The following is a 57,671-nucleotide window of genomic DNA, read 5'->3' on the forward strand; positions in this document are numbered from 1 at the left end:
ATGCGCTGCCCACCTTTATTACGAACGATGTGATCAAAATGCCGGATGTCCCGCGTTCCGTAGCAGAATATCGCAAGCATCTAGCCGAGATTTTTGCTTAACTGTGAAGCTGGATCTAAAGGGAGTAGTGAAATCATGTTGACAGTAATTGCAGAAATCCGTACCCGTCCAGGTCAGCATCACCGCCAGGCGGTACTCGATCAGTTCGCGAAGATTGTGCCGGTGGTGTTGCAGGAAGAGGGTTGCCACGGCTATGCGCCGCTGGTCGATCATGCGGCGGACGTTAGCTTTCAGGCCACCGCGCCGGACTCCATCACAATGGTCGAAATGTGGGAAAGCGTGGCTCACCTTGAAGCACACCTGCAAACGCCACACATGAAGGCGTGGAGTGAAGCTGTAAAAGGGGATGTTCTGGAAACCCATATCCGTATTCTCGAACCGGGTCTGTGAGTTTCTCTGCCCTCTCCCTGACGGGAGAGGGAATGCCTCGCTTACCAGTACAGTTTCCAGCTTTGCGAAAAACGCGCCAGCGCCTCCACGTAAAAATAGTCCCCCCAGCTACAACACTCATCCACCCCTTTGTTGCCCGATAAATGGTATACCGAGTGTTTGAGCAACCCGTTTGTGGCCTCGTTTTTGCCCGCCAGGTAGTGCTTGCCTAACGATGACATGATCTGCATGGCCCACTGCTGGTAACGGGCGCGATCCGTGTCAGTGATCGGCAAGTGCTTAATCAGCTCCAGCAAACCGCACACGGCAATTGCCGCCGAAGAGGAGTCGCGCAGCGCATCGCTGCCCACCAGCGCCAGATCCCAGTGGCAGACCGCATCTTCTGGCAGACGATTGAGAAAATAATTCGCCAGTCGCTTCGACAACGCCACCATCTCTTTATCGCCGGTGTAGATAAAGCTCAGCAGAAAACCGTAAATCCCCCACGCCTGGCCCCGCGACCAGCAGGAATCATCTGCATAGCCTTGTTGGGTGTTACCGTACCTGGGTGCGCCGGTTTGCACGTCCATATAGTAGGTATGAAACGTCGAGGCATCTTCACGGATAAGGTACTTCGCGGCTTGTCTGACGTGGGCAACTGCCGCGTCGGCAAAACGGCGATCCCCGGTTTGTTCCGTCGCCCAATAGAGCAATGGCAGGTTCATATTGCAGTCGATGATCATGCGCCCCGCCTGTTCGGGATCGGCCAGATCACCCCAAGCCTGAATGATCTGCGCTTGTTGATGGAAACGCTCAAGCAGCGCCTCGGCCGCCAGCAAGGCGAAACCGCGCGCGTCGCGGTTGCCGGTCAGCCGCCAGCCCGCCACACAGGAGAGGGTATATAAGAAGCCGAGATCATGGGTGTTAGTGTCATGCCGTCCGGCAATACGCATGCCAAAGGAACGAACATGGCGTTCCGCCAGCGCGCGGAATTGTTCATCTCCGCTCATTTCCCACGCCAGCCATAATTGCCCGGTCCAGAAACTGGTGGTCCACTCGATATTATCGGTTAAAGGATAATAGCCTTGCACACACGTTTCGGCGGGAAAACGATCACCGAATTCCGTTAAATGACGGCGAATCAGTTCAAGGGTGTGCGCCCGCGCGGAATCCAGTTCATCTTTAAAGGTCTGCACATCAATCGCAGCGCCAGGATAGTCGCGTAACGTTTCCTCAACGATTTTACTTAACATATTTCGGTTCCTTCTTTTTACAGAAAATAAGATCAGCCATTAACGTGTCGCATTATTTCGCGCAATATCCAGCGGGCCGTTGTGACGCCATTTGCTCTGGCAGGCAGATAACGTAAAGAAAGAAATCAGGGTAAACAGCAGCGCAATTCCTCCCATAATGATGTAGGTATGTTCAAAGCCGATCCGGTCATACAAAATTCCGGCCGGTGAAGAAACCACAACATTACCGACGTACAGCATCGCCTGATAACCGAGCAAATACATGGTGGCGTTGACACGCTTATCAAAATGCTCGGCAATATATTTAAAGACTGAAACCAGCAGCAGGCAGATCTCCAGACCGTACAATGGTTTAAGTACAGAAATAAGCAGGTGCGATTCGCACAATCCGGAAATAATCAACCGCGCACCCACCACCGTGCCAACAATTAGCAAGCCGCGTTTGGCACCTATGAAATTCACGAAAAGTGGGATCACCATATACATGACGAATTCCATGCCAGACTGAACGGTTCCCAGATAACCGAATACGGCATTCCCCTGGTGAATATCATCGAAAAAGGTGACGAAATACCGAGAAAACTGTTGCTCAGCAATAAACATCATCCACGCCACACCAGCAACATACAGGCAGAAGGCCCAGAATTTGCGGTTACGGAGTAATGCATAGACATCTGCCGGCACGATTTTCTCTTTTGCTAACACTTCGCCGGCATGTGCTGCATGCACATTCACTTTCAGGCTTAGCAATACCCCCAGCATAATGAGCGAGGCCACCGATCCCATAATGAAGTTATATGCCGGCGAGAGGTTAAACAGCAGGCCAGAAAAGGAAGAAGCCACGGCCCAGCCGAGTGAGCCCCACATCCGAATTTGCCCGAACTCCATACCGTTTAACCGACTGTAGCGATCGGTATACGATTCACAAGCCGCCACCCCGGCATACCAGGCAAAACTTAAATAAATTGCCCCGACAACAATTCCCAACAGGGTATTGGAGATAAGTAATGGCTGATAGACATAAATAAAGAACGGTGCCATCAGTGCTGACATCAGCACCACAAAATAGAGCAGGTATTTGCTCATGCCGATTTTATCCAGGATATAGCCATAAATCGGTTTGAGGATCACCGAAAAAATACCGTTAACGGCAAAGACGGTACCAATGACCGTACCGCTAAGGTTCGCCTTTTGCCCCAGCCAGATTGCCAGCAAACCAATGCTTGCCGACCAGGTGAAAAAGTAGAGGAATATAAACGAACTGATTTTGTAATATTCGGTTTTAGTGTTGATAGCGATCTTTTCCATACTATCCTCGACGAAGCGTATAGGGTTCAGAGTTCAGCCCCCGGTCGGCAACCGGGAATTAAAAAGCAATGACCATCTTTTCTTTACCAGGCTGCGTAATAACCAGCGCCTGTTCTTCTATTTGCAGTTGCGGAATATGAGGATCAAACGCCACTTCGGTTATTGCTGCCTGCACCGCACAGGCCATCCAGTGGCGGCCAGGGGCGATATCCCCGCGCAATACGGGGATGGCAGCACAGGGCGCAAACATGATGCTGCTGTTCGGCGGCGTGACCACGCAGTCCGCCTCACGCGCCATGCCGCCTGCCAGGGCATAAATGCCGCTGACGCCATTTTCAGCCACTACCAGGCTGCGGCCCTGCTCACAACGAGGGGGCGCGTTAAGGACGGCGAATCCTCCTTCGACGCTCTGTAAATGGCGGGCGGAATCGACGCAATGCACGCGCAGGTGCCAGTCGCCACAAGGAATCAGCCAACTGGCAATATGCACGTCATGCCAAGGCGACCAGCGGGAGAAAATGGCCTGCGAACTGACGATCACCTCTTCGCATTCGCGGCGGCCGCGAAAATAGTTATCGCCCTCGCTGAGCAGCAACATAGAGTCGCAGGCCGCATGTTTCAGGCCATAGCGCCCTCGTTCAATGGTGAAACCGAAACGGCTTGAATAGGCGAACTTGGTGTATTTCGCCTCCGTGTTAACGTAGTTGTTCAGCTCCAGCTGACCGGCGGTAAGCATCCAGACATGCCGCGAATGGTCACTGTGCACAAGGATCTGCCCGGCAGGGGTAATCGTTCGCTGTGCGGCTAGCGACGGTAACGGCAGTTCTTCTGCCTGCCAGAAGGGGTGCGAAGCAGGCAGCGCCAGAATAAGAAACACTTTCAGCGCCCAGTAAGGCGAGCCAGGCGAGTTATAGTCCTCACACATCGCCAGATTGGGATAAGCAAAACCCAGCGTTAAAATGCCATCGCGATCGAAAATAGGTTGCTGTAACCACCAGCGTAAATGACGCAGGATCACCCCCTTCACGACACCAGGCGAAAACGTATCCAGCCCGGAGAACGCCACAGCGCTCCAGAACGCGACCATTGCAAAGCGATAAGTCAGGCTACGGCCAAAGGGTACCGACTCACCCTCCGCCGCCGACATATAGATAAAATCCTCCGCAAACAGGCGCGCCCGCTGGCGGATCACATCAGCCCGCTGCGCATCGTCGTCGCCATTCAGGGTGGCGTAAATCAGACCATAGAAATGGAACGCCATTGAGATGTAGTAATCTTTTGGCCGTCCAGGGCCGTCGGAGTACCAGCCGTCGCCCAGGTAGTAGGCTTCCATCAGAGTAAAACGGCGCTCAATTGCCGCCGCATCCCAGGGCAATCCGGCACGTTTAAAGCCCAGTTGCACCATAATGGCGAAAAAATTCCAGTTGCTGTCGGGCATTTCGGCGTCGGTGATCTGGTTCAGCCACTGGTACAGATTGCGGATTTGTTGTTCGTTAAAATGCGCGGTTAATCTCTCGCCCAACAACGTCAGCCCAAGACCATACGCCGCCATTTCCACCAGACGCTGATCGTAAGGGCCTGTTTCGCCCCAATAGCCTGCGCTCTGCGGATCGGTACCCTGCGTAATGGCAGTCAGGTACTTTGGACTAAACGCTTCGTCGTCACCGCCTGCCATCAACGGAAACAGCCCCCACAACGCCCGCGACAGCCCTTCCATCTCAGCAATAGCAACGCTGTAGTGAGCGCTGGTTTCCCCCAGCGAGAAACGTGATTCGCCCTGCGGAAACTGGCGATCCAGCGCGCCAAGCATCGTTGTTAACGCAGCGACAACGTCGTCGCGGGATGACAATAAATTTGATGTTTTCACTTCCGCCGCCTGCATTGTTTGCTCTCCCCGTGGTGTGGCTGAAGGATAGTGAATGGAGCAGAAGTGGAAATGTTAGCTTTGTCACACCGCCGGAATTTGCCTGAACCCGCTGTTGAGGAAATTTAAAACCGTGGTTTATAAATAGAAGCAATGAGGTAAAAATTGAGAATGATTGCACTATGAGCCACACCCTGCAGGCAGAGCGTCTTGAACTGATCACCCTGAACGATGCGATCGTGTCGTTCAGCCGACTGTTTGCCAACACCGTGCGTTACCACCACTGGCACCAGTGCCTGGAGGTGCTGTATGTGGAAGAGGGCTTTGGCGTGGTGATCGTAGATAATCGTCAGTACACCATGCGGCCTGGACGGCTGTTTTTCTTTCCGCCGTTTACCATCCATAAAGTGATGGTGGATGAGCAAGCTCAGCACATTTACCGGCGTACCATTATTCATGTCGATCACCACGCAGTGCTTAAACATCTGCGCGATTTCCCGCACAATCACCACCGTTTACAGCGACTTTCGCTCCGCGGCGGCGCGGCAGCAGTGATGGATGCCGCCGATATCCATCCGCATATTGATCATCTGTTTAGTTGCTACGCAAAACTCGCCGACAACCGCAGCCTGAATGGCGAGCAGGTCGCCTGCCTGTTGCTCAACCTGCTGAGTATGATGCCAGAAAATAACGAGGAACTTCCTGAAGAGCACAGCGGGATTGCCACGCCAGTGATGTTCTGGCTTGAGGAAAACTACCGGCAGAAATTCAGTCTGGACCGCCTGGCGCAAGAGTTAGGTAAATCCCGCAGCTATCTCTCCCGCCGGTTTTATTACGAAACCGGTGAACATATCTCTCAGTACCTGAACACCATTCGTTTGCGTAAAGCGTGCGACTGCCTGCTGCACAGTGCGCTTAGCATCAGCGAAATAGCGGATGAGGTTGGTTTTTCCGACGTGACTTACTTTATTAGCGCGTTCAAAAAGGGCATTGGCGAGACACCGTTGCAATACCGCAAAAACCACCAGGCTACGGCGCGCTAAGGCGCGATTTAATGGATACGGTACGAAGGATTAAAAGAGGGAGCAGTTTTCGGGGTGGACAAGCATGACTACAATGAGATTTACAACATCAGAAGACGGTAGTCTGCGTAACAAGCCCGGCAAACACAGCGCTGCCGGGCGGGTAACGTTATCAGGCTTCGATGTCCGCCATATCGCCTTTTTCCTGCAGCCAGTTACGGCGATCTTCCGAACGCTTCTTGGCCAGCAGCATATCCATGGTGGCATTGGTCTGCTGTTCATCTTCATCGCTGATGATCAGCTGCACCAGACGGCGGGTATTCGGATCCAGCGTGGTTTCACGCAACTGCATCGGGTTCATCTCGCCCAGCCCTTTAAAGCGCTGCACGTTCGGTTTACCCTTTTTGCGTTTTAACTGCTCAAGCACACCGGTCTTCTCTTCTTCCGTCAGCGCGTAATAGACCTCTTTCCCCAGATCGATACGGTACAACGGCGGCAGCGCCACATAGACATGGCCATTTTTCACCAGCGCGCGGAAGTGTTTCACAAACAGTGCGCACAGCAGCGTGGCAATATGCAGACCATCGGAGTCCGCATCCGCGAGGATGCAAATCTTGCCGTAACGCAGCTGACTGAGATCGTCGCTGTCCGGATCGATACCGATCGCCACCGATATGTCATGCACTTCCTGCGAGGCAAGTACTTCGTCGGAAGAGACTTCCCAGGTGTTCAGGATCTTGCCTTTTAACGGCATGATTGCCTGATATTCACGATCGCGCGCCTGTTTGGCGGAACCGCCCGCCGAATCACCTTCCACGAGGAACAACTCAGTGCGGTTCAGATCCTGCGCCGTACAATCGGCAAGCTTACCCGGCAACGCCGGACCACTGGTCAGTTTCTTACGCACCACTTTTTTGGCGGCGCGCATACGACGCTGTGCGCTGGAGATGGCCATCTCAGCCAGCAGTTCAGCGGTCTGGATATTCTGGTTCAGCCACAGGCTGAAGGCATCTTTCACCACGCCGGAAACGAACGCGGCGCACTGGCGGGAGGAGAGACGTTCTTTGGTCTGCCCGGCGAACTGCGGATCCTGCATTTTCACCGACAGCACATATGCGCAGCGCTCCCAGATATCTTCCGCTGAGAGCTTCACGCCGCGCGGCAGAATATTTCGGTATTCACAGAATTCGCGCATCGCATCCAGCAGCCCCTGACGCAAGCCATTGACGTGCGTCCCGCCCTGCATGGTCGGGATCAGGTTGACGTAGCTTTCGGTCAGCAGCTCACCGCCTTCCGGCAGCCACAACAATGCCCAGTCTACGGCTTCGGTTTCAGCGGCAAAATTACCGATAAACGGTTTTTCCGGCAGCGTCGGCAGGCCATTAACCGCTTCGCAGAGGTAATCGTTCAGACCATCCTGATAACACCAACGCTGTTCGGCGTTGTTCACTTCATCTTTGAAAATGATCTCTACGCCCGGGCACAGTACTGCTTTGGCTTTCAGCAAATGCGTAAGGCGGGACACAGAGAAACGCGGGCTATCGAAGAACGACTCATCAGGCCAGAAATGGACGCTGGTACCGGTATTGCGTTTGCCGCAGGAACCGATCACGTTTAGATCCTGCACTTTTTCGCCGTTTTCAAAGGCGATACTGTACACCTGACCGTCACGTTTGACCTGCACTTCCACCCGACGGGACAGGGCGTTAACCACCGAAATCCCTACGCCGTGCAAACCACCGGAGAACTGATAGTTTTTATTGGAAAATTTCCCGCCCGCATGCAGGCGGCAAAGGATCAATTCAACGGCGGGAACGCCCTCTTCCGGGTGAATATCCACCGGCATCCCGCGCCCGTCATCAATGACTTCCAGGGATTGATCGGCATGCAGGATAACCTCCACGCGTTTGGCGTGGCCTGCCAGCGCTTCGTCCACGCTGTTATCAATAACTTCCTGACCCAAATGGTTAGGACGCGTGGTATCGGTGTACATCCCCGGACGGCGGCGAACCGGCTCAAGCCCGGTGAGTACCTCTATGGCATCAGCGTTATAGGATTGCGTCATGGTGTGTTCGTAGATAGTGACCGCATCGTTTCCCGGTAGCTCAACTCAGCCCAAGGAACTCGATAATCTGTGTGAAATGATTCTCAAAGCCTACAAAAGCGTGGTTTCCGCCCTCTTCTACTGTCTGGCGGCATGCGTCGTAGTATGCCACCGCCTGGCGGTAATCCAGCACTTCGTCCCCGGTTTGTTGTAGCAACCAGATCAGATCCGGCGCTTCGAGCGGGTCAACTTGCATTACTTTGAGCTCGTAAATATGGCGAGACTCTAGCACATATTGTTGCCCTGTGTAGGGGTTCTCGTTATTCCCGAGAAAATCCGCCAGCAGTTCAAACGGCCGAACAGCCGGATTCACCACCACCGCTGGCAGCATAAAGCACTGCGAAAGCCAGGTAGCAAAATACCCCCCCAGCGATGAACCGACAATGCCCAGCGGTTTCCCGCCCTGCGCCATCACCAGCGATTCAACGAGTTCCGCCGCCGCCGCAGGATAAGGCGGCAGTTGCGGCACAAGAACGTCGATCTCCGGGTGATTTTGCGCCAGCCATTGCGAAAGCTGCGTAGCCTTAGCGGAACGCGGCGAACTGTTAAACCCATGCAAATAAAGAAGCGTAGACATCAGTATCCTTCTGAAGCCGTATCTGGACTGAATTTCGTGCTTTGCAAACGGCACACTTCAGTATGTAAGGTGCCATCTGCGTACAAATCCAGCCAGCGCCAGCCCGGCGCGATGGTATCCAGCGTGAAGTTGGCACAGTGCGGCTTGAACTGCACGCAGGTGGAGGGCGTCGCCAGCAGGCGGCAACCATTCCAGTCGAGATCCAGTTCCTGATGAATATGCCCGCATAGCAGGTGGCGTACTTTTGGAAAACGCTGCAACACATTGCCCAGTTCACCCGCGTTGCGCAGGCTGTGCTGATCAAGCCAACTGCAGCCGGAAGGAAGTGGATGATGGTGAAGCAGCAACAGAGTGTAACGCTCAGGGGCATCCGCCAGCTTTTGCTCCAGCCATTCCAGTTGGAATTCGCTCAGTTCACCGTGCGGAACGCCAAAGACCTGGCTATCGAGCAATAAGATCTGCCAGTGGTCGCCCACGAAAACGCGTTTCGCCGGAGATATACCCGCGTCCTGCAGCGCGCTGTACATGGCAGGTTGAAAATCGTGATTGCCGGGCAGCCAGACGCAAGGCGCGTTAAAGCTTGCGATGCCCTCAGCAAAGTGCTGATAAGCCGCAGCGGTATGATCCTGTGCCAGGTCGCCGGTAGCGACTATCAGATTGCACTCACGCTGCTGAGCTTTTATCGCGTCCAGTACCGCCTTATAGCTCTCCCAGGTATTGACCCCTAACAGCGTTTCATGCTTTTCGGCAAACAGGTGAGAGTCAGTAATTTGTAATATCCTGACCCTGGCCTCACCAGCCAGAGAAAGGTTTAACAGGCTTTCCAAATGGTGTCCTTAGGTTTCACTACGCTAACAAACCGGAATCGCCATTGCTCCATGTGCTAAACAGTAACGTAGCCAGTCGGCCAGAAACTGATTAATTTGATGCTTTTCGTCGCGTTGATGCAACTTTTTATTCGGATAATCATAACGCGCTTTAAAACGAAAGATCTGCTGACTCGAACACACTTCGGCCACCATGGCGTCGTGGTAAAGACGCACCGTCATGGACGGCAGGCTCCAGTAGCTGACAGCAGGCGCTGTCTGTTCAATTTCCACAAGCGTAGTGTAGCGGGTGGATTCAACTATCGTTAACCGGTATTGCGCGTTGGTCACCTGATAGCTCACTGTTTCACCCGCTTCGTCATTACGCGGCAGCAGGCGGCGCAACTGAGCGAAATTGGTTTCGCACAGGCGCATCATTTCAGGAAAGTCAGGTGTGTAACGCTTCATTTTTTCCACTCGTTTCGTAAGCTCTCATGATGCAGCTGCAGCCATTGCAAGGCGATGACAGACGCTGCGTTATCGATTTTCCCCTCTTCTACCCACTGGTAAGCCTGTTCCCGGCTCACCACCTGAACACGAATATCTTCGTTTTCATCCACCAAACCATGAATACCTTCGGCCTGTGTGGCGTCCACTTCGCCAACCAATACAGATGAGCGCTCACTGGTGCCGCCTGGACTCGCCAAATAGCTCAACACTTTTTTCACTCGCCCGACGTGCAAACCTGCTTCTTCCTGGGCCTCGCGGCGCGCAACATCTTCATCGGTTTCGCCCTCTTCAATCATACCGGCGACCATTTCCAGCAGCCACGGGCTTTCACTGGTGTCGAACGCGGCAATGCGGATCTGCTCTATCAGCACCACTTCATCACGCACTGGGTCAAAGGGTAGCAAGACTGCAGCATGACCGCGTTCAAAAATTTCGCGACGCACTTCTCCGCTCATGCCGCCGTTAAATAAACGGTGGCGAAAACGGTATAATTCCAACGAAAAAAAACCGCTATACAGCGTTTCGCGTGCAATAATTTCTACATCGTTTTTGGTGAAAGTCACTGTGGAAGGTTTTGGCTTACTCATTAGCGGCATCCCATACGAAATAATGATCAAACTGTGGATTTCAAGCCCGTTTTACTATCGTTTCAAGTACGATGTGATAGATTGTGGCAAATTTCTGCCAATGGCACGTTACGCCAAGCTGAAGCCCCGTGAACCTCTGGTAGAATCGGCGATTATTTTTCCAATTTAGACCAGCGCTAATACTGCTTCACAACAAGGAATGCAAATGAAGAAATTGCTCCCCCTCCTTATCGGCCTGAGCCTGACCGGCTTCAGCGCTATGAGCCAGGCAGAAAACCTGCTGCAGGTTTATCAGCAGGCGCGTTTAAGTAACCCGGATCTGCGTAAATCCGCCGCCGATCGCGATGCGGCATTTGAAAAAATCAACGAAGCTCGCAGCCCGTTACTGCCTCAGCTCGGTTTGGGTGCAGATTACGCATACAGCAATGGCTTTCGCGACAGCAAAGGTGTTAACTCCTCTGCGACCAGTGCTTCCCTGCAGTTAACACAAACTATTTTCGATATGTCGAAATGGCGTGCGCTGACCTTACAGGAAAAAACAGCCGGTATTCAGGATGTCAGCTGGCAGGCCGATCAGCAATCGCTGATCCTTAACACCGCTACCGCCTATTTTAACGTGCTGAGCGCCATTGACACACTTTCCTACACCGAAGCGCAAAAGCAGTCGATCTATCGTCAGTTGGATCAAACCACCCAGCGTTTTAACGTGGGTCTGGTCGCCATTACTGATGTACAGAACGCCCGTTCGCAATATGACACCGTGCTGGCTAACGAAGTCACCGCCCGCAACAACCTGGACAATGCACTTGAATCGCTGCGTCAGGTTACCGGCAATGAATACCCGGAACTGGCGTCATTGAACATCGACACCTTTAAAACGGAAAAACCGCAGGCGGTGAATGCACTGCTGAAAGAAGCGGAAAACCGTAACCTGACGCTGTTGCAGGCGCGTCTGAACCAGGATCTGGCGCGTGAGCAAATTCGCCAGGCACAGGACGGCCATCTGCCGACGCTGGATTTAACTGCCTCTACCGGCGTGTCTAACACCTCGTACAGCGGTTCAAAAACCCGTAACAACGCGCAGTATGACGATAACGACGCGGGCCAGAATAAAGTCGGCCTGAGCTTCTCCCTTCCGCTCTATCAGGGTGGCCAGGTGAACTCGCAGGTGAAACAGGCACAGTACAACTTTGTCGGCTCAAGCGAGCAACTGGAAAGCGCGCACCGCAGCGTCGTGCAGACCGTACGCTCCTCCTTCAACAACGTGAATGCCTCAATTAGCAGCATCAACGCTTATAAACAGGCCGTTGTGTCTGCCCAGAGTTCACTGGATGCGATGGAAGCAGGCTATTCCGTGGGGACACGCACCATTGTTGACGTGCTGGATGCCACCACCACGTTGTATAACGCCAAACAGCAACTCTCCAGTGCACGTTACAACTACCTGATTAACCAGTTGAATATCAAATCTGCACTGGGTACGCTCAACGAGCAGGATTTGGTCGCGCTGAATAACACGCTGGGCAAATCCGTTTCCACCTCGCCAGAAAGCGTGGCGCCGGAAAACGCAGAGCAAGCCGCTGCGGTCAATAATTTCAACGGCAATGCGCAGCCTGCCGCTGCCCGCACCAGCGCAAAACGCTAAGCGAAGCCGTTATTTGTTATCACGGGGGCGCACAGCCCCCGTTTTTACGTAAGGCAACGTAAAGGCCCTTCCACCTTGCTTTAACTTCCCCCCCTCATCCTCTATCCTGAGCGTCTGTTAATGCCTTTGGGGTCCAGGTAAATAAAAATGAAACGGACAAAAAACATTCAACATGCGACGTTCCGCAAAAGCTGGGGCGCTCGCCATCTGACGCCTGTCGCGCTGGCCGTCACTGCCGTGTTTATGCTCGCAGGCTGTGAAAAAAGCGATGAGACAGTGTCTCTGTATCAAAATGCCGACGACTGCTCGGCGGCGAATCCGGGCAAAAGCGCCGAATGTACCACCGCCTATAACAACGCAATGAAAGAAGCACAGCGTACCGCACCGAAATACGCCACGCGTGAAGATTGCGTAGCGGAGTTCGGCGAAGGCCAGTGCCAGCAAACGCCAGTCCAGGCAGGTACCGCGCCGGAAAACCAGGCGCAGGCGCAGTCCAGCGGCAGTTTCTGGATGCCATTAATGGCAGGTTATATGATGGGCCGCCTGATGGGCGGCGGCGCAGGGTTTGCCCAGCAACCGCTGTTCAGTTCTCGCAATCCGGCAAGCCCGGCTTATGGCCAGTACACTGACGCCTCTGGTAAAGGTTACGGCGCAGCTCAACCGGGCCGAACCATGACCGTACCGAAAACGGCAATGGCACCAAAACCGGCGACCACCACCACCGTTACTCGCGGCGGCTTTGGTGAGTCAGTCGCGAAGCAGAACACCATGCAGCGTCGTGTTTCCGGCACGCCAACCCGTTCGATGGGCGGCTAATCGCCATGGAAAGAGTCGCGATTACTGAGCGCCCGGACTGGCGCGAAAAAGCCACGGAGTACGGGTTCAATTTTCACACCATGTACGGTGAACCGTACTGGTGCGAAGAGGCATATTACACGCTGACGCTCGCCCAGGTTGAGAAGCTCGAAGACGTGACCGCAGAACTGCACCAGATGTGCCTGCAAGTGGTGGAGAAAGTCGTCGCCAGCGATGAGCTGATGGCGAAGTTCCGTATTCCGAAGCATACCTGGGGCTTTGTGCGTCAATCGTGGGCGACGCAACAGCCTTCGCTTTATTCACGTCTCGATTTAGCCTGGGACGGCGTGGGCGAGCCTAAGCTTTTGGAAAACAACGCCGATACGCCAACATCGCTGTACGAAGCAGCCTTCTTTCAGTGGATCTGGCTGGAAGATCAGCTCAATGCCGGTAACCTGCCGGCTAACAGCGATCAGTTCAACAGCCTGCAAGAAAAGTTGATTGAACGCTTTGCGGAACTGCGCGAGCAGCATGGTTTTCAACTGCTGCATTTCGCCTGCTGCCGCGATACCGTTGAAGATCGCGGGACGGTGCAGTATTTACAGGACTGCGCGGCCGAGGCGGAACTGGCAACCGAATTCCTTTATATCGAAGATATCGGGCTGGGCGAAAAAGGCCAGTTCAGCGATCTGCAGGATCAGGTTATCAGTAATCTGTTCAAGCTCTACCCCTGGGAATTTATGCTGCGGGAAGTGTTCTCTACCAAGCTCGAAGACGCCGGCGTGCGTTGGCTGGAGCCGGCCTGGAAGAGCATTATCTCCAATAAAGCGTTGCTGCCTATGCTGTGGGAAATGTTTCCGGATCACCCGAACCTGCTGCCCGCTTATTTTGCAGAGGATGCGCATCCGGAGATGGAAAAATACGTTGTTAAGCCGATCTTTTCTCGTGAAGGCGCCAATGTGTCGATCATCGAGAACGGCAAAACGCTGGAAGCTGTCGAAGGGCCGTACGGTGAAGAGGGCATGATTGTGCAACAATTCTGCCCACTGCCAAAATTTGGCGACAGCTATACACTGATTGGCAGCTGGCTTATCAACGATCAGCCTGCCGGGATTGGCATTCGTGAAGACCGCGCGCTGATCACCCAGGATCTTTCGCGTTTCTACCCACATATTTTTGTGGAGTAACATAAAACCCGGCCAGGCGCGCCGGGTTTTCTTTTTACTAAGCCTGCTCAGCCCTACCTTACATCACGCCAAACAACTTCGGCAGGAACAGTGAAATAGCAGGGATATACGTCACCAGCAGCAGCACTACGAACAGGGTTACGTAGAACGGCAGCATGGCTTTTACTACCTGTTCAATCTTCTGCTTACTCACCGCACTGGCGACAAACAGCACCGATCCCACCGGCGGCGTAATCAAACCAATCCCCAGGTTAACCAGCATGATCATCCCGAAGTGAACCGGATCGATACCCAGCGTATTGGTTACCGGCAGCAGTACTGGCGTGAGGATGAGGATCAGCGGCGCCATATCCATTAATGTTCCCAACAGCAACAGCATGATGTTGATGCACATCAGGATCACATATTTGTTGTCAGAGATTTGTGTAAAGGCTTCGGTAATGCGGCCCGGTAACTGCATATAAGTCATGACAGCGCCAAATGCTGCAGCAAAGCCGATCAGGATCATGACGATCGTTACCGTCTTCACGGTACGGTACATCAGCTTCGGCAGCTCTGACCACTTGTAATCACGATAAATAAACATGGTGACGAAAAACGCCCATAAGCAGGCGATTGCCGCCGATTCCGTAGCCGTGAAGATGCCCGAGAGGATCCCGCCCATGATGATCACGACGGTCATTAAGCCCCATAGCGTGTCGACGAAGATCTTCAATGCCTGGCGAAACGGCACGCGTTCCCCTTTCGGGTACCCGCGTTTATGGGCAAAGGCCACGCACATCACCATCAGCGTGAAGCTGAGCAATAATCCCGGCAGGATCCCGGCAATAAACAGCGCGGCAATGGAGACGGTGCCGCCAGTCGCCAGCGAGTAGATAACCGAGTTGTGGCTGGGCGGCGTTAAGATGGCCTGCACCGATCCGCTGGCGGTCACCGCTGCAGCAAAATCTCGGGGATAGCCTTTTTTGTCCATCTCCGGGATCATCACCGAACCGATCGATGCCGTATCAGCGACGGACGATCCGGAAATTGCACCAAAAAAGGTCGACGCAACGATATTCACCAGCGACAAACCACCGCGAATAAATCCGACAAAAATATAGGCGAAATTGACTAACCGTCTGGCAATCCCCCCCTCGGCCATGATCGCCCCCGCGAGGATAAAAAACGGGATCGCCAGCAGCGAGAATTTATTTACGCCATTGGTTAACTGGATCATCACCGCTTCCAGCGGAATATCGATATACCACGCACCCAGCACGGCACTGATACCCACGGCGTATGCCACCGGTACGCCCACAGCCAGCATAATGACCAGCGTAAAGATCAGAATAAATGCATCCACAGATTTTCCTTACTGGATGTCACCAGCGATCAGCTTGACGAGCCGAGCATCACCATTGGGCGGTGGTACTGCGCGCCAAACAGCATCTTCTCAACAATAAAAAGGATGGTCAGTGCCGAGCCGACAGGAAGCGGCAGATAGCTCTCGCCTGCGGTGAACAGCGGAAATTCCGCAACCGGTTGATCCCACAGCTCCAGACACAGCGCGCCGCCGTACCAGAGAATAAAGAGGCTGATTGCCGTCATCATCAGATCGGCGATGACAGAGCAAACTTTGCGTGCTCCCTCTCCCAGGCGGTCAGTAACCATGCTGACGGCGATATGTGACCCCGCGCGATAACTCACCGCAGCGCCAATAAAAGTGAACGTGACCATGCAGATAATCGCCACTGGTTCAGGCCAGGATAAGGCACTGTTTAATACGTAGCGTGCAAAAATACCGATCGGAATAATGGCCACCATCACTAACAGCCCCAGACCTGCAACCCACATTGCAATGCGGTAAAGAATATCCATCAATAACGAATAGCGTTCAGCCATAACCGTTTCCCCGGCAAAGAATGAAAACAGACATACGGAAACACGTCATTCGGGCAAGGTTCCCCCTGCCCGCTAAACGTTATTGCACTTCCTGAATACGGGTAATTAAATCCTGATGTTCTTTCCCGTATTTATCACGTACCGGTTGAGTGGCTTTAAAGAATACGGAGGTATCCATTTCATGGAATTGCACCCCGCCCACCTTCATCGCCGCCAGCGATTTTTCGTTATACGCTTTCCATAATTCACGCTGTTCCACCTGCGCTTCTTTTGCCAGTTTCAGGATCAGCTGTTGGTCCTCTTTTTTCAGCTTATCCCATTTGGCTTTAGAGAATAAAAACAGCTCAGGAATAATGAAATGCTTACTCCAGGTGTAATTCTTCACCACTGGCAGATAGTTATGCGCAACAAAAGTGGGGGGGTTATTTTCCGTGCCATCAATCACCCCGGTTTGCATGCCGCTAAACACTTCACTTACCCCCATTGCCACGGAGTTCGCCCCCATAGCCTTCAGGGTATCTAGCGCAATCGGGCTCCCCTGAACACGGATCTTCATGCCTTTTAAATCTTCCGCTTTGGTAACCGGTGCTTTGGTGATGAGATTTCGCGTACCGGCATCCATCCAGCCTAAGAAAATCAGCCGTGATTTACTGCTCTCCGAGAGACGGTTACCAATTTCCTGGCCAATCATGCCATCCAGAACTTTATGCATATGATCTTCATCGCGGAAGATATACGGCAATGTAAAGACATTGATCTCCGGTAATATCGCAGCGACTGGCGTCATCGAAACGCGGATAATATCAATCGCGCCAATTTGTGCCTGCTCAATAACCTGCTTTTCATCGCCTAATACACCGCCGGGAAAGGTTTTAATATCCAGTCTACCTTCTGTCGCCGCACTTAACTTTTCACCCATATGTTTCACAGCCACTACATTGGGATAGTCGGCCGGGTGTACATCTGCGGCACGAAAGGTTTGGGCGAGTGAAGCATGTGAGATAAATAACAGAGCAGAACTAATACAGACTTTCAGTAAGGTTTTTGCTGAGTTCATATTTCCGTATCTCCAGAGATAATTTTGAGAAAAGTCAGCGCGTCCGCGAACAAAGCGTTCGTGACGTAACAGCAAAATTTTTATGGGTTTGTCTGAGACGGTAGACAATCAGAAGAGTAGTCGTCCGGCGGAGTTCATGCGACGATGATGTTCACAAAAAAGCACGAAATTCAGCACAGCGTTTTAGATTTGCTGAGTAGATCTTTTTATTTTCAAAAAAACCGTATTTCAGAGCTGTTTTTTTGAGATCTGCCTTGTATTTTTCCATTTTTAGGATCAAATCAAAGCAAAATGGCGCATTACGCGCCATTGTTTTAGCCCACCTGCACGGAGAGCATACTTAGCGATCCCATCTCTATCCCGTCCACCGGGACAGATATCGGTTCATTGCCATCCCATGCGCCAAGCACATACAGCAGGGGCAAGAAATGATCTGGCGTCGGGTTAGACAACGCACCGCCTTCATGGTCGAGGTAATTAACCAGCGGGTGCTGCTCCGCCGGCCCCTGCCAGCTCAGGTTCGCTTTCACAAAATCATTAAACGCCGTTGCCCACGGGTAAGGTGTGCTCTCGCCATGCCAGCGGGCGGTACGCAGGTTATGCACCACGTTACCGCTAGCCACCAACATAATGCCTTCATCACGTAACGATGCCAGCTTACGTCCCATTTCCAGGTGCCATGCTGCCGGTTTGGTACTGTCAATACTCAGTTGCACCATTGGAATATCAGCCTGCGGGTACATTTTGATCAATACCCCCCACGAACCATGGTCAAAGCCCCAGGCTTCTTTGTCGAGCGTGACGGGCACAGGCGCCAGTAATTCAACCAAACGCTGAGCCAGCTCAGGGGAACCCGGCGCCGGATAATGCGTGTCATACAACGCCTGTGGGAAACCGCCGAAATCGTGGATAGTCTGTGGCGCTTCCATGGCGGTGACGCCCGTGCCGCGAGTAAACCAGTGAGCGGATACCACCACAATTGCTTTCGGGCGGGGCAGCGTAGTGCCCAGTTGCCCCCAGGCACGGGTATACCTATTATCTTCCAGAACATTCATCGGGCTACCGTGCCCTAAAAACAGTGCTGGCATGCGTGGTGTTGACATGGTGATATCCTTACAGAATGTGACAATTTGATGGGGCTACATTACGCCCTTTCGCTGCAGGAAGAACTCTGATAACCATGATGAAGATCTTCAGTAATTTTGATTGTAAGAAATGCGTAAAGGTGGGCTCTTCGTCTCGCTTTTCATCGGCCAGAGAAATACATTAATGAGAATCATTATCATAAAGGAGTGAGACATGTCGGCCCCCTTGATTCTGACCTTATTAGCTGGCGCCGCCACCTTTATCGGCGCGTTTTTGGGCGTATTGGGTCAGAAACCGTCTAACCGCCTGCTGGCTTTTTCCCTCGGTTTTGCCGCCGGGATCATGCTGCTTATCTCCCTGATGGAGATGCTTCCCGCCGCACTGGCAACGGAGAACATGTCGCCAATGCTGGGCTATGGCATGTTTATTATTGGCTTGCTGGGCTACTTCGCGCTGGATCGCCTGCTGCCACATGCACATCCGCAGGATCTAACGCAGGGCTCGCAAAAAAGTTTCCCGCACGGTATTCGCCGCACCGCCATTTTGCTCACGCTCGGCATCAGCTTGCACAATTTTCCTGAAGGGATTGCGACCTACGTGACCGCCAGCAACGACCTGGAACTGGGCTTTGGTATCGCCTTTGCGGTGGCCTTACACAATATTCCTGAAGGACTTGCCGTTGCCGGACCGGTTTACGCCGCCACAGGATCAAAACGCACAGCGGTGTTCTGGGCGGGGATTTCAGGTCTGGCGGAGATCCTTGGCGGTGTGCTGGCGTGGTTGCTGCTGGGAACGCTGGTTTCACCTGTCGTCATGGCGGCTATTATGGCGGCGGTGGCAGGGATTATGGTCGCGCTTTCAGTGGATGAATTAATGCCGCTGGCTAAAGAGATCGACCCCAATAACAATCCAAGCTATGGGGTTTTGTGCGGTATGTCGGTGATGGGATTAAGCCTGGTCGCCCTGCAAGCAATGGGGATAGGTGGATAACACGCCTGCTGCCCGGGATCGTCGGGCAGCGATGCTTACTCCCCCTGCCTGCTGCCTCTGACTTTCTTCAAATCTTCCATTACACGCTGGTACGCCTGATACAACGCCTCGCGATCGTGCCGGCAGGCTTTATTGTTGCGTTTAAGCGCATGAATATAGATAACAATGACCAGAACAATAAGCAGTAGCCAATACCAGGAAATAAACATTGCAACCCCATCTAACCGTTTGGCAAAAATAGCAGTCGTAATCAAAATATTACTTTTAATTTAATGGGTTATCCGAGAATAAAACCAATTTTCTCGCCATCCACAATGATTACCACTTTATAAGTAGAGGGGTGAAATTTCAATGCGTGCGTACCAGAAGCTCGCCAAAGTTTGATACAGAACAGGCAAAAAAAATCCGAAGCGGGTGGCTTCGGATTTATTATTATGCCGCGGGAGTATTAGCTGGCTTTACGCTCATGCTCCAGGCGATACGCCACCAGATCTTCAATGGTCACGACCGCCATATTATGTTGTTTAGCGAACGCAATGCACTCTGGCGCGCGCGCCATGGTGCCGTCATCATTGGTCAGTTCGCACAACACACCTGCAGGTTTAAAACCCGCCAGCGTGACTAAATCGATAGTGGCTTCAGTGTGACCGCCACGGGTCAGCACACCGCCCGGCTGCGCACGCAGCGGGAAAACGTGGCCAGGGCGATTCAAATCAGCTGGTTTCGCGCCATCCGCAATTGCTGCACGAACCGTCGTGATACGGTCAGCGGCGGAAACACCAGTCGTCACACCGTGTGCCGCTTCGATGGTCACGGTAAAACCGGTGCCGTAAGCGCTGGTGTTGTTTTCAACCATCATCGGCAGATCAAGCTGTTTACGGCGCTCTTCGGTCAGGCACAGGCATACAATGCCGCTGCCGTGGCGAATGGTAAGCGCCATCTGCTCAACAGTCATGGTTTCGGCGGCGAAAATCATGTCGCCTTCGTTTTCACGATTCTCGTCATCGAGAACCATCACACCACGGCCTTCGCGTAGTGCAGCAAGCGCATTTTCAATGCGTTGGAATGGCGTGCCAAAAGAACAAAGCAGCGTCTGATTCATGGTAAAAGACCTCAATAAAGTTATGGTTACCAGAATCAGGGCAGTCTTAGGAGTGTCGCAATGCGGCAAAAAAATAACGCGAGCGGGCATCATTGCCCGACAGAATCGTTACTCTCTCCCATCCGGACTTTAACCGTCGGCCCCGGAATTACACCGGATCTGCTGACCTTCAGGCGTTAGCCTGAAGCGCTCGCGGGCTTTCAGCAACTGCTGATTTACCGCCGGTGGGGAATTTCGCCCCGCCCTGAGAATAAGCGGGATAACTATAACGCCATTGATTACCTTCGGCAATGCATAAGCTTCAAACAATTCTGGTTTATCACCTGGTGTTATCACACTACAATAAGTGCATGAACCTATCCGAACAGGGAACCCAAAATGATTGACCCAAAGAAAATTGAACAAATTGCGCGTCAGGTTCACGAATCCATGCCGAAAGGGATCCGTGAGTTCGGGGAAGACGTCGAGAAAAAAATCCGCCAGACGTTACAGGCGCAGTTAACCCGCCTCGATCTGGTCAGCCGCGAAGAGTTCGATGTACAAACGCAAGTCCTGCTGCGCACGCGCGAAAAACTGGCGTTGCTGGAACAGCGTCTCAGCGATCTGGAAAATCAGGGCCGCACGGCAGAAGTCAAACCCGCACCGGCGATCCCGCCCGTCGATTCTCAGCAGTAAGCACAACGGGCCTTACGGCCCGTTGTTGTCTCTGGCCCACCGGCGTCCTGTCTTGCGGCCTATCTACCAATTATGACGGGTATTTAGGCTTTGCATGCTCAAAGCACGCGGGATAGCATAGTCTGGTGAGGATGATGCGGTGAAACCCCCAGAGAGCGCAGGATGCAACTACTTTCCGAATATAACAGCCCCTATTTATTTGCCATTTCGCTCGTCATATTTATTGGCCTGCTGGAAGTTATCTCGCTTATTTTCGGCAGTATGCTTTCCGGTATTATCGACACGCATATCAGCGACTCCGATTTCCTTAGCTCTGGCCACATCGGTCAGGCCCTGCATTACCTGAATATAGGCCGAATCCCCTCATTGATTATCGTGTGTCTGCTGGCGGGCTATTTTGGTCTGCTCGGCATTCTTATCCAGCATGGCTGGATAACGTTGTGGCAAACGCCGCTGACGAACCTGTTGCTGGCACCTGTTTGCTTCCTGCTAGCCTGCGTAGCCGTGCATTACACCGGGCGGGCCATCGCGCCCTGGCTGCCGGTTGATGAGAGCAGCGCAATTACCGAAGATCGCTTTATAGGCAAGATGGCGATGATTACGGGTCATAACGCAACACAGGGCAGCCCATGTGAAGGCAAATTCACCGACGAATTTGGCCAGACGCATTATTTACTGCTGGAGCCAGAAGCAGGACACACATTTCACAAAGGCGACAAGGTGCTGATAATTTGTCGCTTATCCGCAAGTCGCTATTTAGCTGAACCCAATCCCTGGCCAAATCATTTGTAAATCCAAGGAACAACAACAATGGAAAGTATTATTAATACACTGCCCTCAGGGGTTTTTGCCGCGTTAGTGGCAGCAATTGTCATTCTGGTGGTGGGGATTATTTTCGCCAGGCTGTACCGCCGGGCTTCTGCCGAGCAGGCGTTTGTTCGTACCGGCCTGGGCGGGCAAAAAGTGGTAATGAGCGGCGGTGCCATCGTAATGCCGATCTTCCACGAAATCGTTCCTATTAATATGAATACGCTGAAGCTCGAAGTGAGCCGCTCGACTGTCGACAGCCTGATCACTAAAGATCGTATGCGTGTCGATGTGGTCGTCGCTTTCTTTGTGCGGGTGAAACCCACAGTTGAAGGGATCGCCACCGCAGCACAGACGCTCGGCCAGCGTACGCTGTCGCCGGAAGATTTGCGCATTCTGGTGGAGGACAAGTTTGTCGATGCACTGCGTGCTACCGCCGCACAGATGACCATGTACGAGCTGCAGGACACGCGTGAAAACTTCGTGCAGGGCGTGCAGAACACCGTGGCGGAAGACCTCACCAAGAATGGTCTGGAGCTGGAAAGTGTCTCGCTGACCAACTTTAACCAGACATCGAAAGAGCACTTCAACCCGAATAATGCCTTTGATGCCGAGGGCCTGACCAAACTGACGCAGGAAACGGAACGTCGCCGTCGCGAACGTAACGAAGTGGAACAGGATGTGGAAGTTGCCGTCCGCGAAAAAAACCGTGACGCGCTGGCACGTAAGCTGGAAATCGAACAGCAAGAAGCGTTCATGACCCTTGAGCAGGAACAGCAGGTGAAAACCCGCACCGCCGAGCAAAATGCCAAAATTGCGGGCTTTGAAGCGGAGCGCCGCCGTGAAGCCGAGCAGACACGCATTTTTGCCGATCGGCAGATCCAGGAAAGCGAGATCGAACGTGAACAGGCAGTGAAAACCCGTAAAGTCGAAGCAGACCGTGAGATCAGGATCAAAGAGATCGAGCAGCAGCAGGTCACGGAAATCGCTAACCAAACCAAAGCGATCGCCATTGCGGCGAAATCAGAACAGCAGTCACAGGCGGAAGCGCGCGCCAGCGACGCACAAACCGACGCGGTTCGTGCGCAGCAAAACGTGGAAACCATGCGTCAGACTGCCGTAGCCGATCGTGCCAAACAGGTCGCGTTAATTGCCGCCGCGCAGGACGCAGAAACCAAAGCTGTTGAGCTGACGGTACGCGCCAAAGCGGAAAAAGAGGCAGCGGAATTGCAGGCTGCCGCCATTGTGGAACTGGCAGAAGCAACGCGGAAAAAAGGCCTTGCAGAAGCCGAAGCGCAGCGTGCGTTAAACGATGCAATTAACGTACTTTCCAACGAGCAAACCAGTCTGAAATTTAAACTGGCGCTGCTGCAAACGCTGCCTGCGGTCATTGAAAAATCCGTTGAGCCGATGAAATCCATCGACGGTATTAAGATTGTACAGGTGGACGGGCTTAACCGGGGTGGCGCAGTCGCTCAGGGCGCAACGCTGAGCGCGGGCGGGGGTAATCTTGCGGAGCAGGCACTCTCTGCGGCGCTCTCTTACCGTGCACAGGCACCGTTGATTGACTCATTATTGCAGGAAATCGGTATCACCGGCGGCTCACTCTCTGCGCTGTCGGAACCGTTGAAAAACACAGACCACGCTGCAGCTGCGACCGAAGGCGTGGACGTGGCAGTGAATGATCTGCCGGTCGAACCGGCAACACCGGCTGCAAATCAGTAATAAAAAAGCCCTCGTTAAGAGGGCTTTTTATTATCTTCGCCGTTACTGGCTGTCTTTCTGGATCTTTTTGATGATATTGGTGGTTGAGCAACCGTCTTCAAAGTTGAGTACCAGCACTTCACCGCCGTTAGCCCACACTTCTTCACTGCCAGCAATTTGCTCCGGTTTGTAGTCACCACCTTTGACCAGCAGGTCTGGCAGAATGCCTGCAATCAGGCGCTGCGGCGTGTCTTCTTCGAACGATACCACCCAGTCCACTGCTTCCAGAGCGCTCAGCACAATCATGCGTTGCTCGAGCGGGTTTACCGGGCGGGTTTCGCCTTTCAGGCGTTTGGTGGAGGCATCGCTGTTCACCGCAACAATCAAACGATCGCCCAGCTTGCGCGCATTCGCCAGGTAGGAGACGTGCCCGGCGTGCAGAATGTCGAAAACGCCATTGGTCATCACCACTTTTTCGCCGCGCTTACGCGCCGCCGCGACAGCGTCTTTCAGGTCCTCTTCCGTCATCACGCCAAAACCGGTTTCCGAACGGCCACGTACGGCGTTCTCCAGCTCGATGGGGGAAACCGTCGAGGTACCCAGCTTGCCGACCACGACACCTGCAGCAGCGTTTGCAAAGTAGCATGCCTCTTCCAGCGAATTGCCCGCGGCGAGCGTTGTCGCCAGCACGCCAATTACCGTATCGCCCGCACCTGTGACGTCATACACTTCCTGCGCCTGGGTCGGCATATGCAGCGGCGCTTTGCCCGGCTGCAACAGTGTCATACCCTGTTCTGAACGTGTCACCAGCAGCGCAGAAAGTTCGTAATCGGCAATCACTTTCATGCCGCGTTCAACGATCTCATCTTCGTTTTTGCATTTGCCCGCCACGGCTTCGAACTCAGACAAGTTTGGTGTCAGCAGCGTCGCACCGCGATAACGTTCAAAATCGGTGCCCTTCGGATCGATTAACACCGGAACGCCGGCTTTACGTGCCAGCGCAATCATCTGTTGCACGCTGGCCAGCGCGCCTTTAGCGTAGTCAGACAGCACCAGAGCGCCAATATTACCCAGCGCCTGGCTGATGCGTTCGTGCATCGGCAGCGGATCGACGCCTTCAAAACCTTCTTCAAAATCCAGACGGATCAGCTGCTGATTGCGGGACAGCACGCGCAACTTGGTGATCGTCGGGTGTGTCGGAACAGAAACAAAGTCGCATTTGACGTTAACATCTGCCAGCGCTTTACCCAGCGCGCGCGCTGCATCGTCAATGCCGGTCAGCCCGACCAGACGTGCTGTTGCGCCCAGCGACGCAATGTTCATCGCCACGTTTGCTGCGCCGCCAGGGCGCTCTTCGATCGTATCGACCTTCACCACCGGCACCGGCGCTTCCGGCGAAATACGGCTGGTTGGGCCATACCAGTAGCGATCCAGCATCACATCGCCCACCACCATTACACTGGCTCGTTCAAACTCGGGCAGCGTTACTTTCATTCCTGTCTCCTGAGAGATACAAAATTTGCGCGCGATAATACCATACTTACTGACGGGCGCACGGTTCCACCAGCCACTTCTCCCAGCTTGCTTTGATCAGTGCACGTTCCGCAACAAAGCAGGTGTCCGCCACATTTCCCGGCAATTCCTGCAGGGCCAGATGGTGCAGTTCATCACGTAGCGTGGTGTACGCATGGGTCAACGCCAGCGCCTCCTGCACCTCCATAATGCCGTTTTGCGCCAGCCCTTCGAGAATGCGCACATTATCCGACCAGCGCGTCAGCTTCGGTTTGTCATGGGCATAACGCAGAACCAGGTATTGCGCAATAAATTCAATATCAGTAATCCCGCCTTCATCGGTTTTCAGATCAAAGCGATCTTTCTGCTTATTGCCCAGATGGGCGCGCATTTTTTCGCGCATTTCACGCACTTCCGTTTGCAGCGTGTTGCCATCGCGCGGTGTCATCAGAATATCGCGGCGGATGGCATCGAACTCAGCAGTCAGTTGCGGATCGCCATAGACAACGCGTGCCCGCGCCAGCGCCTGGTGCTCCCATGTCCAGGCTTCGTTTTTCTGATAATCGGCAAACGATTCGGCCGTGGTGACCAACATCCCTGCAGCACCGGAGGGACGCAGACGAGCATCCACTTCATACAAAATGCCGGACGAAGTGCGGGTGCTAAACAAATGCATGACGCGCTGGGCCAGACGCAGATAAAACTGACGGCCATCAATTTCCCGCTCACCGTCGGTCATTACGTCTGACGGGCAGTCATGTAAAAACACCAGATCGAGATCGGAGCTGTAGCCCAACTCCCAGCCGCCCAGTTTGCCGTAACCTACAACGGCAAAACCACGCCCTTCACGATCGCGCAAGTGTGTCGGCTGACCATAACGCACCACCATCTGCCCCCAGGCCTGGTGTACGACAGCATCAATAATCGCCTCCGCCAGCCAGGTCAGGTGATCGCTCACTTTCATCACCGGTAGCGTTCCGGCAATATCGGCAGCAGCCACGCGCAGCAACTGCGCCTGCTTAAACTGCCGTACCGCCTCTAGCTGTTGCTCTTCATCCTCTTCCGGCACGCGCAACAGATATTGCCGTAGCTCGTCGCGGTAGGCATTCATCGCCGTGGGCTGATACAAGGTGTTCGGATCGAGCAGTTCATCCAGCAGGATCGGGTAACGCGCCAGTTGACTGGCGACCATCGGAGAGGCTGCACATAAGGAAATCAGGTGCTTGAGCGCGCCGGGGAACTCACTCAATAACTCCAGATACGTGGTACGGGTAATAATGCCGGTCAGCAGCGGCGTCAGCCGCGACAACGGCACCGGGGCATCAGCACGCGAGCAAACATCGCTCAGCAGGTGCGGCATTAAATGATCGAGGACCTGGCGCCCACGCGGGCCAATGGTGCGTTTGTCCAGCTCTTTGCGAAAATCGGTAATCAGCGCCACCACGCGATGGCGATCATCGTCGGAAAGGTGGGCCAGCACAGGTGTGGTGTCATCTTCCTGAAGCGCATCCTGCCACAATTCGCGCCAGTGTTCAGAGAGAGCCTCTTCCGGCGAATCGGTTTCGTCGTCGCCAATCAGTTCATTAAAAATCCGGCGTACGGCCGCCATATGGCTATCCAGCGTAGCGACCAACGCAGGCCAGTCGGTGACGCCCATTCCCCAGGCAAGCCGCGCACGGTTAAGCTCATCACCCGGCAGCGTCTGCGTCTGCTCGTCATTGATACTTTGCAGTAAGTTTTCCAGCCGCCGCAGCCAGAGATACGCTTCGCGCAGCGTGGTAGCTTCGCCATCCGGCAACAGGTGCAGCTGATCGATAGCAGACAGCGTCGGCAACAGTGAACGGGATTGCAGTGCGGGCTCGCGCCCTCCGCGAATCAACTGAAAGACCTGCACAATAAATTCGATTTCGCGAATACCGCCCGCCCCGAGCTTGATATTGTCTTTCAGGCCACGGCGACGCACCTCTCGGGCAATCATGCCCTTCATATTACGCAGCGACTGGATTACGCTGAAATCAATATAGCGGCGAAAAACAAACGGGCGCAGCATCGCCCGTAATTCTTTGGCGTGCTCGCCATCATCATCGCCCATGATCCGCGCTTTCACCATCGCATAGCGTTCCCAGTCGCGCCCCTGTTCCTGGTAATAATCTTCCAGGGCGGCAAAGCTAAGCACCAGCGGGCCGCTGTCGCCAAAGGGACGCAAACGCATATCGACGCGGTAAACAAAGCCATCCTGAGTGGGCTGGTCCAGCACTTTGATAAGCCGCTGACCGAGACGCGTGAAAAACTGCGCGTTATCCAGTTCGCGTCTGCCGCCACGGGTTGATCCATTTTCCGGCCAGGCGAAAATCAGATCGATATCTGAAGAAAAATTGAGTTCACCGCCGCCCAGCTTGCCCATCCCTAACACCAACATCGGCTGTGCAACGCCCGCCGGGTTGCACGGCGTGCCCCACTCACGGCAACAGGCGTCGTACAACCAGTCCCGCGCGGCCACAATCAGCACCTCGGCCAGCACGCTCAATTGCTGCAGGATGTCCTCTTCCGCCGCCAGCCGCAGCGCCTGAGCCCAGGCAATCCGCACCATCACACGGCGCCGGAACTGGCGCAGCGCCCGCATCAGGGCTGCTTCATCGGTCACGTCTTGCAGCGCGGTGTGCAGTTGCGAAGCATAGTGCTGCCACTCCTGCGCATGGGGCGGCGCATTTTCAAGCTCCGCCAGCCACGCAGGATTCGCCACGATGCTGTCCTGAACAAAGTCGCTGAAAGTGAGCACTGACTGCGCCTGTACGCTAAGCGGTTGCGAGGTCAGTGATTCCGGCAAACGGGAAAATACCGTTTGCCAGTGCTGTGATAACGGCGAAGCGTGCGGCATCCAGGATATCCTTAAAAGTTAGCGTCTTCCGCTGTGCAGCCAGAACGGCTGTTGATTAATAGCGGTATTACGGAAATGCTCAATTTCGATACTCTGCCGGGTAGTGATGGCATGGTACAACCCTTGCCAGTTTTCCAGCCATTCGCTCGCTTGCGCCCGGTCATAAAAACCCGCCAGCAGCAGCGCGCTGTCGATATCGCGCGCCAGGCGCGGTAACTGATCGTGGTAGCTGTCGCCAAGCGGCTGGGCAAACGCGTTTTTCAGCTCTGCCGCCGTGCGCGACAGATGGATGTCCGCAAAGCGTTTGAATGAACCGGCAAATTTCGCCTGCGCTTTTTCATCAAGAAATGCGCGCCAGCCTTGTGACACCAGCCACTCAGTCAGCAGCAGCTTCGCCATTCCCGAAGGGGTATCCCATATCGCAGCCGACGCCGAATCTGCTGAAGTTATTGTGGTTTCGGCCTGGGTCAACAGTTCACGTAAGTGAGCGCTCGCTTTACGAGGAACAATGCCGCCGAACAACACCAGCGTGTGGCGCAACAGCGCAATGGCGCGTAATACATCCTGCTTTGCTTTAGCATTACCGCGCGCCCACAACTCTTCGTGGTACTGCCATTGCGCGAGCGCCAGCTCCAGCGCAGCAGCAAAGCCCTGCTCAACGGTCGCTTTTACCGGGGGTTGCAGAATCGTCGTCGGGCGGATTTCTCGTGGCGCATTGCCCTGCGCCAGATGATAACCTCGCGCCGCTTTGCTCAGACTGCCCTGCCGCAAACCTGAAAGTGAAACAAGCTGACGCGCCAGTTTAAGAATGTCTGCCGCATCGCCGCTCAGCAGTTCCAGCTCCAGTTCACATATCGGCTCTGCAAATTCTCCGGCTTTGACTTCGCCAGAATCGAGGCCAATTTCAATGCGGCTGCTGCCGACATTGACCAGCCATTTCTCGCGTTGAAAATCGGTGCTGAACAGCGGTTGGGTACGCGCCTGCAAGTCAGCTGGCAGCTCGCCTTGCGGCCACACTTCTGCAGGGAAACGCGCCAGATCCAGCTCTGGTTTCTCCAGCGGAATATTGTATTCCGGACGCTGGTGCAACCCGCCAATCACCCGGCCGGCGATTTTGATCGTCATTTCGTATTTGCCATCGAAACCACGAATGCGCAGCCCCATATCATGGCCGCGCAGCCAGTTATCCGGCGTTTCGTAATAGATGTTCAGCAACGGACTGGGCGCAATATGTTCTGCGGTCAGCGTATGGAGATGTTGACGAAGCGTTTCCACGCTCTCGTGATTCACGATAAACTTTAATTCAATTTCCTGAGCCATGGCCTTGCACTTATGGTTATGTCACATCAGTGAAAATTACGGCGAACTAACGCGCCCGATGTTTGTCAGTAGATAGTATTTTGCGTCAAATTGCCATGCAATGCGCAATCTGGCCGCTGCAAAAGTTCGCATAAGTGCACAGTTTGACCTGGAAGATTCCGATTGATGCTGCACGCCGCGTATCGTCAGACTGTTGCCACTGTTTTCCATTCACGTTCCATGAAAATAACGATTAACTGATGCCAAAATTACGCTTAATTGGATTGACCTTATTTGCGCTTAGCGTGTCCGCAGGAACCCACGCGGAAGAAAAACGTTACGTTTCCGACGAACTGAACACCTGGGTGCGTAGCGGCCCGGGAGATAATTATCGCCTTGTGGGCACCGTGAATGCCGGCGAGGAAGTGGTGCTGTTGCAATCCAATAGCGACTATGGCCAGGTGCGCGATAGCACAGGTCGTACCGCGTGGATCCCGCTGAAAGAGCTGAATACCCAGCCGAGCCTGCGCACCCGAGTGCCGGAACTGGAAAACCAGGTCAAGACGCTGACTGATAAGCTCAACAACATTGATAACACCTGGAATCAGCGTACTGCAGAAATGCAGCAGAAGGTCGCGCAGAGTGATGGGGTGATTAACGGCCTGAAAGATGAGAACCAAAAGCTCAAAAACGAGCTGATTGTGGCGCAGAAAAAGGTGAATGCCGCCAACCTGCAACTGGATGACAAACAGCGCACCATCATTATGCAGTGGTTTATGTATGGCGGCGGCGTGCTGGGCGCGGGGCTGATTCTGGGTCTGTTGCTGCCGCATTTGATCCCGAGCCGTAAACGCAAAGATCGCTGGATGAACTAAGCACATTAGCCATCTTCTCTACACTTACGTATTATCTGTCGGCAAAATGACGTATGAGAGGTGGTGGGTGAAGAGTTATCTGGTTGGTGGTGCAGTACGCGATACATTATTAGGCCTGCCAGTTAAAGACAGAGACTGGGTGGTGGTCGGCGCCACGCCGGATGAAATGCAAAAAGCGGGCTACCAGCAGGTAGGCCGCGATTTTCCTGTATTTCTCCATCCGCAATCCCACGAGGAGTACGCGCTGGCTCGTACCGAACGTAAATCCGGCGTCGGTTACACAGGCTTCACTGTCCACGCATCACCTGACGTCACGCTTGAGCAAGATTTGCTGCGGCGGGACTTAACCGTCAACGCCCTGGCGCAGGACGAAAACGGTCACATTATCGACCCCTTTAATGGTCAGCAGGATCTGCATAATCGCATTCTGCGTCATGTCTCCCCGGCATTTAGTGAAGATCCGTTACGCGTGTTGCGCGTGGCGCGCTTTGCTGCCCGCTATGCGCACCTCAGCTTCCGTATCGCTGATGAAACCATGGCCTTAATGCGCGCCATGGCGGAAGCTGGCGAACTGGCGCATCTCACCCCCGAGCGCGTCTGGCAGGAAACCGAAAATGCGCTGCGTACGCGTAATCCCCAGGTTTACTTCCAGGTTTTACGTGATTGTGGCGCACTGGCGGTGCTGTTCCCTGAGGTGGATGCGCTATATGGCGTTCCTGCCCCGGCAAAATGGCACCCGGAAATTGACACCGGCGTGCATACCCTGATGACACTGACAATGGCGGCGATGCTCAGCCCGGACGTTGATGTCCGCTTCGCCACACTCTGCCATGACCTGGGCAAAGGCTTAACGCCGAAAGAACAGTGGCCGCGCCATCACGGGCACGGTCCTGCAGGGGTAAAACTGGTAGATGGCCTGTGTAAACGCCTGCGCGTGCCGAATGAGATCCGTGACCTCGCAAAACTGGTGGCTGAATTCCACGATTTGATCCACACCTTTGCGATTTTGCAGCCGAAAACGATCGTCAAACTGTTCGATTCCATTGATGCCTGGCGTAAACCGCAGCGCGTGGAGCAAATTGCCCTGACCAGCGAAGCGGATGTGCGTGGCCGGACCGGCTTTGAAGCCAATGATTATCCACAGGGGCGTTTATTGCGCGAAGCCTGGCAGGTGGCACGCGCAGTGCCAACAAAAGCGGTAATAGAGGCGGGCTTTACCGGTGCAGGCGTGCGGGAAGAGCTGACCCGCAGGCGAATTGCAGCGCTAGCGCTCTGGAAAGCGCAACGTTGCCCTCAGCCACAGGACTGAGGGCTCAGGCCTTATAAAAAGACCATATACACGGCAGCGGCCACGATAAAACGGTAAATCGCGAAAGGAATAAACGAGATCCGTTTAATCAGGTGCAGGAAGGTTTTGATCGCAATCAGCGCAACGATAAAAGCCGTCACAAAACCGACGGCAAACATCGGGATGTCGGCCATCGTCAGGAAGCCACGGCTTTTATACAGATCCAGTACCGTCGCGCCCATCATCATTGGCACCGCCAACAGGAATGAAAACTCTGAAGCCGCATATCGGCTAACACCCATCAGCATCCCACCAGAAATCGTCGCCCCGGAGCGGGAGAACCCCGGCCATAGCGCCAGACACTGGAAACAACCAATCATAAATGCCTGACGATAGGTAATATCATCCACCCCTTCCGCGCGGGGAACCTTGGGTTTGAGTACTTCAGCGGCAATCAATAAGACACCGCCCACGACCAGCGCATAGGTCACGGTAAGCGGGTTAAACAGGGACTTGATCGCATCGTGGAAAACCAACCCGAGCACCACAGCAGGCACCATTCCCAACAGAATGTGCACCAGCGACAAGCGGCCCGTACCCGTGCCTTCATGCGGCTGACGGCCAAAGTGAATGCCGATTAAACCAAACAGGCGACGCCAGAACATCACCACGACCGCCAGAATAGAACCCAACTGAATCACGACTTCAAACGTCTTTGCCGTATCGCCTTCAAACCCCAGCAAATGCCCCACGATGATCATGTGGCCAGTGCTGGAAACTGGCAGGAATTCGGTAAGCCCTTCAACGACACCCAAAATGGCTGCCACCAGCAACGAATGCATATCGCCCATCAAATAAACCCCTAAGAAGCTATAAAAAACGGCTTACCCCGAGGAGAAGCCGCGAATGACCGCTATCTATGACCTGAATACTAGCGCTTGGTTTAATTATTATGAATTTAAATACTTTCTTTCGGATTTAGGCCACGCTCAATAATGACCCCCACGTTCCGCGCCCGCGCCACCGCCCCCGGTTTACTGAGTTTGATGCGCACCCAGGGCGAATTGAACCGGGCCAGCAGCAATTCAGCGACTTCTTCCGCGACCCGTTCTACCAGCGCAAAACGCGCGCCCTCTACGTGCCCGATAACCACTTCTGCAATGTCGGCATAGCTCAGACAATCTTTGACATCATCGCTTTTGGCGGCGTTGCGGTTATCCCACGCCATTTCGATATCGAACACTAACTTCTGCTCGATGGTCTGTTCCCAGTCGTAAACACCAATGGTGGTGATCACCGAAAGCTGCTCAATAAAAACAATATCCATTACATTCCACCTGCAGTTTGGCTCCAGACTTTTTGCGTCAGGCCGCCTGTTTAGTGGCGGTCTGTCAGATTTGCGCATTACCTGGATACCACTTTCCAGAATTTATGCGTATTATCCACGGATGCAGAGAATAAAACGACATTTTCACAACGGAACAGCGTTATGAGTGCAATCGCGCCTGGAATGATCCTCCTTGCGTACCTTTGCGGCTCAATCTCCAGCGCAATTCTGGTCTGCCGCATCGCGGGTCTGCCGGACCCACGCGAGAGTGGCTCCGGAAATCCCGGGGCGACCAATGTATTAAGAATTGGCGGCAAAGGAGCAGCCGTAACGGTACTGATTTTTGACGTATTGAAAGGCATGCTGCCGGTCTGGGGCGCTTATGCATTGGGCATCACGCCATTCTGGCTGGGGCTGATTGCGATTGCGGCCTGTCTTGGGCATATCTGGCCCGTTTTCTTTAAATTCCAGGGCGGTAAAGGGGTCGCTACTGCGTTTGGCGCCATTGCGCCAATTGGCTGGGATTTGACCGGAGTGATGGCGGGAACCTGGCTGTTGACCGTGCTGCTTAGCGGTTATTCGTCGCTGGGGGCGATTGTCAGCGCGCTGATTGCGCCATTCTATGTCTGGTGGTTTAAACCGCAATTCACCTTTCCGGTCGCGATGCTGTCATGCCTGATCCTGTTACGTCATCATGACAACATTCAGCGGCTGTGGCGGCGCCAGGAAACCAAAATCTGGACCCGGCTGCGGAAGAAAAAGAAAGAACAACCGTGATAATGCCCGGCTCGCCGGGCAATTGCACATCACGCTGCGGGCAGTTCCGCCAGTGGCCAGCGTGGGCGAACGGTAACGCCAAGCCCCGCGTCATTCCCCGCTTTCAGACGCACCATTCCGGCATAAGCAATCATCGCACCGTTGTCAGTACAGAACTCCGGGCGCGCATAAAACACCTCGCCGTGACGCTTTTGCATCATTTCCGCCAGTTTTGCCCGCAATGTGCGGTTTGCGCTCACGCCGCCCGCCATCACCAGCCGCGTAAAGCCGGTGTGATCCAATGCGCGCTTACATTTGATCATCAGCGTATCCACCACCGCGTCTTCAAACGCGCGAGCAATGTCGGCACGCGTTTGCTCATCATCGCCATTGCTGCGGATTGTGTTCGCCGCAAAGGTTTTCAGACCGGAGAAACTAAAATCCAGCCCCGGACGGTCAGTCATCGGGCGCGGGAAAACAAAACGCCCGGCCGTACCCTGCGAGGCGAGTTTAGACAGCATAGGCCCGCCAGGGTAATCCAGCCCTAATAATTTTGCCGTTTTATCAAAGGCTTCGCCTGCTGCGTCGTCAATCGACTCGCCCAACAGTTCATAATGACCAATGCCCGTGACGCTAATCAGTTGCGTATGACCACCGGACACCAGCAAAGCGACAAACGGGAACGCAGGCGGGTTATCTTCCAGCATTGGCGCCAACAGATGCCCTTCCATATGGTGAACCGGAATGGCTGGTACGTTCCACGCAAAAGCCAGTGAACGCCCTACGGTCGCGCCGACCAGCAGAGCGCCAACCAACCCGGGACCTGCGGTATAGGCCACCGCATCGATATCTTTTGCGGTTAAACCGGATTCTTTCAGCGCCGCCTGAATCAGCGGAACAGTTTTGCGCACATGGTCGCGGGAGGCCAGTTCTGGCACTACGCCACCGTAATCAGCGTGCAGTTTTACCTGACTATACAGTTGGTTGGCTAAAAGCCCTTGTTGATCGTCATAGATAGCGATGCCGGTTTCATCGCAGGATGTTTCAATGCCCAGTACGCGCATGGCTCTTTTTACCTCGTTGCAATACCGCGCAGTGTAGGGCGAATGCGGGTCGATGTAAAACTTTGCTCACCCCAGGTAAGGAGTTCGTGTATACTCCTCACCCTTACAAAAGTCCCCTTTCAAAAAGGGCGGCGGTGCTTTACAAAGCAGCAGCAGTTGCAGTAAAATTCCGCACCATTTTGAAATAAGCTGGCGTGAACGCCAGCGGCAAACCGATTTAATCAAAGGTGAGAGGCACATGCCGGTAATTAAAGTACGTGAAAACGAGCCGTTCGACGTAGCTCTGCGTCGCTTCAAGCGTTCCTGCGAGAAAGCAGGTGTTCTGGCGGAAGTTCGTCGTCGTGAGTTCTATGAAAAACCGACTACCGAACGTAAACGCGCTAAAGCATCCGCTGTGAAACGTCACGCGAAGAAACTGGCTCGCGAAAACGCACGCCGTACTCGTCTGTACTAATCTGTTGAGGGCGCATCGCCCTCAATTGCAGACCGAGTTGTAGTTGTAAGGCCGTGCTTCCGAAAGGAATGCGCGGCTTATTTTCGTTTATAAGCTGACATATTCTACGGCTTTCAGGCTGCATCGCAGCGGCATGAAAAACAATGAATATAAATAAACGGGGCCTATGGCTGGACGAATCCCACGTGTTTTTATTAATGACCTGCTGGCACGCACCGACATCGTCGATCTTATCGACGCGCGGGTAAAGCTAAAAAAGCAGGGCAAGAATTACCACGCGTGTTGTCCGTTCCATAACGAAAAAACCCCCTCTTTCACCGTGAACGGTGAAAAACAGTTTTACCATTGCTTTGGCTGCGGTGCGCACGGTAACGCTCTCGACTTTTTAATGAACTATGACAAGCTCGAGTTTGTCGAAAGCGTCGAAGAACTGGCGGCCATGCACAACCTTGAAGTGCCTTTCGAAGCAGGCAGCGGGCCAAGTCTGATTGAGCGCCATCAACGGCAAACGCTCTATCAATTGATGGACGGCCTGAATGCATTTTATCAGCAATCACTGACGCAACCTGCCGCTGAGCCTGCGCGCCAGTATCTGGCAGCGCGCGGTTTGAGCAGCGACATTATTGCGCGATTCGCCGTGGGTTATGCCCCGCCCGGCTGGGATAACGTGTTGAAGCGTTTTGGCGGCAACAGTGAAAACCGCAAATCATTGATCGATGCGGGCATGCTGGTAACAAACGATCAGGGACGCAGTTACGATCGCTTCCGCGAGCGGGTGATGTTCCCCATTCGCGATAAGCGCGGCCGGGTGATCGGTTTTGGCGGACGTGTGTTAGGCAACGATACGCCCAAGTATCTGAACTCCCCGGAAACCGATATTTTCCATAAGGGCCGCCAGCTGTATGGCCTTTATGAAGCGCAGCAGGATAACGATGAACCTCAGCGGCTACTGGTCGTTGAAGGCTACATGGACGTGGTAGCGCTGGCACAATACGGCATCAACTATGCGGTAGCCTCGCTGGGAACGTCGACCACAGCAGACCATATCCAGTTGCTGTTCCGGGTGACGAAAAATGTCATCTGCTGCTACGACGGCGACCGCGCAGGCCGCGATGCCGCATGGCGAGCGCTGGAAACGGCGCTGCCGTATATGAGCGACGGTCGTCAGTTGCGTTTTATGTTTCTGCCGGATGGCGAAGATCCGGACACGCTGGTACGTAAAGAAGGCAAAGAGGCGTTCGAAGCGCGGATGGAGCAGGCATTGCCACTCTCCACGTTTTTGTTTAACAGCTTGTTGCCGCAGGCGGATTTAACCACGCCGGATGGCACCACACAGCTTGCCGCGCTGGCGTTACCGTTGATCAACCAGGTTCCTGGCGAAACGTTACGCATTCAGTTGCGACAGCTGCTGGGGAACAAAATTGGTATTTTCGATGATGCTCAGCTTGATCGATTAATGCCAAAACAGGCGGAAAACGCGACGGTTCGCCCCGCTCCGCAGCTAAAACGTACAACCATGCGTATACTGATAGGGTTATTGATCCAGAACCCGGAACTGGCACCAGCGGTGCCACCGTTAACGGGTTTAGATCAATCCAGACTGCCTGGACTTGGCTTATTTGCAGATGTGGTCAACACTTGTTTGTCACAGCCAGGTCTGACCACCGGGCAGTTACTGGAGCATTATCGCGGCACAAAAGAGGCCGCTACCCTTGAAAAACTGTCGATGTGGGACGATATAGCAGATAAGGACATTGCGGAAAAAACGTTCACCGACGCGCTCAATCATATGTTTGATTCGATGCTTGAACGGCGACAAGAAGAGTTGATAGCTCGCGATCGCACACACGGTTTAAGCAACGAAGAACGCCGCGAACTCTGGCAGTTAAACCAGGAACTGGCGAAAAAGTGAATTCAACGGCTTAAGTGCCGATAACCGATCGGGTAGATCCCGACAGCCGCGATGAGGGCCAGCGGCAAAAATATAAATATACCCTCGCGTTAAATGTTGGCGGTTTATTTCGCTGACCGACACCAACCCTCATGAATTTAAGTGTGGATACCGTCTTATGGAGCAAAACCCGCAGTCACAGCTGAAGCTTCTTGTTACCCGTGGTAAGGAGCAAGGCTATCTGACCTATGCCGAGGTCAATGACCATCTGCCGGAAGATATCGTCGACTCCGATCAGATCGAAGACATCATCCAAATGATCAACGACATGGGTATCCAGGTGATGGAAGAAGCACCGGATGCCGATGATTTGTTACTGGCTGAAAACTCCAACAACACTGACGAAGACGCGGAAGAAGCTGCTGCACAGGTGCTTTCCAGCGTTGAGTCTGAAATCGGGCGTACTACCGACCCGGTGCGCATGTACATGCGCGAAATGGGCACCGTTGAACTTCTGACCCGCGAAGGCGAAATTGACATCGCCAAACGTATCGAGGACGGGATCAACCAGGTTCAGTGCTCTGTTGCCGAGTACCCGGAAGCCATCACCTATCTGCTGGAACAATACGATCGTGTTGAAGCTGAACAGGCTCGCCTGTCCGATCTGATCACTGGTTTTGTCGATCCTAACGCTGAAGAAGACATGGCGCCTACGGCGACCCACGTTGGTTCTGAACTGTCCAGCGAAGAGATGGATGACGACGACGATGATGAAGAAGACGAAGATGGCGACGACAACAGCGACGATGACAACAGCATCGATCCTGAACTGGCGCGCGAAAAATTCGCCGAACTGCGTTCTCAGTACGAACTGACCCGCGACACAATCAAAGCAAAAGGCCGTAGCCACGCTGCTGCCCAGGAAGAGATCCTGAAGCTGTCTGAAGTGTTCAAACAGTTCCGTCTGGTGCCAAAACAGTTCGACTACCTGGTGAACAGCATGCGTACCATGATGGATCGCGTGCGTACCCAGGAACGCATCATCATGAAGCTGTGCGTTGAACAATGCAAAATGCCGAAGAAGAACTTCATTACGCTGTTCACCGGCAACGAAACCAGCGAAACCTGGTTCAACGCAGCCCTGGCCATGAACAAACCGTGGTCAGAAAAACTGCACGAAGTCACGGAAGATGTTCAGCGCGGCCTGATGAAGCTGCAACAGATTGAAGAAGAAACGGGCCTGACGATCGAACAGGTTAAAGACATTAACCGCCGTATGTCTATCGGCGAAGCGAAAGCCCGCCGTGCGAAGAAAGAGATGGTAGAAGCGAACCTGCGTCTGGTTATCTCTATCGCCAAGAAATACACCAACCGTGGCCTGCAGTTCCTCGATCTGATTCAGGAAGGCAACATCGGTCTGATGAAAGCGGTGGATAAGTTTGAATACCGCCGTGGTTATAAGTTCTCAACTTATGCAACATGGTGGATCCGCCAGGCAATCACCCGTTCCATCGCGGATCAGGCGCGTACCATTCGTATTCCGGTGCATATGATTGAGACCATCAACAAGCTCAACCGTATTTCCCGCCAGATGCTGCAGGAAATGGGGCGTGAACCGACGCCGGAAGAGCTGGCTGAGCGCATGCTGATGCCGGAAGACAAGATCCGTAAGGTGCTGAAAATCGCCAAAGAGCCGATCTCCATGGAAACGCCGATCGGTGATGATGAAGATTCACATCTGGGTGATTTCATTGAGGATACGACCCTCGAGCTGCCGCTGGATTCTGCGACAACTGAGAGCCTGCGCGCGGCCACGCACGATGTTCTGGCTGGCCTGACTGCTCGCGAAGCGAAAGTCCTGCGTATGCGTTTCGGCATCGATATGAACACCGACCATACGCTGGAAGAAGTGGGTAAACAGTTTGACGTCACCCGCGAACGTATCCGTCAGATCGAAGCAAAGGCGCTGCGTAAACTGCGCCATCCGAGCCGTTCTGAAGTGCTGCGTAGCTTCCTCGACGATTAATTCGTTACGTCATAAGATGAAAAGCTCCCGTCAGGGAGCTTTTTTTTGCCTCTTGCCCTGCGCTAAAGCCCACGCGAGACCAGCGCGTCATCCAGTTCCCGATAAGCTTCTACCAGCTTATCCAGCGTAGCGCGATTTAACCCACTTGGATTCGGCAGCACCCATACCTGAGTAACGCCGATTGTGATCTGCTGTTTACCCCATGAAACACCGCGCACGCTGAATGCCTGTTCAAACGCATTTTTGCCGAGGATCGCTAATGCTGCCGGCTGATAATCTTCGATCTTCTTGATCAACGCCCTGCCGCCAGTACGTAGTTCATGAAGATCCACTTCGCTGGCCTGTACGGTCGGCCTTTCTACCAGCATTGTAATGCCGCAGCGGGTATCGAGGAGATGGCGTTCATCTTCCGGACGCAGCAAAGCATCGGTAAATCCGGCCTGGTGGATCACTTTCCAGAAACGATTACCCGGGTGGGCAAAATGAAAACCAGTATGGGCGGAAGATTTGCCAGGATTGATGCCACAAAACACCACGCGTAACCCCGGCTCAAGAATATCGTGGATCATACCCACCTCCTGATGAATACAGTAAAACCAAGTATAAGGGATTGATAACAGGTTGTTTATAAAAACAACAGCCAGGCGATTCCTGCTGGATTGCAGGGATAAGTTACTTTATAATTCCCCGCCACGGCCCCTTAGCTCAGTGGTTAGAGCAGGCGACTCATAATCGCTTGGTCGCTGGTTCAAGTCCAGCAGGGGCCACCAAATTTTAGCTTTAAAATCATATGATTAAGCCACCTCTCACGGTGGCTTTTTTGTTTCTGTTTTTCAGAGTGACGATAAAATGGCAGCATAATGCCTTCACACCCAGAAATTGCCATAGCAATTCTATAAACAACAGACTGTCCACTGGCGATGTAAATGTTATAGGGCGTAGTATGCGCATAAAAAATAGCTTAAGGATTTAGCATGTTGGATTACAGAACAGCGACCAAAGATGAACTCGAGGCGGAAATGAAGCGTCTCGCGGCAATGGTTTGTGATACAGCTTTTAGTACCAAAAAAGAGTTCTTTTAGCTTCCCAAAATCCTCAATGTAGATGAGGTGCCGCTTGCAATTGCGAGTGGTTCGATGGATGGTCATACATGGCTGATCACGCTGACCAGCCAGCGCATAATTCTTCTTGATAAAGGGATGTTTTATGGCCTGAAGCAAGTTGATATTAGCCTGGAGGATATTGTCAGTGTAAGTGGTTCCACGGGGTTCACGTTGGGAGAAATTACCATTTCGACCGCTGCGCAAAACCACACGATCAAAAATGTGTCGAAGTTATGTGTTGGGCCTTTTACCAATGCAGTTAATGCCTTCAGGAACATTATTCAGTCTCAGAAACAACCAGGTAATATTCATCAGATAAACGAAACACATACCGCAGATGATGTTATCGACAAAATGGAGCGGCTTGCGAAACTGAAGCAAGACGGCATTTTGACTAAGGAAGAATTTACGCAGCAGAAACAACGTATTCTTAATGCCCACAATGTTAAGGAGTAGGCAATGTTCGCTTGCCAACAGTGAGCGAGTATTTATGCTGTTGGCCGTTACCGTGAGCACTTCCTGTATACGAATAAAGTCAGTCGGATATGCGAGAATCTTTTGAAAGGATTTGCGAAAGTAGCCTTATGCTTGCTGCGAGAAGAAAGAAACACCCATTCTAATAATATAAAAACCCGTTATCCCCCTGTCGCGAAGAAATATTTTACGTGCGGGGGTTGATTTTATCTCTTATAGAAACTTATCGGTTTATAACATCCCCAACTGACATCGCTATTTTGTTTTTCGTTCCGGCCTGCTTTTGTTCTGCTCGCTATCACCTATACTCTGTCTCGTCGACTCCACTGGATAAGGTTGCACCGTGTTAGCGAATGTACTCATCACCCTCGTCGCTGTGATTCATATTTACATTCTGATCCTCGAAATGTTCTTGTGGGATACACCCGCAGGGCGCAAGGCGTTTAACATGCAGGCCGATTTTGCACGGGACACAAAAACGCTGGCGGCGAATCAGGGGCTGTACAACGGATTCCTCGCTGCGGGTTTGATTTGGGGATTATCAGTTGGGGAAGACGGTGTGCAAATCAAGCTCTTCTTTCTGAGCTGCGTTTTGATTGCCGGTCTGTTCGGCGCGGTCACCGCCAGCCGCAAAATACTCTATGTACAAGCACTGCCTGCGCTGTTGGCGATTATTGCGCTACTGGTTCAGTGACGTGAGCTGAGCAATGAAGCGCTAATAAATGTAATGCATGATCCCGCAATAAGCCTGCCTGGCGGATGTTTTTGCCCATATATGAGTACAGGCATCCAGCCACCTCGTTGTTCAATATTAATCCCGTTTGATTTCGCTTAAGTGGCACCGCAACTCCCTGCATATTTGCTTTTGTCCTGTCAGACTTTACTTACCATCCTCAGTGAAGGAGAATTCACCCCGGTCAATTAGGGTGAAATAAACGAAGAATCATTGGTCAAAATACAACCGAGAATACCACCATGATTTATGATTGTTTTTTATATTATGATGAAGACATGTTGCTTGATATTCGTTTGAATACACTTGCAAATGTTGTTGATTATTTTGTGATTGTGGAATCGAAACATACCTTTACAGGTAAACCCAGAACACTGCACTTTGACAAAGAAAAATTCTCCGCTTTCAAAGATAAAATTATTTACGTGGTGCATGATCAGCCGCCGATCATGAAAACGTCCGCGCAGAATACCCATGAAGTCGATGCCTGGGCTAACGAAGCCGCACAGCGAAACGCCATTATGCACGGCCTAAAAGATGCAAAAGACGATGACCTGATTCTGGTTTCAGACGTCGATGAAATTTTCTCGCCACAAGCTATTAAAGCCATCAATCCCGACAAGCTTTGCACAAAGCTGCACATGGGATTTTATAATTACCAGTTCAATCTTCAGGTATTTAATAAGGATGGAACGCCGCGACAGTGTACATTGCCTGGAGCGACCTCATTACACAATCTGAAGGGCTATTTTGGCGGGAAACCGGAAGATTTTCGCAACCTTAAAAAATCCGGGTTACACCGGGGTTTTATTGCAAAAACACTCTTCAAATTCCGCAGCGAAGTGGTAACGAACGCGGGATGGCACTTCTCGTGGATTATGACGGCCGAACGCATTTCGGAGAAGATGTCGAGCATTTCTCATACGGAATACGATCTGCCGCATTTGAATAATCAAACGCACATTGTTGATGCGCTCACGCATGCAAAAGATATCTGGGGACGCGATCGCCTGATGGTGCCTCAGCCACTCACCAAAGAGAAGTTTCCGGCCTGGCTGGTGGATAACGCCGACCGGTTTGCCGCGTTTATTAGTGTGGTGTAATGGTATAAAAACGAACGCCCAGACGCAGCGGGCTTAGCAAACCCGCCGCGAAAGGGATAACAGTACCGGAAAAAAGAAGTTATGGCCGATTGCCCTGATAACCGGGAATACACTCAACTAAAAGCCAGGAGAATAAATGACGATGTGGTGGAATAAAAATTGCCTGTTAGCGGCGGCGGTATGGTTAACCACAAGTATGGCCCAGGCCGCTACTACGCAATGCCCTCAGTACCCCAATCCAAACGATAAGTCGCACAGTTTAGAAGACGCCAGTTTATTTATCGGGCCGCAAAAAGATAAGGTTGATTTAATGCCGGATACCGATCAAGAAACCGTGTGGACATTACCTGATTACCAGGATGCAGCCCGGAAGGATCAAACGTCGCTCCATTTCATTTGCCGATATAAAAATACCAAACAGACAGTGGACCTCACTGTTTCGGCAACCGCTCAGACATGTTCCGTTGCCTATGATAAAAAAGATAATCTGATCGCGGCTTGCAAATAAAGGATCTGTCTCGGGGGCGGGTATCACGTTAAACGTGCCTGATGTGTTTTTGAACTGTGCCCGCCGCTACGTTTTCTTTAGCCTTTCTTTTGCTTATTCATCGCCTGCGGCACCGGCGGTGCCTGCGGCTGTAAACGTTGAAAGATAAGTAAAAATCCCGTCAAAAAAGCCTGTCAAATTACCCCCTGCGGATTTGCTATTTAACAAGCCAACTCCTACTCTTCGATCATCAGGATAGTTGACGCAGCACCCCACCAGACGCGAACGTCGCGGTTCAAACTTGGGAGATCATGCCGTGAATTTCCAGCCCAGATATGCAAGTAGCGAATCTCCGGATCCGGTTCAGGCCGTGGCCGAATTTGCTCAACAGCTTGGTCATGACGAGATCGAAACCGTTATTTTTTTCTGCTCTCCGGATTACGATCTGGAAGTATTAGGTAAGGCTTTAAAAAACACGTTTTCCTGCCCTTGTATCGGATGTACTTCTTCAGGGCATATTGGCACGGAAGGTTTCCAGCACTCGGGGCTGTTAGGTCTGGGCTTAGGCGGCAGTTTTCGCGCCCGCACTTTTCTTATCCACCCGCTGGTGGAATACACCGCCGTGATTAGCGACATTGCGGAAACCATTCGCCGCGACAGCGAAGAGAAACCGAGCCTGCATCGCTTTGGCCTGCTGCTGGTGGATGGCCTTTCGATGGCCGAAGAACGGCTGGTGGCAAACCTGTATCAGCAGATTGGTAATGTGCCTATCGTCGGCGGTTCGGCGGGTGACGACTTACGTTTCGAAAAAAGCTATGTCTATGATGGAGAAGGGCATTTCGTTTCTGATGCCGCCGTTTTTTCTGTTATCGAAACCAGTTCCCCAATCGCCACCTTTAAGATCCAACACTTCGAGCCCAGCGATATAGAACTGGTGATCACCGAGGCCGATGCCGAGAAACGTCTGATCCTTGAGATCAATGGCGAACCTGCCGCCCAAGTGTATGCGGAGGCGCTTGGCGTAACCATTGATGAACTCACACCAAGGGTCTTTTCCCGTAATCCGCTGGTGCTCTCTTTCGGCGATGAACCTTACGTCCGCTCGATCCAGAAAATTAATGACGACCTCTCGATCACCTGCTATTGCGCCATAGAAGAAGGGTTAATCGTGTCGATCGGCATCGCCGAAGATCCGATCGAAACTTTCAGTCAGGCCTTTGACAAAGTGCGCGAAACCATTCCGGATCCGGCCGTCATTATCGGTTGTGACTGCATTCTGCGCCGCCTCCAGTTTGAACAAGAAGGGCTTGAGCAACAGATTGGCGAGATCATGGTGCAGAACCGGGTCGTGGGTTTCTCTACCTACGGCGAGCAGTATAACGGGCTGCATGTCAACCAGACATTCACGGGTGTTGCCATTGGAGGTTAACCAATATGCCTGCCCTTCCCCACGCCTCTACTGCGGATCTGTCCCTTGCGGATTATGAGCGCAAACTTATCGCCCGCGATAAGACCATCGACGTTCTGAAACGCCGTATCGCACAAGAAGCCCGACACAGTCACGCCACGCCATTCGCCATCCTGGAGCAAAATGTCGGCCTTGAAAAAGTGGTGGCCCGCAAGACCATGGAACTGGAAAACGAGCGGCATGAACTGGAAAAAGCGCTGGCTGAACTGCGCATTACCCAAACACAGTTGCTTCAGGCACAGAAAATGGAATCTATCGGCCAGCTTGCAGCCGGTATTGCCCATGAAATCAATACGCCAACGCAGTACGTCTCCGATAACGTCGGTTTTGTTAAAAGCGCTAACGCCACGCTGTTAACGCTGCTGGACGCCGCTCTTGCTCTGGCTGAAGCTGCAAGGGAGAAAATGGCTGACGATCCTGCAATCGCAGATTTTGACGCGACACTCAAGCGCTCAAAATTAGACTTTTTACGCCGTCAAATCCCCGGCGCTTTAGACGAATCGCTCGAAGGTCTTGGGCATATCGCCAGGATCGTCGCCGCGATGAAAGAGTTCTCGCACCCGTCGCTCAACGAAAAGGAACGGGTGGATATTCGCGAAGTGATTAATACCACCGTGACCGTGGCGCGAAATGAATGGAAGTACGTCGCCGAGCTCGAGACCCATTTCAGTGATGATTTGCCCCCACTTCCCTGCCTGCGCGATATGGTCGGCCAGGCAATCCTTAACCTGGTAGTAAACGCCGCCCACGCGATTGCAGATACGCTGAAAGAAGGCGTTAAAGAGAAAGGCCGCATTACCCTTTCCGCGCAACAGAATGGCGACTGGATGGAGATCCGCGTCCATGACGACGGCAGCGGGGTTCCTGCTGCTATCCGTGACCGTATTTTCGATCCCTTTTTCACTACCAAAGCGGTCGGCAAAGGGACAGGCCAGGGGCTGGCCATTGTGTACTCTACGGTGGTGGACAAACACGGAGGGCAGATCCGCTGCGAGTCGCAAGAAGGCGTCGGCTCGACGTTTATTCTGCAATTTCCACTACATGACACCATGGAGGATGACACGGCATGCAAGTGATGTTCGTGGATGACGAAAGCAAGGTGCTCTCGGGTATTGAGCGGGCCATCATGATGCAGGACACGGAGTGGGCATGCCGTTTTGCCACCAGTGGCCCTGAAGCGTTGGCGATGCTGGAAGAGACACCTGCGGACGTGGTGGTGTCCGATATGCGCATGCCGTTTATGGACGGTGCAGAGTTACTGACGCAGGTGCGAAATCGCTGGCCCGGCACCCTGCGCATTATTCTTTCTGGCTACTCCGAGCCGGATGCCACCCGGCGGATGCTGGAAGTGGCGCACCGGTTTGTCGCTAAACCCTGCGACAGCACAGCATTGTTAACGCTGATTGGCAGCGCGCTGGCATTACGCGGTATGTTTAAAGACCCGGAAGTTCTGCGCGTAGTGGGCGGAATTAACCAGTTACCCGCTTCGCCAAAAGTCTACACCGAAGTGTGCCAGCTGATTGCAGCTCCCGGCGGTGATACCCGGCAAATTACAGAACATCTGAGCAGCGACCCCGCACTCAGTGCCAAAATTATGCAGCTGGCAAATTCCGCCTGGTTCAGTCAGGAAGCGAAAATACATGACATTGGCAGCGCCATTTCCCATCTGGGGCTGGAACAGGTCAAGCAACTGGTGCTCGCATCACGATTTTTTGCGGATGCGAAGGCAGATCCCGAGGTTGATGAGTTACAACGCCGTGCGCTGCTCGCCTCTACACTTGCCGCCCGGATTGCCGGGCATCAGGGACTGGCGCCCACTGCCGCCCTGCTGGCTAATATTGCGTTGCTGATCCCGGAGATGAGAGAACAGAGCGGCGAAAAACACCTCACTCGCGACAATAACGCTATGCACTCTGCCGTCGGCGCATATTTGCTGGCGCTCTGGGGGTTACCGATGGACATTGTGGAAATCGTGGCGGGTCATACACAGCCTTCTCGTTCCGCAAACGGCGTTTTTGACGCCGTGGGTATCGTGCATGTTGCGGTCGCCCTTGCTAATAACAGCATGCCGGATCGGGATTATCTCGAACAGACAGGCATGCTGAATCAACTCCCTTTATGGCAGCAAATGCTGACCAACCTACAGGACACGCCTCATGACTGATACCGCCTTACCCCGGGTGCTGTGCGTTGACGATGAACCGAATGTACTCGCAGCGATGGAACGAACACTGTTCGGCGAATTTGACGTGGTGGTAGCGCCGAGTGGGCAAGCCGGACTGGATGCCATTCGCTGGGGAGATCGCTTTGCCGTCATTATGTCGGACATGCGCATGCCGAACATGGACGGGGCAACCTTTCTGGCTAAAGCACGGGAACTCTCTCCCGATAGCGTGCGGCTACTGCTCACCGGGCAGGCCGATGTTACCTCCTCCATTGCGGCTATCAATAAAGGGGCTATTTTTCGCTATCTCTGCAAACCCTGTCCGAAAGAGGAACTGATTGCGACACTGAATGACGCTGTCCGCCAGTACCGTCTTGTCTGCGCAGAAAAATAGCTGCTGGCGACCACGCTTACCGCCTCGGTAAAAACGCTGACCGAAGTGCTCGCCATGGTGGCACCGTGGGCTTTCCAGCGTGCAGCCTTTGCCCAGTCCTGCGTCCTTCATGCGTTGCCAAAACTGGAATGGCCGGATGAGTGGATTTACACCATTGCCGCATCCCTGAGCCAAATCGGCTGCGTCGGTATTCCGGCGGACATCGTACAGGCCGATGCTGCGCAGCGAAAACTCACGGACGAAGAGAAAAAACTGTTACTGGGGCACCCGGAGGTCGCCGCCCGGCTGGTGGGCAATATTCCACGCCTTGAAATGGTGGCCGGGATTATTCGTCACCAGGCGAAAGAACCCGCACCGAATGTGCCCCTCGAAGTGTTGCGCGGTTCGCATTTATTGCGCGCCGCTCTTGAGCTTGAACGCCATGCGGCACGCGGATGGAGCCTGGAGCGGCCATGGGAAATCTTACGTGCTGCCAGTCCGGCGCTGCCGGACTACATTATCAAGTCACTGTCGGATTTCCGCACCAATGTGACTGGGGTACGCTCTGCGCGCATTCGCGAGCTGATGCCCGGCTGGGTGGTGGATGAAGATATCCGCACCACTAATGGTCTGATGGTGCTGACGAAAGGGCATGAACTCACCGACACCGCCATTTCAGCCCTCCAGCGCCTGCTTAGCGCAGAAGCGATTAAAGAGCCAATTCGGGTTCGGGGCCTGCCCGACAGCCCGACACCCGAGTAATATTATGCCTGTGCCACGGCAGCGGAACGTTTACCGCTGCCCGGCCATAATCTACCCCGCCATAAGGCAACTTTTCGCCCATTTCGCATGAAAACGCAGCCGTAAGCGCAATTTTCACAGAAAGACTAACGCATTGAAATATGTCGCATGTAATATGGCACCGGACTATTGCGAGTTTCGCATCTGTGGTCCAGATTTGATGAACAACTCCCTTTAACAGACTCATTAAGCGCTTTGACGAAACGCCATGAACAAACCAATCAAACGGCTTGAAATCATCAAATACGCCATTGAACTGGAGGATGACGGCATCATCCACAGCCAGCTTCCTTCACTCAAAGCCGAAGTCACGGATCCGGAGTTAGCGTTTATCGTACAAACGCTTGAAGAGAAAAATTACAGCGAAGCGATGCGCGCCATCACCGAGTGGCTGCAAAGCCAGCGTGCGGTGGTCTCCTGGCAAGATCCTCAGGTAGCCGCCAGCAAACTGGAACTGAAGGCGCTGGAAGAGCAAATGCGGGATTTGATTGATAAACGCAACGCACGGATCCAACTGCTGGATGATTTCAACGATCTTTATATGACGCGCCTCGGGCCGCTGATGTCGCAGATCCTGCGCTTACGCCAAACCCTCGCCGAAGCGGCCGTACGCCGCCAGGAAGCCGAAGCGCGCCGTCGCGAAGCCGATTACCTGCGCTGCCAGAAGTATCTGTCACAGGCTGTGAATGTGTTGCTCACGCTTACGCAGCGCTGGCAGAGCATGCCGCCCCATTCGCCGCAAGCCGCCGAAGCGCGCAAGCATCTGCAGCAACAAAACGATCTCATTGCCTCTCTCCTCGCCGAAGCGCAGGAGCTGGAGCGCGGTCTGACGCGGGAAGATGAACCCGCACGCCAGGCGCGCGACGAAGCCCGCCAGGAGTATGAGGATTATCAGGAACAGCAGTTTGACGCTGAAAAACGGTTCAGCTTTGAGCAACAAATGTCGGAAGATGAACGCCATGAGCTGAAACGTCTGTGGCGTCAGGCCAGCAAACTCTGTCACCCCGACCTGGTCGATAACGATCTGAAGAACGAAGCGCACGGCATGATGGTGCAACTCAACCAGGCACGTCAGCGTGGCGACCTCAGCGCGATCCGTTCCCTTCTGACGCGTTTGCAAAAGGGTCTCGATCCGTTGATGGCGAGCGATCGTTTAAATGATTTGCAGCGTCTGCGTCAGCGCATTGTTGAAGTGAAGCAGCATATCGCAACCTTGATTGACGAGCTGGCTACGCTGGAAAAAGAAGATACATGGCAACTGGTTTCCACGCTCCACGATCAGGAAGCCTACTTCCGCCAGCAGGAAAAAACACTGGCGGAGATTCGCCAGACGCTTGAGCAGCAGGTAAGCGAAGCAGAATTCGACGAAGTGGCCTGAACGCACCAGGCCCGGTAAATGCGCCGGGCCTGAACACTATTTTTTATGCCAGTATGCCTGCGCACGGACAAGCTGCTGGTCGATAGCCGCGGTATCGAAACGGCTCATCAAGGATTTCACCACCTCACCTTCCCCCGTCAGCCAGATAAAATAGTCATCAGCAGGAACATTCACGGACGCCAGTTTGTCTGCCAGCATCTGCGCATTATGGTCTGTCACCCAGTAGATATCAAAACCGCTCAGGTGCGCCAGGTAATCCTGACAGGCAGCGTCATTAATGCTAACCACCGCCGTTACCTGCGGGCGCACAGCAAGCTGGCTTAACGCTTCCAGGCGGCGGCGCAGCGCTGGCATTCCGGACTCATCACATACATATAACTGCCAGCCGTAATCCTCCGGCACCACTAACGAACCGCGCGGCCCGCCAATGGTCAGTTTATCGCCAACCTGCGCCGTGACCGCCCAGTTGCTCGCGACACCGCCATCATGGATATAGAAATCCAGCAGCAATTCATGGCGGGACGCATCATATAACGGCGTATAGTCGCGGGATGCCGGACGCGGTCCGTCACCCCAAACGATCCCTTCATCGGTCACCACTGGCGGCACAAACGCCCTACCCGGCTGTGGGAAAAAAACCTTGGTGTGATCATCAAACCCCTGCGAGGTAAAGCCATCCAGTTGATCGCCGCCCAGCACAATACGCTGGAAGCTCACGCCGGGGCGTTCCACGCGCAGGACGGTTAATTCGCGAAAACGCAGTTCATTGCGTACGCGCTGAGGGTACTTTCGGGATAGTGTCGTCATCATCAGCCTTCGTAAAGTTGAATACGATATATCTAAATATTGTGCAAATGATAATGATTGCTGATTAGGCTGAAGGCAAGATCTTTTTAAGATATAGCGGAGTGAAAGCGCACAGCTTGTTAAACGTAGAATTAAAAACATTAATAATCATTTAGTTAAATACAAAATCAGTATTAAACTGTATTACTTTCAAATTTAGATATAAATTAGATATATCAATATCACACGAGAGATCACAATGCGGCATCCCCACGATCATCATGATGACGAACAACGCCACCGTCACGACGAGGCGCACCACCACGGACACGGCGGCGGTCGCCGTCAGCGCTTTTTTGGGCATGGGGAATTAAGGCTGGTGATCCTGCACTTATTGACCAGCGGTGCCAGCCATGGCTATGAGCTGATCAAAGAGATTGAAACACTGACCGGCGGCAATTACACGCCAAGCCCGGGGGTGATCTACCCCACGCTTGATTTTTTGCAGGACCAACAACTGATCACCGTTAATGATGAAGAGAACGGGCGCCGGCGCATTACCATCACGGCTGAAGGTCTGCGCTGGCTGGATGAGAGCCAGACCCAGCTTGAACAGATCCGCGAGCGAATCAAAGCCCGCAATGTCGGTCGCCAGTTGCGTAAGGATCCGCAAATGAAGCGCGCGCTGGAAAATTTTAAAGCCGTGCTGGACCTGCGCGTTAATCAGGGAGAAGTCAGCGCCGCTCAGCTTAAGCAGATAATCGGCATTATCGACCGTGCGGCGCTGGATATCTCGCAGCTGGATTAAGCCGCGGCGGGGGATTCCCGTAAGCGGAACACCTGCACTAACTGACGCAAGTGCATCGCCTGGTCATTCAGAGCCGCCGCCGCTGCGACAGACTCTTCCACCAGGCTGGAGTTCTGTTGCGTAGTGGAGTCAATGAGACCGATTGCGCTGTTGATCTGCGAAATGCCATCGGTTTGTTCGCGGCTTGCCTGGCCAATTTCGCGCAGGATAACGTCCATCTCCTGCACGTTATCTACCATGCCGTTGATCAGCAAGCTGGCTTTTTCCACCAGCGACATCCCCTCGCGGGTCTGGGTGGTCGAACTCTCGATCAGATGACGGATCTCATTGGCCGATGACGCGCTTTTCTGCGCGAGTTGACGCACTTCGCCCGCCACGACTGCAAAGCCCCGCCCGTGCTCCCCTGCCCGCGCCGCTTCAACCGCCGCGTTAAGCGCCAGAATATTGGTCTGGAAAGCAATCGAGTCAATCAGGTTGATAATGTCGGACATACGGTTAGACGTTTCATTAATGACGCGCATCTTCTCCGTCACCTGCTTCATCATCTCACCGTTATTTTTCACCACCGTTGCCGCACCAGCGGAGAGCTGGGTTGCCTCAGAGGTATGATCGGCCGTATTTTTCACCGTCGCGGTGATCTGTTCCATAGACGCGGCCGTCTGCTCAACAGAGCTGGCCTGCTCTTCGGTACGTGCTGCCAAATCCTGGTTCCCGGCAACGATCTGCGCAGCCGCGCTGGAGATACTTTCAGAGCCATGCTGCACTTCGTGAACGATATCCACCAGCCGGTTTTTCATCTCCATCAGAGCACGCAGCAAAATGCCGGTTTCATCACGATGTGGCGAATCAATAGCACGGGTTAAATCGCCATCGGCGATCGCTTCGGCAAAGACTACGGCTTCGCTTAACGGACGGGTGATCATGCGCATTATGTACAAACCCAGAAGGCTGCCGACGCTAATGCTGAATACGGCGAGCAGGATCATCACCAGGCGGTTGGTACTAAAATCATCCTGTACCTGGTCGCCTGCGGTGCGCATTTTTTTGTTCTGCACCGCAATCAGATCCATCACTTTGTCTTTGTACGCAGTCTGAATCTGAACCGTGTGGGTCATCATCTCCTCAACGGCACCGGCGCGGTCGTTGCGTTTCACGGCGTCAAGAATGCGGAAGCGCGAATCAAGATACTGCTGACGCACGGTGCGGATTTCGCCGAGAATTTTCTGCGACTCCTCATCCGGTAAGCTTTTCGACAACTCTTCCAGCAGCGCGGTGATGCTGGCGCTGATGTCGGTAAGTTGCTTTGGCGTGTCCGCGGTCCATTTGCCTTCGTTATCCAGCAGCATCAGTTGCTGGTTATTGATAAAGGCATTGAAGTTATCAATCAGATCATTGGCTTTGATCGTGGTGGGATAGTCATGGTGCACAATTTCCTGCATTCCATTATTTGTGCGATTGAGACTAAGTAGCGAAAGAGTGGAACTTATCACCATCAACACAATAAAAAACCCGAATGCCAGAAATAATTTCGTGCCGATTTTTACATCATGTAAAAACATATATTCTCCATGGTTTTGATTTTTTCTGACGAAAGCGTCGCGCCACGGATGGTAAAGGCGCGCTTAAGTCCCTGGCGCAAATTTAAAAGGGAGCAACCACTAGTCGTTATCGGTAACAGTCACGCTAACTTTATGAGTTTGATCGTTTTTTTAATTACTTAATGTGCAATTAGATAGCCAGGAGCTATTAATGACAGTTAATCGATCGTTATATGCACGCAAGTATCGGTAATCACAATATATTTAATAATGCTTAATCACATTTAATTAATAATTAAACATAAAAAAGAGAACATTATTATTCATTCACACTTGAAATCATAATTAATAATAATTTAACAAAGAATGAATAATACCATTACAAATTAACCTTGCTATAAATACGGATATAGCAAAAAAAACCGCCGGAATCTCTTCGGGCGGTTTTTAATTCTTATAATGATGATTAATGTAATACGGAAACAGCATCCTGCAAACGACCAGCGCGATGCTTCACCATAGCCGAAACGGTGGCGCTCTCTTCGACCAGCCCCGCATTTTTTTGCGTAATCGCGTCCAGTTCCGCCACCGCACGCGTCAAATCAGAGAGCCCTGCCGCCTGTTCAGACGTCGACTGGCTGATTTGCCCAATCAGCGCTGTGACGTTCTGTACCTGGTTGACGATGTCTTCCATTGTGCGCCCGGCGGCATGCACCTGGTCGTAGCCGGACTGTACTTTATCTGCGCTGGCATCAATCAGCTTACGAATATCGTTGGCTGCACTGGCGCTTCGGCTGGCCAGATGCCGTACTTCGCCGGCGACTACCGCAAAACCTTTCCCCTGTTCACCTGCCCGGGCGGCTTCCACGGCGGCGTTCAGCGCCAGGATATTGGTCTGAAAAGCAATGTCGTTAATCAGCGTGGTAATAGAACCAATGCGCTGCGTACTGTTCGCAATCTCATCCATGGTTTTCACCACCGTTTCCATTGCTTTACCGCCATGCCGTGCGGCGCTGCTGGCCGCACTGGAGAGTTGATCCGCCGCCGACGCGGTTTCTGAGTTGGTGTGTACCGACGCCGCCATCTGGCTCATCGTGCTCACGGTCTGCTGAACGTTGACCACCGTCTGGCGAGTGCGCTCGTTCAGATCGTCGCTGCCTCTGGCCAGCGTCTCGCTGCCTTTACGCACACTGCTCACCTGGCTGGAAACGTCATTGATAAGCCAGCGGCACATGAGCCCCAACTGCCCGACAGCGCGCAGAGTCAGCCCCAGTTCATCGCTGCGGTTAAGCGGCTGTATGCTGTTACGCTCGCCTGTCGCCACGCTTAACGCCTGGCGCGCCACATTGGCGGCCGGGCGTACAATTTGCCACTCTATAGCCATCCCTGTCGCCACCATCGCCAGTACGCTGATTGCCAGCGTCAACGCACTGCCGCCGGATAACGCCAGCGCGGCGCACTGCGCGAGCCCCACACATGCCACGGCGCTGCGGGCGCGCCAGCGTAACGGCATGGCGCATATTTTCCCCCAGCCGCGTTTACTGATCACCAGGCCTTTATAGAGCCGTTTATTACTGCGCCCTTCCTTTAATGCCTGATACAGCGGCTCCACAGCGGCAATCTCATCTTCTGTCGCCCGCGTGCGAATCGACATGTATCCGCTAAGTTGCCCATCACGGATCATCGGGACTGCGTTTGCACGCACCCAATAATGGTCGCCATTTTTGCGACGGTTTTTAACAACACCGCTCCACGGCTCGCCTTGTTTAAGCGTGTACCACATGTCGGCGAAGGCCGCTTTGGGCATATCCGGATGACGAACAAGGTTATGTGGCTGGCCATGGAGTTCATCAAGGTGATAGCCGCTTACCTTAACGAAAGCATCATTGGCGTGGGTGATATGACTTTGCAGGTCGGTGGTCGACATGAGGGTCGTGTCATCATCCAGCAAAAACGCCTGCTGGCTGACATAGCGAGGAGAAGACATGGTTGCGTCCTGTGCAGGTTATACTTCTGTTAAGAATTATTGCGAATGTTATTTCGGCGAAAATGAATTTATCTTTAGTTGTTAAATTTGATTTAGATCGCAATTCAGCATAAATCCGCATTTTTTGTACAGCCACTAACATGCTGATTTAAATAGTTTCGTTGCGTAACCACCCACTAAAGCTAAGGCTAAATGCCCCCTTAAAGAGCATTGACTGCACCAGTAAGGGGCATAAGTGCAACAGTGTGGTCACACTCGTTCAAATTTTAATCATGCATTTGGGAACTTTTAAACGTAACGGGACGATTAAATCTTGTACAAAAGCCCCTTCCCCTGGCGTTTATCCCGATTTTGCTTCCCTCAGCCGAAGTGGCGTAATCCCTGCAATACTTAAATCGGTATCATGTGATACGCGAGCCCCTGGAGCACATTTTGAACAGGTTACCTTCCAGCGCATCGGCATTAGCGTGCAGCGCTCACGCATTAAATATCATTGAAAAACAAGATCTTGATCATGAGGAGATGAAAGCGTTAAACCGAGAGGTGGTTGAATACTTTAAAGAGCATGTAAATCCGGGGTTTTTGGAGTATCGCAAATCTGTTACCGCTGGCGGGGATTACGGAGCCGTAGAATGGCAAGCAAGCAGTTTGAATACGCTTGTCGACACCCAGGGACAGGAGTTTTTAGATTGCCTGGGTGGATTTGGAATTTTTAATGTGGGGCACCGTAATCCAGTTGTGGTTTCCGCCGTACAGAGTCAACTCGCCAAACAACCTCTTCACAGCCAGGAGCTACTCGACCCACTGCGGGCGATGCTGGCAAAAACGCTGGCGGCACTTGCGCCCGGCAAACTGAAATACAGTTTCTTTAGCAACAGCGGGACGGAATCCGTCGAGGCTGCGTTGAAACTGGCCAAAGCGTATCAGTCGCCACGTGGCAAATTTACCTTTGTTGCCACCAGCGGCGCGTTCCACGGCAAGTCCTTAGGCGCGCTATCGGCTACGGCAAAATCGACCTTCCGCAAACCCTTTATGCCACTGCTGCCAGGCTTTCGCCATGTGCCCTTCGGCAATATTGACGCCATGCGGACAGTGCTCAGCGAGTGTCATAAAACCGGTGATGACGTGGCTGCCGTGATCCTTGAACCTATCCAGGGCGAAGGCGGCGTGATCCTGCCGCCGCAAGGCTATTTGCCTGCGGTGCGTCAGCTGTGCGACGAGTTTGGCGCATTGCTGATCTTCGATGAAGTGCAGACGGGGATGGGACGCACCGGCAAAATGTTCGCCTGCGAACATGAAAACGTGCAGCCGGACATTTTATGCCTTGCTAAAGCACTGGGCGGCGGCGTGATGCCTATCGGCGCGACCATCGCCACCCAGGAAGTGTTCTCCGTGCTGTTTGATAATCCCTTCCTGCATACGACAACGTTTGGCGGTAACCCGCTGGCCTGTGCGGCCGCGCTGGCGACTATCAACGTGCTGTTGGAAGAGAACCTGCCGGCGCAGGCAGAGCAGAAGGGCGACATCCTGCTGGATGGCTTCCGGGCTCTGGCACGCGAGTACCCCGATCTGGTGCAGGATGCGCGCGGCCGCGGGATGCTGATGGCAATAGAGTTTGTGGATAACGAAACGGGCTATAACTTTGCCAGTGAGATGTTCCGTCAACGCGTGCTGGTTGCCGGGACGCTCAACAACGCGAAAACTATTCGTATTGAACCACCTCTGACGCTCACAATGGAGCAGTGTGAGCAGGTGCTGAAAGCAGCAGGTAACGCGCTGGCGGCATTGCGGGTTACGGTGGAACAGGCGTAACAGTTCCCCTCCCTTTTGGGGAGGGGAACTGCCATTATTCCGGCAATAATCCAATAAAACTGCGCTTTTTACGCGGTTCTGACATCAAACCTTCCAGCTTCTCTACACAGGCCAGATAATGCGGCGTTTGCTTATGTGCCAGCACGGCAGCCTCATCCCGGTAAGCCTCATAGATAAAAAAGCGGGTTTTCACTTTCTGATCCTGCAATACATCAAAACGTAAATTTCCGGGTTCCTGGATCGCCCCTTCATGGTTGGCGCGGAACACCTGCAAAAACTCCTCTATACAATCCGGTTTAATGTTGATCTCCACCAGCGTCACATTCATGGGTGCTCTCCTTGTTTTTCCTCCAGCCAGAACTGATACGCCTCGTGGGCGCGCATATTGTCGTGAACCACTTTTTTCACCGCTTTCAGCATCGCCAATGGCGCGCTGGACTGGAAAATATTTCGCCCCATGTCCACGCCGGACGCCCCCTGGTCAATGGCGCGGAAACACATCTCCAGCGCTTCCTGTTCCGGTAACTTTTTGCCCCCGGCGATAACAATCGGCACCGGGCAGCTGGCGGTGACTTTCTCGAATCCCTCGTCGACATAATAGGTCTTCACGAACTGCGCCCCCATTTCGGCGGCGATGCGGCTGGCAAGGGAAAAATAGCGGGCATCGCGCGTCATCTCTTTCCCCACCCCGGTGACCGCCAGCGTCGGGATACCGTAGCGAGCACCGGCATCCACCAGCTTGATTATGTTACCGATCGATTGATGTTCATATTCACTGCCTACATAGATTTGTGCCGCTACAGCGCTGACATTAAGTCGCAGCGCATCCTCCATGGCCACCGCAATGCATTCGTTGGAGAGTTCCGCCAGGATCGAGTTTCCGCCAGAAGCACGCAATACCACTGGCTTATTGGTAGCAGGCGGCACCACACTGCGTAAGATGCCACGTGTACACATCAGCACATCTGTTTCGGCAAACAGCGGTGCAATCGACAAATCAATACGCTCAAGCCCGGTAGTCGGCCCCTGAAAATAGCCATGATCGAAAGCCAGCATGACCGTGCGATTACTGTGCGGGTTAAAGATCCGCGCCAGTCGGGATTGCATTCCCCAGTCCAGTGCGCCACAGCCTTTCAGCGTGAAGGGCACATTTTTTTGCGGCGTTCCAAAACCAAAATCTTTGCCGTCTTTGATGTCATCTAAATCCGCCATCGTCCCTCCCACTGAAAGCTGTGATTGAGCCATTGATTTTGTGATTGAAGATCGTTCACAAGCGTAGGCCGTGAACTATATTTATGACCGTACGAGGATCACAGTTTTATCTCTGATGCCGCCCGAGGGGGAAAAACCCATGAGTTACCTATTAGCGCTAGATGCAGGGACTGGCAGTATTCGTGCTGTGATCTTCGACTTATCCGGGCGACAAGTGGGTGTCGGCCAGGCTGAGTGGAAGCATCTGAGCCTCGAAAATGTGCCCGGTTCAATGGAGTTCGATCTCGACACCAACTGGCAACTCGCCTGCCAGTGCATTCGACAGGCCCTGGCTCAGGCCGGGTTACGCGGCGCAGACATCCAGTCCGTCGCCTGTTGTTCTATGCGTGAAGGCATAGTGCTGTATGACCGTAACGGCGAGCCTCTGTGGGCTTGTGCCAATGTGGATGCCCGCGCCAGCCGTGAAGTCGCCGAGCTAAAAGAGATCCACGGTTACCATTTTGAAGCCGAAGTGTATGAAGTCTCCGGACAGACGCTGGCGCTCAGCGCCATGCCGCGCCTGCTGTGGCTGGCGCATAACCGCCCTGACATCTATCGCAATGCGGCAACCATCACCATGATCAGCGACTGGCTGGCATCGCGTCTTTCCGGTTGGCTGGCCGTGGACCCGTCGAATGCCGGC

General features: G+C 53.2%; 54 protein-coding genes, 1 tRNA gene, 1 pseudogene and 1 riboswitch (2 of these 57 only partly in view). Of the genes and pseudogenes, 29 read left to right on the plus strand and 27 right to left on the minus strand.

Annotation, left to right across the window (positions count from 1 at the left end; translation table 11 throughout):
- Positions 1-101 carry the 3' end of an NAD(P)H-dependent oxidoreductase gene (locus RTX30_RS14390; RefSeq protein ID WP_312690840.1) on the plus strand. It extends 481 nt beyond the left edge of the window, so 101 of the gene's 582 nt are visible here — the last part of the coding sequence; its start codon lies off the left edge, out of view; its stop codon occupies positions 99-101.
- Between the two features lie 34 nt (positions 102-135).
- On the plus strand, positions 136-450 hold the full coding sequence (locus tag RTX30_RS14395) for a putative quinol monooxygenase (RefSeq protein WP_312690841.1): 315 nt from the start codon (positions 136-138) through the stop codon (positions 448-450).
- Positions 451-491: 41 nt separating this feature from the next.
- Here RTX30_RS14395 and RTX30_RS14400 read toward each other — a convergent pair whose 3' ends face one another.
- The 3 genes from RTX30_RS14400 to RTX30_RS14410 are packed head-to-tail and all read right to left on the minus strand — an operon-like array spanning position 492 to position 4,872.
- Positions 492-1,682: a glycoside hydrolase family 88 protein gene (locus RTX30_RS14400; RefSeq protein ID WP_312690842.1), complete on the minus strand. Its 1,191-nt coding sequence runs from the start codon at positions 1,680-1,682 to the stop codon at positions 492-494.
- 39 nt (positions 1,683-1,721) lie between these two features.
- Positions 1,722-2,990: an oligosaccharide MFS transporter gene (locus tag RTX30_RS14405; protein ID WP_312690843.1), complete on the minus strand. Its 1,269-nt coding sequence runs from the start codon at positions 2,988-2,990 to the stop codon at positions 1,722-1,724.
- 58 nt (positions 2,991-3,048) lie between these two features.
- Complete coding sequence (locus RTX30_RS14410) at positions 3,049-4,872, minus strand: DUF2264 domain-containing protein (RefSeq protein ID WP_312690844.1); 1,824 nt, start codon at positions 4,870-4,872, stop codon at positions 3,049-3,051.
- Between the two features lie 164 nt (positions 4,873-5,036).
- On the opposite strand from RTX30_RS14410, the gene RTX30_RS14415 reads away from it, so the two are divergent.
- Entirely contained in the window at positions 5,037-5,897 is an 861-nt protein-coding gene (locus tag RTX30_RS14415) for an AraC family transcriptional regulator (RefSeq protein ID WP_312690845.1), read from the plus strand.
- A 151-nt stretch (positions 5,898-6,048) separates the two neighbouring features.
- Here the strand turns inward: RTX30_RS14415 and parE are convergent, their stop codons facing one another.
- The 5 genes from parE to nudF are packed head-to-tail and all read right to left on the minus strand — an operon-like array spanning position 6,049 to position 10,460.
- Positions 6,049-7,941, minus strand: a complete 1,893-nt coding sequence (gene parE, locus RTX30_RS14420) for a DNA topoisomerase IV subunit B (RefSeq protein WP_312690846.1) — start codon at positions 7,939-7,941, stop codon at positions 6,049-6,051.
- A 40-nt stretch (positions 7,942-7,981) separates the two neighbouring features.
- Entirely contained in the window at positions 7,982-8,557 is a 576-nt protein-coding gene (gene yqiA / locus RTX30_RS14425; protein ID WP_312690847.1) for an esterase YqiA, read from the minus strand.
- Complete coding sequence (cpdA, locus tag RTX30_RS14430) at positions 8,557-9,384, minus strand: 3',5'-cyclic-AMP phosphodiesterase (RefSeq protein ID WP_312690848.1); 828 nt, start codon at positions 9,382-9,384, stop codon at positions 8,557-8,559. Before cpdA ends, yqiA begins: the two co-directional genes overlap by 1 nt.
- 24 nt (positions 9,385-9,408) lie before the next feature.
- Positions 9,409-9,831, minus strand: coding sequence for a DUF1249 family protein (locus tag RTX30_RS14435; RefSeq protein ID WP_312690849.1), 423 nt, complete (start codon positions 9,829-9,831; stop codon positions 9,409-9,411).
- On the minus strand, positions 9,828-10,460 hold the full coding sequence (gene nudF / locus RTX30_RS14440; RefSeq protein WP_312690850.1) for an ADP-ribose diphosphatase: 633 nt from the start codon (positions 10,458-10,460) through the stop codon (positions 9,828-9,830). The genes RTX30_RS14435 and nudF overlap by 4 nt, the downstream gene beginning before the upstream one ends.
- Before the next feature lie 205 nt (positions 10,461-10,665).
- Between nudF and tolC the strand changes: the two genes are divergently transcribed.
- The 3 genes from tolC to RTX30_RS14455 all read left to right on the plus strand — a co-directional run bounded on the left by tolC (position 10,666) and on the right by RTX30_RS14455 (position 14,087).
- A complete protein-coding gene (gene tolC / locus RTX30_RS14445; RefSeq protein WP_312690851.1) occupies positions 10,666-12,105 on the plus strand; it encodes an outer membrane channel protein TolC in 1,440 nt (479 codons plus the stop codon).
- 147 nt (positions 12,106-12,252) lie between these two features.
- A complete protein-coding gene (locus RTX30_RS14450; RefSeq protein WP_312690852.1) occupies positions 12,253-12,921 on the plus strand; it encodes a DUF1190 family protein in 669 nt (222 codons plus the stop codon).
- A gap of 5 nt (positions 12,922-12,926) precedes the next feature.
- Positions 12,927-14,087, plus strand: coding sequence for a glutathionylspermidine synthase family protein (locus RTX30_RS14455; protein WP_312690853.1), 1,161 nt, complete (start codon positions 12,927-12,929; stop codon positions 14,085-14,087).
- Between the two features lie 58 nt (positions 14,088-14,145).
- Here the strand turns inward: RTX30_RS14455 and RTX30_RS14460 are convergent, their stop codons facing one another.
- The 5 genes from RTX30_RS14460 to ygiD all read right to left on the minus strand — a co-directional run bounded on the left by RTX30_RS14460 (position 14,146) and on the right by ygiD (position 18,131).
- A complete protein-coding gene (locus RTX30_RS14460) occupies positions 14,146-15,432 on the minus strand; it encodes a TRAP transporter large permease (protein WP_312690854.1) in 1,287 nt (428 codons plus the stop codon).
- A 29-nt stretch (positions 15,433-15,461) separates the two neighbouring features.
- Positions 15,462-15,971, minus strand: a complete 510-nt coding sequence (locus tag RTX30_RS14465; RefSeq protein WP_312690855.1) for a TRAP transporter small permease — start codon at positions 15,969-15,971, stop codon at positions 15,462-15,464.
- Positions 15,972-16,050: 79 nt separating this feature from the next.
- Entirely contained in the window at positions 16,051-17,028 is a 978-nt protein-coding gene (locus RTX30_RS14470) for a TRAP transporter substrate-binding protein (protein WP_312690856.1), read from the minus strand.
- A 151-nt stretch (positions 17,029-17,179) separates the two neighbouring features.
- Positions 17,180-17,338, minus strand: coding sequence for a hypothetical protein (locus RTX30_RS14475; protein ID WP_312690857.1), 159 nt, complete (start codon positions 17,336-17,338; stop codon positions 17,180-17,182).
- A gap of 4 nt (positions 17,339-17,342) precedes the next feature.
- A complete protein-coding gene (gene ygiD / locus RTX30_RS14480) occupies positions 17,343-18,131 on the minus strand; it encodes a 4,5-DOPA dioxygenase extradiol (RefSeq protein ID WP_312690858.1) in 789 nt (262 codons plus the stop codon).
- A 196-nt stretch (positions 18,132-18,327) separates the two neighbouring features.
- On the opposite strand from ygiD, the gene zupT reads away from it, so the two are divergent.
- A complete protein-coding gene (zupT, locus tag RTX30_RS14485) occupies positions 18,328-19,104 on the plus strand; it encodes a zinc transporter ZupT (RefSeq protein ID WP_312690859.1) in 777 nt (258 codons plus the stop codon).
- A gap of 35 nt (positions 19,105-19,139) precedes the next feature.
- On the opposite strand, the gene RTX30_RS14490 is transcribed toward zupT, so the two are convergent.
- On the minus strand, positions 19,140-19,313 hold the full coding sequence (locus RTX30_RS14490; protein WP_312690860.1) for a hypothetical protein: 174 nt from the start codon (positions 19,311-19,313) through the stop codon (positions 19,140-19,142).
- A gap of 239 nt (positions 19,314-19,552) precedes the next feature.
- The gene (gene ribB / locus RTX30_RS14495; protein WP_312690861.1) at positions 19,553-20,206 is read right to left on the minus strand and encodes a 3,4-dihydroxy-2-butanone-4-phosphate synthase; all 654 of its coding nucleotides are present in this window, start codon (positions 20,204-20,206) and stop codon (positions 19,553-19,555) included.
- Between the two features lie 106 nt (positions 20,207-20,312).
- A riboswitch (FMN riboswitch) is annotated at positions 20,313-20,462 on the minus strand.
- Between the two features lie 122 nt (positions 20,463-20,584).
- Between ribB and ubiK the strand changes: the two genes are divergently transcribed.
- The 3 genes from ubiK to RTX30_RS14510 all read left to right on the plus strand — a co-directional run bounded on the left by ubiK (position 20,585) and on the right by RTX30_RS14510 (position 23,413).
- Positions 20,585-20,881 carry a ubiquinone biosynthesis accessory factor UbiK gene (gene ubiK / locus RTX30_RS14500; protein ID WP_312690862.1) on the plus strand — a complete coding sequence of 99 codons (297 nt, stop codon included), beginning with the start codon at positions 20,585-20,587 and terminating at the stop codon, positions 20,879-20,881.
- Between the two features lie 162 nt (positions 20,882-21,043).
- Positions 21,044-21,673 carry an OB-fold-containig protein gene (locus tag RTX30_RS14505; protein WP_312690863.1) on the plus strand — a complete coding sequence of 210 codons (630 nt, stop codon included), beginning with the start codon at positions 21,044-21,046 and terminating at the stop codon, positions 21,671-21,673.
- Positions 21,674-21,691: 18 nt separating this feature from the next.
- A complete protein-coding gene (locus tag RTX30_RS14510) occupies positions 21,692-23,413 on the plus strand; it encodes a flotillin family protein (protein ID WP_312690864.1) in 1,722 nt (573 codons plus the stop codon).
- A gap of 42 nt (positions 23,414-23,455) precedes the next feature.
- On the opposite strand, the gene hldE is transcribed toward RTX30_RS14510, so the two are convergent.
- Genes hldE through RTX30_RS14525 form a run of 3 tightly spaced genes read right to left on the minus strand, consistent with a single transcriptional unit; the run spans position 23,456 to position 29,102 of the window.
- Positions 23,456-24,886 (minus strand): bifunctional D-glycero-beta-D-manno-heptose-7-phosphate kinase/D-glycero-beta-D-manno-heptose 1-phosphate adenylyltransferase HldE, encoded by a 1,431-nt coding sequence (gene hldE / locus RTX30_RS14515; protein ID WP_312690865.1) that lies wholly within the window; start codon positions 24,884-24,886, stop codon positions 23,456-23,458.
- A 46-nt stretch (positions 24,887-24,932) separates the two neighbouring features.
- Complete coding sequence (glnE, locus tag RTX30_RS14520; RefSeq protein WP_312690866.1) at positions 24,933-27,782, minus strand: bifunctional [glutamate--ammonia ligase]-adenylyl-L-tyrosine phosphorylase/[glutamate--ammonia-ligase] adenylyltransferase; 2,850 nt, start codon at positions 27,780-27,782, stop codon at positions 24,933-24,935.
- Between the two features lie 18 nt (positions 27,783-27,800).
- Entirely contained in the window at positions 27,801-29,102 is a 1,302-nt protein-coding gene (locus tag RTX30_RS14525; RefSeq protein ID WP_312690867.1) for an inorganic triphosphatase, read from the minus strand.
- Between the two features lie 239 nt (positions 29,103-29,341).
- On the opposite strand from RTX30_RS14525, the gene RTX30_RS14530 reads away from it, so the two are divergent.
- Positions 29,342-29,956 carry a TIGR04211 family SH3 domain-containing protein gene (locus RTX30_RS14530; protein ID WP_312690868.1) on the plus strand — a complete coding sequence of 205 codons (615 nt, stop codon included), beginning with the start codon at positions 29,342-29,344 and terminating at the stop codon, positions 29,954-29,956.
- Between the two features lie 67 nt (positions 29,957-30,023).
- On the plus strand, positions 30,024-31,265 hold the full coding sequence (locus RTX30_RS14535; RefSeq protein WP_312690869.1) for a multifunctional CCA addition/repair protein: 1,242 nt from the start codon (positions 30,024-30,026) through the stop codon (positions 31,263-31,265).
- Positions 31,266-31,276: 11 nt separating this feature from the next.
- Here RTX30_RS14535 and bacA read toward each other — a convergent pair whose 3' ends face one another.
- Positions 31,277-32,095 (minus strand): undecaprenyl-diphosphate phosphatase, encoded by an 819-nt coding sequence (gene bacA / locus RTX30_RS14540; RefSeq protein ID WP_312690870.1) that lies wholly within the window; start codon positions 32,093-32,095, stop codon positions 31,277-31,279.
- A gap of 107 nt (positions 32,096-32,202) precedes the next feature.
- The gene (folB, locus tag RTX30_RS14545; protein WP_312690871.1) at positions 32,203-32,571 is read right to left on the minus strand and encodes a bifunctional dihydroneopterin aldolase/7,8-dihydroneopterin epimerase; all 369 of its coding nucleotides are present in this window, start codon (positions 32,569-32,571) and stop codon (positions 32,203-32,205) included.
- Positions 32,572-32,733: 162 nt separating this feature from the next.
- Between folB and plsY the strand changes: the two genes are divergently transcribed.
- Positions 32,734-33,348 carry a glycerol-3-phosphate 1-O-acyltransferase PlsY gene (plsY, locus tag RTX30_RS14550; RefSeq protein ID WP_312690872.1) on the plus strand — a complete coding sequence of 205 codons (615 nt, stop codon included), beginning with the start codon at positions 32,734-32,736 and terminating at the stop codon, positions 33,346-33,348.
- A gap of 29 nt (positions 33,349-33,377) precedes the next feature.
- Here the strand turns inward: plsY and tsaD are convergent, their stop codons facing one another.
- Positions 33,378-34,391: a tRNA (adenosine(37)-N6)-threonylcarbamoyltransferase complex transferase subunit TsaD gene (gene tsaD, locus RTX30_RS14555; RefSeq protein WP_312690873.1), complete on the minus strand. Its 1,014-nt coding sequence runs from the start codon at positions 34,389-34,391 to the stop codon at positions 33,378-33,380.
- Between the two features lie 238 nt (positions 34,392-34,629).
- Here tsaD and rpsU point away from each other — a divergent pair, with 238 nt between their 5' ends.
- The 3 genes from rpsU (at position 34,630) to rpoD (ending at position 38,762) form a co-directional block, all read left to right on the plus strand.
- Positions 34,630-34,845, plus strand: coding sequence for a 30S ribosomal protein S21 (gene rpsU, locus RTX30_RS14560; RefSeq protein WP_001144069.1), 216 nt, complete (start codon positions 34,630-34,632; stop codon positions 34,843-34,845).
- Positions 34,846-35,011: 166 nt separating this feature from the next.
- Positions 35,012-36,757: a DNA primase gene (dnaG, locus tag RTX30_RS14565; protein ID WP_312690874.1), complete on the plus strand. Its 1,746-nt coding sequence runs from the start codon at positions 35,012-35,014 to the stop codon at positions 36,755-36,757.
- Positions 36,758-36,914: 157 nt separating this feature from the next.
- Positions 36,915-38,762, plus strand: coding sequence for an RNA polymerase sigma factor RpoD (gene rpoD / locus RTX30_RS14570; protein WP_312690875.1), 1,848 nt, complete (start codon positions 36,915-36,917; stop codon positions 38,760-38,762).
- Positions 38,763-38,824: 62 nt separating this feature from the next.
- Here rpoD and mug read toward each other — a convergent pair whose 3' ends face one another.
- Positions 38,825-39,331 carry a G/U mismatch-specific DNA glycosylase gene (gene mug, locus RTX30_RS14575; protein WP_312690876.1) on the minus strand — a complete coding sequence of 169 codons (507 nt, stop codon included), beginning with the start codon at positions 39,329-39,331 and terminating at the stop codon, positions 38,825-38,827.
- A gap of 125 nt (positions 39,332-39,456) precedes the next feature.
- On the opposite strand from mug, the gene RTX30_RS14580 reads away from it, so the two are divergent.
- The 10 genes and pseudogenes from RTX30_RS14580 (at position 39,457) to RTX30_RS14625 (ending at position 48,846) form a co-directional block, all read left to right on the plus strand.
- A tRNA-Ile gene (locus RTX30_RS14580) sits at positions 39,457-39,532 on the plus strand.
- Between the two features lie 339 nt (positions 39,533-39,871).
- A complete protein-coding gene (locus tag RTX30_RS14585) occupies positions 39,872-40,321 on the plus strand; it encodes a PH domain-containing protein (protein WP_409429819.1) in 450 nt (149 codons plus the stop codon).
- Positions 40,322-40,682: 361 nt separating this feature from the next.
- Entirely contained in the window at positions 40,683-41,033 is a 351-nt protein-coding gene (locus tag RTX30_RS14590; RefSeq protein ID WP_312690877.1) for a DUF1304 domain-containing protein, read from the plus strand.
- Between the two features lie 251 nt (positions 41,034-41,284).
- Positions 41,285-42,175: a benzoate transporter gene (locus RTX30_RS14595; protein WP_312690921.1), complete on the plus strand. Its 891-nt coding sequence runs from the start codon at positions 41,285-41,287 to the stop codon at positions 42,173-42,175.
- Positions 42,176-42,311: 136 nt separating this feature from the next.
- Positions 42,312-42,683, plus strand: coding sequence for an STY0301 family protein (locus tag RTX30_RS14600; protein WP_312690878.1), 372 nt, complete (start codon positions 42,312-42,314; stop codon positions 42,681-42,683).
- 295 nt (positions 42,684-42,978) lie between these two features.
- Positions 42,979-44,091 carry an FIST N-terminal domain-containing protein gene (locus RTX30_RS14605; protein ID WP_312690879.1) on the plus strand — a complete coding sequence of 371 codons (1,113 nt, stop codon included), beginning with the start codon at positions 42,979-42,981 and terminating at the stop codon, positions 44,089-44,091.
- Between the two features lie 5 nt (positions 44,092-44,096).
- Positions 44,097-45,206 carry an ATP-binding protein gene (locus tag RTX30_RS14610; protein WP_312690880.1) on the plus strand — a complete coding sequence of 370 codons (1,110 nt, stop codon included), beginning with the start codon at positions 44,097-44,099 and terminating at the stop codon, positions 45,204-45,206.
- Positions 45,197-46,294, plus strand: a complete 1,098-nt coding sequence (locus tag RTX30_RS14615; RefSeq protein ID WP_312690881.1) for an HDOD domain-containing protein — start codon at positions 45,197-45,199, stop codon at positions 46,292-46,294. Before RTX30_RS14610 ends, RTX30_RS14615 begins: the two co-directional genes overlap by 10 nt.
- Positions 46,287-47,429 (plus strand): annotated as a pseudogene (locus RTX30_RS14620) (response regulator). Before RTX30_RS14615 ends, RTX30_RS14620 begins: the two are co-directional and overlap by 8 nt.
- Before the next feature lie 247 nt (positions 47,430-47,676).
- Positions 47,677-48,846 (plus strand): DNA repair protein, encoded by a 1,170-nt coding sequence (locus RTX30_RS14625; RefSeq protein WP_312690882.1) that lies wholly within the window; start codon positions 47,677-47,679, stop codon positions 48,844-48,846.
- Between the two features lie 36 nt (positions 48,847-48,882).
- Here RTX30_RS14625 and RTX30_RS14630 read toward each other — a convergent pair whose 3' ends face one another.
- A complete protein-coding gene (locus tag RTX30_RS14630; protein ID WP_312690922.1) occupies positions 48,883-49,653 on the minus strand; it encodes a siderophore-interacting protein in 771 nt (256 codons plus the stop codon).
- A 238-nt stretch (positions 49,654-49,891) separates the two neighbouring features.
- Between RTX30_RS14630 and RTX30_RS14635 the strand changes: the two genes are divergently transcribed.
- On the plus strand, positions 49,892-50,440 hold the full coding sequence (locus tag RTX30_RS14635) for a PadR family transcriptional regulator (RefSeq protein WP_312690883.1): 549 nt from the start codon (positions 49,892-49,894) through the stop codon (positions 50,438-50,440).
- Here the strand turns inward: RTX30_RS14635 and RTX30_RS14640 are convergent.
- Both RTX30_RS14640 and RTX30_RS14645 read right to left on the minus strand, forming a co-directional pair.
- Complete coding sequence (locus RTX30_RS14640; RefSeq protein ID WP_312690884.1) at positions 50,437-51,999, minus strand: methyl-accepting chemotaxis protein; 1,563 nt, start codon at positions 51,997-51,999, stop codon at positions 50,437-50,439. The two genes, RTX30_RS14635 and RTX30_RS14640, sit on opposite strands and share 4 nt — an antisense overlap.
- Before the next feature lie 445 nt (positions 52,000-52,444).
- A complete protein-coding gene (locus RTX30_RS14645; RefSeq protein WP_312690885.1) occupies positions 52,445-53,965 on the minus strand; it encodes a methyl-accepting chemotaxis protein in 1,521 nt (506 codons plus the stop codon).
- Between the two features lie 432 nt (positions 53,966-54,397).
- Here RTX30_RS14645 and ygjG point away from each other — a divergent pair, with 432 nt between their 5' ends.
- Positions 54,398-55,777 carry a putrescine aminotransferase gene (gene ygjG / locus RTX30_RS14650; protein WP_312690886.1) on the plus strand — a complete coding sequence of 460 codons (1,380 nt, stop codon included), beginning with the start codon at positions 54,398-54,400 and terminating at the stop codon, positions 55,775-55,777.
- Between the two features lie 34 nt (positions 55,778-55,811).
- Here ygjG and lsrG read toward each other — a convergent pair whose 3' ends face one another.
- Positions 55,812-56,105: a (4S)-4-hydroxy-5-phosphonooxypentane-2,3-dione isomerase gene (gene lsrG / locus RTX30_RS14655; RefSeq protein WP_312690887.1), complete on the minus strand. Its 294-nt coding sequence runs from the start codon at positions 56,103-56,105 to the stop codon at positions 55,812-55,814.
- On the minus strand, positions 56,102-56,989 hold the full coding sequence (gene lsrF / locus RTX30_RS14660; RefSeq protein WP_312690888.1) for a 3-hydroxy-5-phosphonooxypentane-2,4-dione thiolase: 888 nt from the start codon (positions 56,987-56,989) through the stop codon (positions 56,102-56,104). Before lsrF ends, lsrG begins: the two co-directional genes overlap by 4 nt.
- Positions 56,990-57,128: 139 nt before the next feature.
- Between lsrF and lsrK the strand changes: the two genes are divergently transcribed.
- Positions 57,129-57,671, plus strand: partial view of an autoinducer-2 kinase gene (lsrK, locus tag RTX30_RS14665; protein ID WP_312690889.1) — the beginning only. 1,032 nt of this gene lie beyond the right edge of the window; 543 of the gene's 1,575 nt are visible here — the first part of the coding sequence; its start codon is at positions 57,129-57,131; the stop codon falls past the right edge of the window.

The organism is Kosakonia sp. (assembly GCF_032052965.1).
In the GTDB taxonomy this organism is placed as follows: Bacteria; Pseudomonadota; Gammaproteobacteria; order Enterobacterales; family Enterobacteriaceae; genus Kosakonia.

Coding starts and splice junctions, on each gene's coding strand:
- RTX30_RS14395 (WP_312690841.1), top strand. CDS start 136: ATGTTGACAGTAATTGCAGAAATCCGTACCCGTCCAGGTCAGCATCAC.
- RTX30_RS14400 (WP_312690842.1), bottom strand. CDS start 1,682: ATGTTAAGTAAAATCGTTGAGGAAACGTTACGCGACTATCCTGGCGCT.
- RTX30_RS14405 (WP_312690843.1), bottom strand. CDS start 2,990: ATGGAAAAGATCGCTATCAACACTAAAACCGAATATTACAAAATCAGT.
- RTX30_RS14410 (WP_312690844.1), bottom strand. CDS start 4,872: ATGCAGGCGGCGGAAGTGAAAACATCAAATTTATTGTCATCCCGCGAC.
- RTX30_RS14415 (WP_312690845.1), top strand. CDS start 5,037: ATGAGCCACACCCTGCAGGCAGAGCGTCTTGAACTGATCACCCTGAAC.
- parE (WP_312690846.1), bottom strand. CDS start 7,941: ATGACGCAATCCTATAACGCTGATGCCATAGAGGTACTCACCGGGCTT.
- yqiA (WP_312690847.1), bottom strand. CDS start 8,557: ATGTCTACGCTTCTTTATTTGCATGGGTTTAACAGTTCGCCGCGTTCC.
- RTX30_RS14435 (WP_312690849.1), bottom strand. CDS start 9,831: ATGAAGCGTTACACACCTGACTTTCCTGAAATGATGCGCCTGTGCGAA.
- nudF (WP_312690850.1), bottom strand. CDS start 10,460: ATGAGTAAGCCAAAACCTTCCACAGTGACTTTCACCAAAAACGATGTA.
- tolC (WP_312690851.1), top strand. CDS start 10,666: ATGAAGAAATTGCTCCCCCTCCTTATCGGCCTGAGCCTGACCGGCTTC.
- RTX30_RS14450 (WP_312690852.1), top strand. CDS start 12,253: ATGAAACGGACAAAAAACATTCAACATGCGACGTTCCGCAAAAGCTGG.
- RTX30_RS14455 (WP_312690853.1), top strand. CDS start 12,927: ATGGAAAGAGTCGCGATTACTGAGCGCCCGGACTGGCGCGAAAAAGCC.
- RTX30_RS14465 (WP_312690855.1), bottom strand. CDS start 15,971: ATGGCTGAACGCTATTCGTTATTGATGGATATTCTTTACCGCATTGCA.
- RTX30_RS14470 (WP_312690856.1), bottom strand. CDS start 17,028: ATGAACTCAGCAAAAACCTTACTGAAAGTCTGTATTAGTTCTGCTCTG.
- RTX30_RS14475 (WP_312690857.1), bottom strand. CDS start 17,338: ATGGCGCGTAATGCGCCATTTTGCTTTGATTTGATCCTAAAAATGGAA.
- ygiD (WP_312690858.1), bottom strand. CDS start 18,131: ATGTCAACACCACGCATGCCAGCACTGTTTTTAGGGCACGGTAGCCCG.
- zupT (WP_312690859.1), top strand. CDS start 18,328: ATGTCGGCCCCCTTGATTCTGACCTTATTAGCTGGCGCCGCCACCTTT.
- RTX30_RS14490 (WP_312690860.1), bottom strand. CDS start 19,313: ATGTTTATTTCCTGGTATTGGCTACTGCTTATTGTTCTGGTCATTGTT.
- ribB (WP_312690861.1), bottom strand. CDS start 20,206: ATGAATCAGACGCTGCTTTGTTCTTTTGGCACGCCATTCCAACGCATT.
- ubiK (WP_312690862.1), top strand. CDS start 20,585: ATGATTGACCCAAAGAAAATTGAACAAATTGCGCGTCAGGTTCACGAA.
- RTX30_RS14505 (WP_312690863.1), top strand. CDS start 21,044: ATGCAACTACTTTCCGAATATAACAGCCCCTATTTATTTGCCATTTCG.
- RTX30_RS14510 (WP_312690864.1), top strand. CDS start 21,692: ATGGAAAGTATTATTAATACACTGCCCTCAGGGGTTTTTGCCGCGTTA.
- hldE (WP_312690865.1), bottom strand. CDS start 24,886: ATGAAAGTAACGCTGCCCGAGTTTGAACGAGCCAGTGTAATGGTGGTG.
- glnE (WP_312690866.1), bottom strand. CDS start 27,782: ATGCCGCACGCTTCGCCGTTATCACAGCACTGGCAAACGGTATTTTCC.
- RTX30_RS14525 (WP_312690867.1), bottom strand. CDS start 29,102: ATGGCTCAGGAAATTGAATTAAAGTTTATCGTGAATCACGAGAGCGTG.
- RTX30_RS14530 (WP_312690868.1), top strand. CDS start 29,342: ATGCCAAAATTACGCTTAATTGGATTGACCTTATTTGCGCTTAGCGTG.
- bacA (WP_312690870.1), bottom strand. CDS start 32,095: ATGGGCGATATGCATTCGTTGCTGGTGGCAGCCATTTTGGGTGTCGTT.
- folB (WP_312690871.1), bottom strand. CDS start 32,571: ATGGATATTGTTTTTATTGAGCAGCTTTCGGTGATCACCACCATTGGT.
- plsY (WP_312690872.1), top strand. CDS start 32,734: ATGAGTGCAATCGCGCCTGGAATGATCCTCCTTGCGTACCTTTGCGGC.
- tsaD (WP_312690873.1), bottom strand. CDS start 34,391: ATGCGCGTACTGGGCATTGAAACATCCTGCGATGAAACCGGCATCGCT.
- rpsU (WP_001144069.1), top strand. CDS start 34,630: ATGCCGGTAATTAAAGTACGTGAAAACGAGCCGTTCGACGTAGCTCTG.
- dnaG (WP_312690874.1), top strand. CDS start 35,012: ATGGCTGGACGAATCCCACGTGTTTTTATTAATGACCTGCTGGCACGC.
- rpoD (WP_312690875.1), top strand. CDS start 36,915: ATGGAGCAAAACCCGCAGTCACAGCTGAAGCTTCTTGTTACCCGTGGT.
- mug (WP_312690876.1), bottom strand. CDS start 39,331: ATGATCCACGATATTCTTGAGCCGGGGTTACGCGTGGTGTTTTGTGGC.
- RTX30_RS14600 (WP_312690878.1), top strand. CDS start 42,312: ATGACGATGTGGTGGAATAAAAATTGCCTGTTAGCGGCGGCGGTATGG.
- RTX30_RS14610 (WP_312690880.1), top strand. CDS start 44,097: ATGCCTGCCCTTCCCCACGCCTCTACTGCGGATCTGTCCCTTGCGGAT.
- RTX30_RS14615 (WP_312690881.1), top strand. CDS start 45,197: ATGCAAGTGATGTTCGTGGATGACGAAAGCAAGGTGCTCTCGGGTATT.
- RTX30_RS14625 (WP_312690882.1), top strand. CDS start 47,677: ATGAACAAACCAATCAAACGGCTTGAAATCATCAAATACGCCATTGAA.
- RTX30_RS14630 (WP_312690922.1), bottom strand. CDS start 49,653: ATGACGACACTATCCCGAAAGTACCCTCAGCGCGTACGCAATGAACTG.
- RTX30_RS14635 (WP_312690883.1), top strand. CDS start 49,892: ATGCGGCATCCCCACGATCATCATGATGACGAACAACGCCACCGTCAC.
- RTX30_RS14640 (WP_312690884.1), bottom strand. CDS start 51,999: ATGTTTTTACATGATGTAAAAATCGGCACGAAATTATTTCTGGCATTC.
- RTX30_RS14645 (WP_312690885.1), bottom strand. CDS start 53,965: ATGTCTTCTCCTCGCTATGTCAGCCAGCAGGCGTTTTTGCTGGATGAT.
- lsrG (WP_312690887.1), bottom strand. CDS start 56,105: ATGAATGTGACGCTGGTGGAGATCAACATTAAACCGGATTGTATAGAG.
- lsrF (WP_312690888.1), bottom strand. CDS start 56,989: ATGGCGGATTTAGATGACATCAAAGACGGCAAAGATTTTGGTTTTGGA.